This window comes from Aquamicrobium terrae (assembly GCF_040545735.1).
Lineage (GTDB): Bacteria > Pseudomonadota > Alphaproteobacteria > Rhizobiales > Rhizobiaceae > Mesorhizobium > Mesorhizobium terrae_A.
Genome location: NZ_JBEPML010000007.1, coordinates 1 through 57,671, shown reverse-complemented (window position 1 = coordinate 57,671; position 57,671 = coordinate 1). Strand labels below are relative to the sequence as shown.

The 57,671-nt window shown below is 65.6% G+C and carries 47 protein-coding genes and 1 pseudogene (1 of these 48 running past the window's edge); 28 read left to right on the top strand and 20 right to left on the bottom strand.

Annotation, left to right across the window (positions count from 1 at the left end; translation table 11 throughout):
- On the bottom strand, positions 1-328 hold the beginning of the coding sequence (locus ABID37_RS11705; RefSeq protein WP_354194862.1) for a peptidoglycan-binding protein. 3,437 nt of this gene lie to the left of the window's left edge; 328 of the gene's 3,765 nt are visible here — the first part of the coding sequence; its start codon is at positions 326-328; its stop codon lies off the left edge, out of view.
- Between the two features lie 387 nt (positions 329-715).
- Between ABID37_RS11705 and ABID37_RS11700 the strand changes: the two genes are divergently transcribed.
- The 9 genes from ABID37_RS11700 (at position 716) to ABID37_RS11660 (ending at position 15,232) form a co-directional block, all read left to right on the top strand.
- Positions 716-1,153, top strand: a complete 438-nt coding sequence (locus ABID37_RS11700; RefSeq protein ID WP_354195167.1) for a MerR family transcriptional regulator — start codon at positions 716-718, stop codon at positions 1,151-1,153.
- A 215-nt stretch (positions 1,154-1,368) separates the two neighbouring features.
- A complete protein-coding gene (ahcY, locus tag ABID37_RS11695) occupies positions 1,369-2,769 on the top strand; it encodes an adenosylhomocysteinase (RefSeq protein WP_354194860.1) in 1,401 nt (466 codons plus the stop codon).
- Between the two features lie 219 nt (positions 2,770-2,988).
- Positions 2,989-5,541, top strand: coding sequence for a sensor histidine kinase (locus ABID37_RS11690; protein ID WP_354194858.1), 2,553 nt, complete (start codon positions 2,989-2,991; stop codon positions 5,539-5,541).
- A gap of 8 nt (positions 5,542-5,549) precedes the next feature.
- Entirely contained in the window at positions 5,550-7,061 is a 1,512-nt protein-coding gene (tsaE, locus tag ABID37_RS11685; RefSeq protein ID WP_354194856.1) for a tRNA (adenosine(37)-N6)-threonylcarbamoyltransferase complex ATPase subunit type 1 TsaE, read from the top strand.
- 17 nt (positions 7,062-7,078) lie between these two features.
- The gene (locus ABID37_RS11680) at positions 7,079-7,783 is read left to right on the top strand and encodes a nucleotidyltransferase family protein (RefSeq protein WP_354195165.1); all 705 of its coding nucleotides are present in this window, start codon (positions 7,079-7,081) and stop codon (positions 7,781-7,783) included.
- Positions 7,780-10,905 carry a double-strand break repair protein AddB gene (gene addB, locus ABID37_RS11675; RefSeq protein ID WP_354194855.1) on the top strand — a complete coding sequence of 1,042 codons (3,126 nt, stop codon included), beginning with the start codon at positions 7,780-7,782 and terminating at the stop codon, positions 10,903-10,905. The genes ABID37_RS11680 and addB overlap by 4 nt, the downstream gene beginning before the upstream one ends.
- Positions 10,902-14,423, top strand: coding sequence for a double-strand break repair helicase AddA (gene addA / locus ABID37_RS11670; protein WP_354194854.1), 3,522 nt, complete (start codon positions 10,902-10,904; stop codon positions 14,421-14,423). Before addB ends, addA begins: the two co-directional genes overlap by 4 nt.
- Positions 14,424-14,496: 73 nt before the next feature.
- Entirely contained in the window at positions 14,497-14,820 is a 324-nt protein-coding gene (gene trxA, locus ABID37_RS11665; protein WP_354194853.1) for a thioredoxin, read from the top strand.
- A 130-nt stretch (positions 14,821-14,950) separates the two neighbouring features.
- Positions 14,951-15,232 (top strand): cupin domain-containing protein, encoded by a 282-nt coding sequence (locus ABID37_RS11660; protein WP_354194852.1) that lies wholly within the window; start codon positions 14,951-14,953, stop codon positions 15,230-15,232.
- Positions 15,233-15,244: 12 nt separating this feature from the next.
- Here the strand turns inward: ABID37_RS11660 and ABID37_RS11655 are convergent, their stop codons facing one another.
- From ABID37_RS11655 to ABID37_RS11625, 7 genes are all read right to left on the bottom strand, one after another.
- Entirely contained in the window at positions 15,245-16,576 is a 1,332-nt protein-coding gene (locus tag ABID37_RS11655) for a bifunctional folylpolyglutamate synthase/dihydrofolate synthase (RefSeq protein WP_354194851.1), read from the bottom strand.
- Between the two features lie 13 nt (positions 16,577-16,589).
- Complete coding sequence (gene accD / locus ABID37_RS11650) at positions 16,590-17,519, bottom strand: acetyl-CoA carboxylase, carboxyltransferase subunit beta (protein WP_354194850.1); 930 nt, start codon at positions 17,517-17,519, stop codon at positions 16,590-16,592.
- Between the two features lie 45 nt (positions 17,520-17,564).
- Complete coding sequence (trpA, locus tag ABID37_RS11645; protein WP_354194849.1) at positions 17,565-18,407, bottom strand: tryptophan synthase subunit alpha; 843 nt, start codon at positions 18,405-18,407, stop codon at positions 17,565-17,567.
- Position 18,408: 1 nt separating this feature from the next.
- Positions 18,409-19,629 carry a tryptophan synthase subunit beta gene (trpB, locus tag ABID37_RS11640; RefSeq protein ID WP_354194848.1) on the bottom strand — a complete coding sequence of 407 codons (1,221 nt, stop codon included), beginning with the start codon at positions 19,627-19,629 and terminating at the stop codon, positions 18,409-18,411.
- Positions 19,630-19,659: 30 nt separating this feature from the next.
- On the bottom strand, positions 19,660-20,319 hold the full coding sequence (locus ABID37_RS11635) for a phosphoribosylanthranilate isomerase (protein WP_354194846.1): 660 nt from the start codon (positions 20,317-20,319) through the stop codon (positions 19,660-19,662).
- Positions 20,320-20,472: 153 nt separating this feature from the next.
- Entirely contained in the window at positions 20,473-21,357 is an 885-nt protein-coding gene (locus ABID37_RS11630; RefSeq protein WP_354194844.1) for an outer membrane protein, read from the bottom strand.
- Between the two features lie 265 nt (positions 21,358-21,622).
- On the bottom strand, positions 21,623-22,885 hold the full coding sequence (locus tag ABID37_RS11625; RefSeq protein WP_354194842.1) for a glycoside hydrolase family 5 protein: 1,263 nt from the start codon (positions 22,883-22,885) through the stop codon (positions 21,623-21,625).
- A gap of 148 nt (positions 22,886-23,033) precedes the next feature.
- Here ABID37_RS11625 and ABID37_RS11620 point away from each other — a divergent pair, with 148 nt between their 5' ends.
- The 4 genes from ABID37_RS11620 to asnB all read left to right on the top strand — a co-directional run bounded on the left by ABID37_RS11620 (position 23,034) and on the right by asnB (position 29,585).
- Positions 23,034-24,998 (top strand): heparinase II/III family protein, encoded by a 1,965-nt coding sequence (locus ABID37_RS11620; RefSeq protein ID WP_354194840.1) that lies wholly within the window; start codon positions 23,034-23,036, stop codon positions 24,996-24,998.
- 89 nt (positions 24,999-25,087) lie between these two features.
- The gene (locus ABID37_RS11615; RefSeq protein WP_354194838.1) at positions 25,088-26,401 is read left to right on the top strand and encodes a nucleotide sugar dehydrogenase; all 1,314 of its coding nucleotides are present in this window, start codon (positions 25,088-25,090) and stop codon (positions 26,399-26,401) included.
- Positions 26,382-27,638, top strand: a complete 1,257-nt coding sequence (locus ABID37_RS11610; protein WP_354194836.1) for a glycosyltransferase family 4 protein — start codon at positions 26,382-26,384, stop codon at positions 27,636-27,638. Before ABID37_RS11615 ends, ABID37_RS11610 begins: the two co-directional genes overlap by 20 nt.
- A 12-nt stretch (positions 27,639-27,650) precedes the next feature.
- On the top strand, positions 27,651-29,585 hold the full coding sequence (gene asnB, locus ABID37_RS11605) for an asparagine synthase (glutamine-hydrolyzing) (RefSeq protein ID WP_354194834.1): 1,935 nt from the start codon (positions 27,651-27,653) through the stop codon (positions 29,583-29,585).
- On the opposite strand, the gene ABID37_RS11600 is transcribed toward asnB, so the two are convergent.
- The 4 genes from ABID37_RS11600 to ABID37_RS11585 all read right to left on the bottom strand — a co-directional run bounded on the left by ABID37_RS11600 (position 29,555) and on the right by ABID37_RS11585 (position 34,919).
- The gene (locus ABID37_RS11600; protein WP_354194832.1) at positions 29,555-30,658 is read right to left on the bottom strand and encodes a glycosyltransferase family 4 protein; all 1,104 of its coding nucleotides are present in this window, start codon (positions 30,656-30,658) and stop codon (positions 29,555-29,557) included. The two genes, asnB and ABID37_RS11600, sit on opposite strands and share 31 nt — an antisense overlap.
- On the bottom strand, positions 30,655-32,142 hold the full coding sequence (locus tag ABID37_RS11595; protein ID WP_354194830.1) for a glucosamine inositolphosphorylceramide transferase family protein: 1,488 nt from the start codon (positions 32,140-32,142) through the stop codon (positions 30,655-30,657). The genes ABID37_RS11600 and ABID37_RS11595 overlap by 4 nt, the downstream gene beginning before the upstream one ends.
- Before the next feature lie 149 nt (positions 32,143-32,291).
- Positions 32,292-33,410: an acyltransferase family protein gene (locus tag ABID37_RS11590; RefSeq protein ID WP_354194828.1), complete on the bottom strand. Its 1,119-nt coding sequence runs from the start codon at positions 33,408-33,410 to the stop codon at positions 32,292-32,294.
- 99 nt (positions 33,411-33,509) lie between these two features.
- Positions 33,510-34,919 carry a VpsF family polysaccharide biosynthesis protein gene (locus tag ABID37_RS11585; protein ID WP_354194826.1) on the bottom strand — a complete coding sequence of 470 codons (1,410 nt, stop codon included), beginning with the start codon at positions 34,917-34,919 and terminating at the stop codon, positions 33,510-33,512.
- A gap of 164 nt (positions 34,920-35,083) precedes the next feature.
- Between ABID37_RS11585 and ABID37_RS11580 the strand changes: the two genes are divergently transcribed.
- The 5 genes and pseudogenes from ABID37_RS11580 to ABID37_RS11565 all read left to right on the top strand — a co-directional run bounded on the left by ABID37_RS11580 (position 35,084) and on the right by ABID37_RS11565 (position 39,824).
- On the top strand, positions 35,084-36,457 hold the full coding sequence (locus ABID37_RS11580) for an oligosaccharide flippase family protein (protein ID WP_354194824.1): 1,374 nt from the start codon (positions 35,084-35,086) through the stop codon (positions 36,455-36,457).
- A gap of 43 nt (positions 36,458-36,500) precedes the next feature.
- Positions 36,501-37,328 carry an FkbM family methyltransferase gene (locus ABID37_RS11575; protein ID WP_354194822.1) on the top strand — a complete coding sequence of 276 codons (828 nt, stop codon included), beginning with the start codon at positions 36,501-36,503 and terminating at the stop codon, positions 37,326-37,328.
- Positions 37,329-37,427: 99 nt separating this feature from the next.
- Positions 37,428-37,709 carry a DUF2793 domain-containing protein gene (locus ABID37_RS11570; protein WP_354194820.1) on the top strand — a complete coding sequence of 94 codons (282 nt, stop codon included), beginning with the start codon at positions 37,428-37,430 and terminating at the stop codon, positions 37,707-37,709.
- 42 nt (positions 37,710-37,751) lie between these two features.
- Positions 37,752-37,922: pseudogene (locus tag ABID37_RS26295) on the top strand (putative phage tail protein); the annotation flags it as partial.
- Positions 37,923-37,940: 18 nt separating this feature from the next.
- Positions 37,941-39,824, top strand: a complete 1,884-nt coding sequence (locus ABID37_RS11565; protein WP_354194818.1) for a hypothetical protein — start codon at positions 37,941-37,943, stop codon at positions 39,822-39,824.
- 37 nt (positions 39,825-39,861) lie between these two features.
- Here the strand turns inward: ABID37_RS11565 and ABID37_RS11560 are convergent, their stop codons facing one another.
- Complete coding sequence (locus tag ABID37_RS11560; RefSeq protein WP_354194816.1) at positions 39,862-40,926, bottom strand: acyltransferase family protein; 1,065 nt, start codon at positions 40,924-40,926, stop codon at positions 39,862-39,864.
- A 61-nt stretch (positions 40,927-40,987) separates the two neighbouring features.
- On the opposite strand from ABID37_RS11560, the gene ABID37_RS11555 reads away from it, so the two are divergent.
- A complete protein-coding gene (locus tag ABID37_RS11555) occupies positions 40,988-42,514 on the top strand; it encodes an acyltransferase family protein (RefSeq protein WP_354194814.1) in 1,527 nt (508 codons plus the stop codon).
- A gap of 318 nt (positions 42,515-42,832) precedes the next feature.
- On the opposite strand, the gene ABID37_RS11550 is transcribed toward ABID37_RS11555, so the two are convergent.
- Positions 42,833-44,758, bottom strand: a complete 1,926-nt coding sequence (locus ABID37_RS11550) for a GumC family protein (protein WP_354194812.1) — start codon at positions 44,756-44,758, stop codon at positions 42,833-42,835.
- Positions 44,759-44,893: 135 nt separating this feature from the next.
- Positions 44,894-45,889, bottom strand: a complete 996-nt coding sequence (gene galE / locus ABID37_RS11545) for a UDP-glucose 4-epimerase GalE (RefSeq protein ID WP_354194810.1) — start codon at positions 45,887-45,889, stop codon at positions 44,894-44,896.
- 226 nt (positions 45,890-46,115) lie between these two features.
- Here galE and ABID37_RS11540 point away from each other — a divergent pair, with 226 nt between their 5' ends.
- Together ABID37_RS11540 and ABID37_RS11535 are read left to right on the top strand one after the other, a co-directional pair.
- The gene (locus ABID37_RS11540) at positions 46,116-47,225 is read left to right on the top strand and encodes a hypothetical protein (protein ID WP_354194808.1); all 1,110 of its coding nucleotides are present in this window, start codon (positions 46,116-46,118) and stop codon (positions 47,223-47,225) included.
- Positions 47,226-47,373: 148 nt separating this feature from the next.
- Complete coding sequence (locus ABID37_RS11535; RefSeq protein WP_354194806.1) at positions 47,374-48,144, top strand: SDR family oxidoreductase; 771 nt, start codon at positions 47,374-47,376, stop codon at positions 48,142-48,144.
- Here ABID37_RS11535 and ABID37_RS11530 read toward each other — a convergent pair.
- The 3 genes from ABID37_RS11530 to ABID37_RS11520 all read right to left on the bottom strand — a co-directional run bounded on the left by ABID37_RS11530 (position 48,095) and on the right by ABID37_RS11520 (position 50,641).
- The gene (locus ABID37_RS11530) at positions 48,095-48,745 is read right to left on the bottom strand and encodes a UbiX family flavin prenyltransferase (protein WP_354194804.1); all 651 of its coding nucleotides are present in this window, start codon (positions 48,743-48,745) and stop codon (positions 48,095-48,097) included. The genes ABID37_RS11535 and ABID37_RS11530 overlap by 50 nt on opposite strands.
- Complete coding sequence (locus ABID37_RS11525; RefSeq protein ID WP_354194802.1) at positions 48,730-50,247, bottom strand: UbiD family decarboxylase; 1,518 nt, start codon at positions 50,245-50,247, stop codon at positions 48,730-48,732. The genes ABID37_RS11530 and ABID37_RS11525 overlap by 16 nt, the downstream gene beginning before the upstream one ends.
- A gap of 112 nt (positions 50,248-50,359) precedes the next feature.
- Positions 50,360-50,641, bottom strand: coding sequence for a DUF6455 family protein (locus tag ABID37_RS11520; protein WP_354194800.1), 282 nt, complete (start codon positions 50,639-50,641; stop codon positions 50,360-50,362).
- Positions 50,642-50,831: 190 nt separating this feature from the next.
- Between ABID37_RS11520 and ubiT the strand changes: the two genes are divergently transcribed.
- The 7 genes from ubiT to ilvD all read left to right on the top strand — a co-directional run bounded on the left by ubiT (position 50,832) and on the right by ilvD (position 56,571).
- Positions 50,832-51,383 carry a ubiquinone anaerobic biosynthesis accessory factor UbiT gene (gene ubiT, locus ABID37_RS11515; protein ID WP_286693509.1) on the top strand — a complete coding sequence of 184 codons (552 nt, stop codon included), beginning with the start codon at positions 50,832-50,834 and terminating at the stop codon, positions 51,381-51,383.
- A 14-nt stretch (positions 51,384-51,397) separates the two neighbouring features.
- Positions 51,398-52,381, top strand: coding sequence for a ubiquinone anaerobic biosynthesis protein UbiU (ubiU, locus tag ABID37_RS11510; RefSeq protein ID WP_435521559.1), 984 nt, complete (start codon positions 51,398-51,400; stop codon positions 52,379-52,381).
- A gap of 2 nt (positions 52,382-52,383) precedes the next feature.
- Positions 52,384-53,283: a ubiquinone anaerobic biosynthesis protein UbiV gene (gene ubiV / locus ABID37_RS11505; RefSeq protein ID WP_354194796.1), complete on the top strand. Its 900-nt coding sequence runs from the start codon at positions 52,384-52,386 to the stop codon at positions 53,281-53,283.
- 131 nt (positions 53,284-53,414) lie between these two features.
- Positions 53,415-53,975 (top strand): DUF488 domain-containing protein, encoded by a 561-nt coding sequence (locus ABID37_RS11500; RefSeq protein ID WP_354194794.1) that lies wholly within the window; start codon positions 53,415-53,417, stop codon positions 53,973-53,975.
- Between the two features lie 161 nt (positions 53,976-54,136).
- On the top strand, positions 54,137-54,472 hold the full coding sequence (gene fdxA / locus ABID37_RS11495; protein ID WP_354194792.1) for a ferredoxin FdxA: 336 nt from the start codon (positions 54,137-54,139) through the stop codon (positions 54,470-54,472).
- Between the two features lie 48 nt (positions 54,473-54,520).
- Positions 54,521-54,751: a hexameric tyrosine-coordinated heme protein gene (locus tag ABID37_RS11490; RefSeq protein WP_354194790.1), complete on the top strand. Its 231-nt coding sequence runs from the start codon at positions 54,521-54,523 to the stop codon at positions 54,749-54,751.
- A gap of 146 nt (positions 54,752-54,897) precedes the next feature.
- Entirely contained in the window at positions 54,898-56,571 is a 1,674-nt protein-coding gene (gene ilvD / locus ABID37_RS11485) for a dihydroxy-acid dehydratase (RefSeq protein WP_354194788.1), read from the top strand.
- Positions 56,572-56,621: 50 nt separating this feature from the next.
- Here the strand turns inward: ilvD and ABID37_RS11480 are convergent, their stop codons facing one another.
- Complete coding sequence (locus tag ABID37_RS11480) at positions 56,622-57,224, bottom strand: hypothetical protein (protein ID WP_354194786.1); 603 nt, start codon at positions 57,222-57,224, stop codon at positions 56,622-56,624.
- 138 nt (positions 57,225-57,362) lie between these two features.
- Complete coding sequence (locus tag ABID37_RS11475) at positions 57,363-57,551, bottom strand: hypothetical protein (protein ID WP_354194784.1); 189 nt, start codon at positions 57,549-57,551, stop codon at positions 57,363-57,365.
- Between the last annotated feature and the right edge of the window lie 120 nt (positions 57,552-57,671).

Below are 57,671 nucleotides of genomic sequence, written 5' to 3'. Positions count from 1 at the left end.
TCCTGCCGGCCTTGGCAAGCTCGTCCCCCTGGCCGCGAATGCGGTCCATGTCACGCGCCATCGCCTGATAGCCGGAAACGTGGAGCGGCGCGGAATGGCGCGCGCCCTGCTCGAAGCCGCCGCGGCGCGCGGTCCAGTCCCGTTCCTCGGCAAAGCCGTGCTCGGCGCCGCGCATCAGGCTGTCCGGGCGCGGGCGCTGGTCGGTGCGGCCGAGCTGCAAACGCTCTTCCAGAGCCGCAAGCGACTCGTTGATCTGTTCAAGGGTCGAGTTCGGCTTGCGCGGCCGGCCCGCATTCAGCGTGTCGAGATAGGACCTTCTGTTGCTCATCGCGACGCCCGTTTCCTCACAGCGCCGGCCCCGATGACCGGCTTCCCCTTCAATGCGGTCGGAACGGAAGGCTTCGTCCGGCGTTGTACCCGGCGCCTGCCGAAAACCGTGAAAACTTCGCTACTGGATAAGCACGGAGAACCGACAAGCGCACAATTCGCCGAACGTGGTAAACAAGGCGTTAACTGTGGTTAAGAAGTCGCAACCTGACGCCGGAAAACGTCCGTTCCGCCCGTCTCCGCCCACGATACTTGAACCGGAGGGCGTTTCCCGCTAATCACACCTTACGTAAACGTAATGGGCAGGGCCTCGAAACGCTTGCATATCGGCCTTGTCCGTCAGGCAACACCTCACGATCCGGAACCCCGAATGAAGACCGACAACCTGATGGCCGATCATGCGGCCGCCGCCACCGGCAAACCCCACGAGACCGAAGAGCTGACGCGCATCGGCGAAATGGCCAAGCTTTTCGGCGTCACCTTGCGCACGCTGCGCTTCTATGAGGACAAGGGCCTCATCAACCCGCAGCGCGACGGCAGCACGCGCCTCTATACCCATCGCGACAAGGCACGGCTGAAGCTCATCCTGCTCGGCCGCAAGGTCGGCTTCTCGCTGCGCGACGTGAAGCAGATGATGGATCTCTACGATCCCTCCGGCTCCAACGCCCGCCAGCTCAAGGTGGCGCTGGAGAAATCGGAGAAGCAGATGGCCCGCCTGCAAAAGCAGCGCGCCCTGCTCGACGAAGCCATCGCCGACCTCAGCCTTTCGATGGACGAGGCGCGCCGCATGCTGGCCGGGAACACGGCGCAGCAGAGCGCCGCCTGACCGACCTTCGGGCATGGCGCCTGCCCCTCGCCGCTTCGGGCGGGGGAGCCGATGGCCGGCCCCGTGCCGCATGCCAGAATAAGCATGCAGAGATAAAGATTTCTTTATATCCCGTTGTCGTTTTCGACGCGATCTGCTAGTCAGCGGGCAGCTTCGCGCCATCGGCCGCGTCCGCGGCACGGCAGCCCGCCGACAGATTCCACTGGAGTGCCATCATGACAGCTAACAAGGACTATGTGGTCGCCGACATCTCGCTTGCCGAGTGGGGCCGCAAGGAGATCGAGATCGCCGAGACGGAAATGCCGGGCCTGATGGCCTGCCGCGAGGAGTTCGGCAAGGCCCAGCCGCTGAAGGGAGCGCGCATCACCGGCTCGCTGCACATGACCATCCAGACCGCGGTGCTGATCGAGACGCTGAAGGCGCTGGGCGCCGAGCTGCGCTGGGCCTCCTGCAACATCTTCTCCACCCAGGACCATGCCGCCGCGGCGATTGCCGATGCCGGCATCCCGGTGTTCGCGGTCAAGGGCGAGACGCTGGAGGACTACTGGACCTACACCGACCGCATCTTCCAGTGGGCGGACGGCGAGCCTTCCAACATGATCCTCGACGACGGCGGCGACGCCACCATGTATATCCTGCTCGGCGCCCGCGCCGAGGCCGGCGAGGACGTGCTGTCCAACCCCGGCAGCGAGGAAGAGGAAATCCTCTTCGCCCAGATCAGGAAGCGCATGGCGGCGACGCCCGGCTTCTTCACGAAGCAGCGCGAGGCGATCCGCGGCGTCACCGAGGAGACGACCACCGGCGTCAACCGCCTCTACCAGCTCCAGAAGAAAGGCCTGCTGCCCTTCCCGGCCATCAACGTCAACGACTCGGTCACCAAGTCCAAGTTCGACAACAAATATGGCTGCAAGGAATCGCTGGTCGACGGCATCCGCCGCGGCACCGACGTGATGATGGCCGGCAAGGTCGCCGTGGTCTGCGGCTATGGCGACGTCGGCAAGGGTTCGGCCGCCTCGCTGGCCGGCGCCGGCGCGCGCGTCAAGGTCACCGAGGTGGATCCGATCTGCGCCCTGCAGGCGGCGATGGACGGCTATGAGGTCGTCACGCTGGAAGACGCGGCGCCGACCGCCGACATCGTCATCACCACCACCGGCAACAAGGACGTCATCCGTCTCGACCATATGCGGGCCATGAAGGACATGGTGATCGTCGGCAATATCGGCCACTTCGACAACGAGATCCAGGTGGCGGCGCTGCGCAACCTGAAATGGACCAACGTCAAGCCGCAGGTCGACATGATCTCCTTCCCGGACGGCAAGCGCCTGATCCTTCTGTCGGAAGGCCGCCTGCTCAATCTCGGCAACGCCACCGGCCATCCGAGCTTCGTCATGTCGGCGTCCTTCACCAATCAGGTGCTGGCCCAGATCGAGCTGTTCACCAAGGGCGGCGAGTACAAGAACGAGGTCTACGTGCTGCCCAAGCATCTCGACGAGAAGGTGGCGCGGCTGCATCTCGACAAGCTCGGCGCCAGGCTGACCACGCTCTCGGACGAACAGGCCTCCTATATCGGCGTGACGCCGCAGGGACCGTTCAAGCCGGAACACTACCGCTATTAACCAAGCTTGGAAATACTACCACATATAGGGCCGGGCGGTTGACTTTCCGTCCGGCCCTATTTTTGCGGGCCGGCCTGCTTCACGCAGATTCGGCGAGGCGGTATTGTGAGGTGATTCGCGACGCTTCAGCCGGTCATGGGTTCGGGTCCAAAGGGGTGGGCTGGTGGCCGGGTTTTCCGGCTGAGCGTCCTTGCAGACGGCGGCGGAGAGGATCACGACATGCCGGGGGAAAACCCGCTTCGAGCGGGAAAGGCCGTTTCCGGCGGCCATAGCGATTCCAGCGGCGGGATTGTCCCGTCCTTCGGTTGGCGCACGCCGGCCGGGCGGCGGCTTGGCTGGCTGCTGGCCTCCTCGGCGCTTGCCCTCCCCCTCTCCACCCTGAACGCCGCGGCACAGACGGCGGCGCGGGCCGCCCTGCCCATCGGCACCTCCGAGGTCATCCAGCTCGCCCTGTCGGTCGGCGTCATGGGCGCTGCCCTGATTTCGGCGATCGTGCTCATCCGCGAACGCCAGCGCACGGCGGCCGAGAATGTGCAGCTTCGCGCCCGCATCGCCGACGTCAACGCCGCCCTCCAGCGCTCGGAAGCGATCCTCAACCTGCGCGACCAGCGCGTCATCGTCTGGGCCGGAGACAACCAGAAGCCCGAGCTGATCGGCGCCCTGCCGCTCACCACGGGCGCACCGGAGGAGCGGGCCGCTTTCCTCGCCTTCGGACGCTGGCTGGCGCCCCGCTCCGCCGCCGCGCTGGAGCGCGGCATGGCGGCGCTGCGCGAGAAGGGCACGTCCTTCGACCTCATCGCCGAGACCCATGCCGGCGCGCCGCTCGAGGTCCAGGGCCGGAAAGGGGCGACGCATACGCTGGTGCGCTTCCTGTCGCTGTCGGACACCCAGCGGGCCCATGCCCGCCTCAAGCTGGAGAACGAGCGGCTGGCCGCCGACCATGAAACCATTGTCGGCCTGCTCGACGCCCTGAACATGCCGGTGTGGCTGCGCAGCGAGGACGGCCGCCTGAAATGGATCAACCGCGCCTATGCCGATGCCGTCGAGGCGCCGACGGGCGAGGACGCGATCCGCGAGGGCAAGGAATTCCTCGGCGACCGGGCGCGTTCGGCGATCGCCGAGCAGCATCGCAGCCATCCGGTGTTCGCGCAGACGCTTTCCACCGTCATCGAAGGTGACCGCCGCCAGTTCGCCGTGACCGACTACAACGGGGCGAAGGGCTCGGCCGGACTGGCCTGCGACGTCAGCGCGGTGGAAGCCGTGCGCGAGGAATATGAACGCGCCGCGCGCAGCCATGCCGACACGCTCGACCAGCTCAACACGGCTGTGGCGATCTTCGACACCGAACAGAAGCTGCGCTTCTTCAACCAGGCGTTCCAGAAATTGTGGATGCTGGACATCCCCTTCCTCAACAGCGCGCCCGACAACGCCCTGCTGCTCGACAGGCTGCGCAGCGAAGGCAAGATCGCCGAGCAGCCGGAATGGCGGCGCTGGAAGGAGAACCTGCTCGGCGCCTATCGCGCCGTCGAGACGCAGGAGCACTGGTGGCACCTGCCGGACGGCAAGACGATCCGCGTCGTCGCCAATCCGCAGCCCAAGGGCGGCGTCACCTGGCTGTTCGAGAACCTGACCGAGAAGATCGATCTCGAAAGCCGCTACCAGACCGCCGTGCGCGTGCAGGGCGAGACGCTCGACAACCTGGCCGAGGGCGTGGCAGTGTTCGGGCCCGACGGCCGCCTGCGCCTCTCCAATCCCGCCTTCGCCGCGCTGTGGGAACTGGACCACGCCATCGTCCAGCCGAACGTGCATGTCGCCTCGATCCGGGCGGTCTGCGACAGCCGCGCCACGGACAGCCCATGGGGCGGCTTCGTTGCCGCCATCACCGGCTTCGACGAGGAGCGGCGCAACTGGCACGGGCTGGTCGAGCTGAATTCCGGCAGCGTGCTGCGTTATGCCGTCATCCACCTGCCCAACGGCCAGGTGATGACCACCTTCGTCGACGTGACCGACAGCGTCAATGTCGAGCGGGCGCTGAAGGAGAAGAACGAGGCGCTGCTGAAGTCCGACCAGATCAAGAACGACTTCGTGCAGCACGTCTCCTACGAGCTGCGCTCGCCGCTCACCAACATCATCGGCTTCACCGAACTGCTGTCGCTGCCGGCCACCGGGCCGCTGTCGCCGCGCCAGCGCGAATATGTGGAGCATATCGGTTCGTCGTCATCGGTGCTGCTCACCATCGTCAACGATATCCTCGACCTCGCCACGGTCGACGCCGGCATCATGCAGCTCGAGATCACCGAGGTCGACGTCGGCAACGCCATCGCGGCCGCCGCCGAGCTGGTTTCCGAGCGCCTGCAGGAACACGCCATCAAGCTGGAGGTCGATGCGTCGGCCGCACCCAGGAGCTTCAATGGCGACGAGGTGCGCATCCGCCAGATCCTCTACAATTTGCTGACCAATGCCGCGAACTACGCGCCGGAAGGCAGCGCAGTGCGGCTGACATGCCGGCAGTTGGCCGACAGCGTCGAGTTCGCCGTGCATGACGACGGGCCCGGCATGCCGCCCGACGTGCTCGACCTCGTGTTCCACCGCTTCGAATCGCGGGTCAATGGCGGGCGTCGGCGCGGCGCGGGCCTCGGCCTGTCGATCGTCAAGAGCTTCGTGGAGCTGCATGGCGGCACTGTGCGCATCGAAACCGGCGCCGGCCGGGGCACCACCGTCGTCTGCACCTTCCCCGACACTCCGGCGGGCGTGCGCCAGGCCGCGGAGTAGGCCGGTTCATGGAAGCCTCCGCTTTCGAGGTGGTGCTTGAGGACGAGGCCGCGACACGGCGCTTCGGCGAAGACCTCGCCATGGCTGTGCGGCCGGGCGACGTACTGGCCCTGCAAGGCGACCTTGGCGCCGGAAAATCCACGCTGGCGCGCGCCCTGATCCGCGCCCTTGCCGACGATGAAGCGCTGGAAGTGCCAAGCCCCACCTTCACTCTGGTGCAGAGCTACGAGACGCGATTTCCGGTCCATCACTTCGACCTCTATCGCCTCGGCGCGGAAGACGAACTGGACGAACTCGGCTTCGAGGAAGCAATCGCCGAAGGCGTGGCGCTGGTGGAATGGCCCGAACGCGCCGGCAGCCGCCTGCCCGGCACAGCCCTTTCGGTCGAGCTTGTCCACGAAGGCGAAGGCCGGCGCGCGCGCATTTCCGGCAGCGGCGAGGCGCTGGCGCGGGTCGGGCGGTCGCTCGCCATGCGCGCCTTTCTCGCAAGCGCTGGCTGGGGCAACGCCCAGCGCCGCCATCTCACGGGCGACGCCTCGGCCCGCTCCTACGAAACGGTGCGGCTGGAGGGCGAGCCCAAGCGCATCGTGATGAACTCGCCGCCGCTGGTGATGGGCCCGCCGGTGCGCGACGGCAAGCCCTATGCCGAGATCGCCCATACCTCGAAGACCATTTCCGCTTTCGTCGCCATCGACCGGGCATTGCGCGAAGCCGGCATCTGCGCCCCGGAAATTTACGCGCAGGACCTCGACAACGGCTTCCTGCTCATCGAGCATCTGGGCAGCACCGGCGTGCTGGACGATGCGCGCAATCCGATACGGGAGCGCTATCTCGCGGCCGCCGAACTGCTGGCCGACATGCACGGCCGGCAATGGCCTTCCCGCATCGAGGCCGCGCCCGGCGTGATCCACGAGGTGCCGCCCTTCGACCGCGAAGCCATGCTGATCGAGGTCGACCTGCTGGTCGACTGGTATGTGCCGGCCGTGACCGGCCAGCCGGCCGATGACAGCCTGCGCGCCCGCTACCGGCAGGAGTGGAACGATACGCTCGACCGCATCGACGATTTTGAACCCACGCTGATGCAGCGCGACTATCATTCGCCGAACCTGATCTGGCGGGCGGAACGCAGCGGGCATGACCGGCTGGGCGTCATCGATTTTCAGGACGCGCTGATCGGCCCCACCGCCTACGACCTCGCCTCGCTCGCCATGGATGCCCGCGCCACCGTGCCGCGCGATGTCGAGCAGGCGACCGTGGACGCCTATCTCGCCGCCCGGCGCGCCGCCGGCCCCTTCGACGAAGCTGCTTTCCTCGAAGCCTACGCCCTGATGGCGGCGCAACGAAACTCCAAGATCCTCGGCATTTTCGTGCGCCTGCACCGCCGCGACGGCAAGCCCGGCTATCTCAAGCACCTGCCCCGCATCCGCGACTATCTGCGCCGCGCGCTCGCCCATCCGGCGCTGGCTTCCCTGCGCGCCTTCTATGAAGAACAGGGCTTTCTGGAGGAGCGCGAACTGTGACGGGTCCGACAAATGCGATGGTGCTCGCCGCCGGGCTCGGCACGCGCATGCGCCCGATCACCGACACGCTGCCGAAGCCGCTGGTGGAGATCGCCGGCCGCACCCTGCTCGACAGGGGACTGGATGCGCTGGCCGATGCCGGTGTGGAAAAGGCAGTGGTGAATGTGCACCATCTCGGCCATATGATCGCGGCGCACGTCGCAGGACGCACCAGCCCGCGCATCGTCATTTCCGACGAAAGCGACAGGCTGCTCGATTCCGCCGGCGGCATCGTCAAGGCGCTGCCGGAACTGGAACCCGACCCGTTCTACATCCTCAATGCCGATACCTTCTGGATCGAGCGCGGCACGCCCGAGCTTGAGCGTCTGGCCGCGACGTGGGACGATGGGCGCATGGACATATTGCTCATGCTCGCCGATCCGGCGAACGTCACCGGTCACAGCGGCAGCACCGATTTCCTGCTCGGTGAAGACGGCCGTCTTGTCCGCGCCAAGGGCGACCCCGCAGGCCTGATCTATGGCGGCGCGGGCATCATCCATCCGCGTATCTTCGCCGACGCGGAAGCGGAGCCGCATTCGCTCAACCTCTATTTCGACCGCACTATTACCGCCGGCCGCCTGTTCGGCATGGCGATGAACGGCCACTGGATCACGGTCGGCACGCCGGATGCCATCGCACCGGCCGAAGCGGCCATCCGGAAATTCCCGGCCGGGGCGGCATGAGAAGCGCGCCACGCGTCTTCTCGATCCCGCCCGGAGCGCCTTTCCTGCCGACACTGGCCGAGGCGCTGCTTTCGGGCACGCTGGTTCCCGATTTCCGCTTCGACGGCGACCCGCTGGCGCTGGCCGACGTCACCATCTATGTGCCGACGCGGCGCGCGGCGCGCGCGCTGCGCACCGAGTTCATGGAGCTGATGGGCGGGCGGGCCGCCATCCTGCCCACGGTGCGACCGCTCGGCGAGTTCGACGAGGACGAGGCGCTGTTCGAGACCGATGCGCCGGAAAGCGCGGCCGCGCTCGACCTTGCCCCGCCCATCGCCTCGACGGAAAGGCTGCTGCTGCTCGCCGTTCTGGTGCGAGCGTGGAAGCAGCGGCTGCCGGCCGAAGTCGCGGCGCGCTTCGCGGAAGAAATCATGGTGCCGGCCTCGGCCGCCGATGCCATCTGGCTGGCGCGGGACCTGGCCGAACTGATGGACGAGGTGGAGACGGAAGGCTCCGACTGGGCGAAGCTTGCCGATCTCGTCACCGGCAACCTTGCCGGCTGGTGGCAGGTGACGCTGGATTTCCTCGGCATCGCCAGCCAGCACTGGCCGCTCATCCTTGCCGAGCGCGACCGTTCCAACCCCGCCGCCCATCGCAGCGCGCTGATCCGCTCCGAGGCCGAACGCCTGCTGCGCAACCCACCCGCCGGCCCGGTCATCGCCGCCGGCTCGACCGGCTCGATCCCCGCCACTGCTGAACTGCTCAAGGTGATTTCCCGCCTGCCCAACGGCGCGGTGGTGCTGCCGGGCTTCGATGCTGCGCTCGACGCGGCCTCGCTGGTCGCCATCTCCGCCCCGGAGGCGCGGCCGGCGTTGCTCGGCCATCCGCAATACGGCCTCGTCAAGCTGGCGGGCAAGATCGGCGTCGCCCGCGACGAGATCGCGCCGCTCGGCGCGCCCGTGCCGGCGCTTGATCTCCGCAACCGGATCGTCAGCGAGGCACTGCGCCCGGCCGACACGACGGAGCTGTGGCCGCAGACGCGCGGACGCTTCAGCGACAGCGACATGGCGGCCGCGCTCGAAGGCGTGACCGTGCTGGAAGCGCCGAACGAGCGCGACGAGGCCACCGCGATTGCCGTGGCACTGCGCCATGCCGTGAGCGTTCCCGGCAAGCGCGCCGCGCTGGTCACAGGCGACCGGGCGCTGGCCCGGCGCGTCTCTGCCGAACTGCTGCGCTTCGGCATCACGGCCGACGATTCCGGCGGCACGCCGCTCGCCAACACGCCGCCCGCCGCCCTGCTGCGCCTTGCGGTACAGGCCGCCTTCCGCCCCGGCGATCCGCTGCCGCTGCTGGCGCTGGTCAAGCACCCGCTGCTTTCGCTGGGGCTGGAGCGCGCGCCCGTGCGCCAGGCGGCCGAACTGATCGAGCTTGCCGCCTTGCGCGGCGGCACAGGGCGCCCTGACATCGCCACCTTGGCCGACCTGTTCGAGCGGCGTCTGGCCGATCCCGGCGACGGCGGGCGCGAGCCGTTCTGGTTCACGCGCTTTCCAGCGCGGCGCATCGCGGAGGCGATCGCCATCGTCCAGCGGCTTGTCGAGGCGCTCGGCCCGCTGCTCGAACTGCGCGGACGCTCCGATCTCGGTGTGCCCCAGTTCGCAGAGGCGAGCACGAAGGCGCTGGAAGCGCTGGGCCGCCATGCCGACGGCAGCGTCACCGCCCTTTATGCCGGCGATGCCGGCCAGAAGCTGGCGCAGGTGCTGCGCGATCTGGTGGCGGCGCAATCGCCCTTCGCCTTCGGCGCGGACGAATGGCCGGACGTGCTCGACGCTCTGCTCGCCCCCGAAACGGTAAAGCCGCGGCAGGGCACCGACCGCACTATTGCCATATGGGGCGCGCTGGAGGCGCGGCTCCAGCATGTCGACACGCTGGTGGTCGGCGGCCTCAACGAAGGGGTGTGGCCGCGCAAGCCGGAGAGCGACCGTTTCATGTCGCGGATGATGAAGGGCGGGCTCGACCTCGAGCCGCCGGAGCGGCGAATCGGCCTTGCCGCCCATGATTTCCAGATGGCGATGGGCGCGCCAAAGGTGATGCTGGCGCGGGCGTTGCGCTCGGGCGACGCGCCGGCCGTGCCATCACGCTGGCTGCAACGTCTGCTCACCTTCACGGGCAAGGACCATGCCGCCGTCATGCGCCGGCGCGGCGAGCAACTGCTTTCATGGGCGCGCACGCTGGATGAAGCGCCGCGCGTGGATTTCGCCCCGCGCCCCTGCCCCGTGCCGCCCGTGGACGTGCGCCCGAAGCATTTCTCAGTCACGGAAATCGAGACGTTGCGGCGCGATCCCTACGCCGTCTATGCGCGCCGCATCCTCGGCCTTCATGCGCTCGATCCGGTGATCCGCGATCCGGGCGCGGCCGAGCGCGGCACGCTGTTCCACGCCATCCTGCACCGCTTTTCTACTGAGGCTGATCCTGCCGCTCCGGATGCACTCGAAAAGCTGGTGCAGGCCGGCCGCGACTGTTTCGCCGAAGCCGAACTGCCCCAGGATGTCGAGGCGGTGTGGTGGCCGCGTTTCGAGACGATGGCGGCGAACGTCATCGCATGGGAGCGTGACCGCTTCGACGTGCTCTCGCGCCATGCCGAGGCGCGGGCGGAAAAGACGGTTGTCGGCGGCACCGGCGTCACGCTGTCCGGCTATGCCGACCGTGTTGATCTTCTCACCGGCAACATGGCCGACATTCTCGACTACAAGACGGGTTCCTCGCCCTCCAAGGTGCAGGCGCACACGCTGCTTGCACCGCAACTCGCCCTGGAAGCCGCACTGCTGAGGCGTGGCAGCTTCCGCGATCTGGGTAGCCGCGAGCCGGCGGACCTCGCCTTCATCCGCCTGCGCGCCAATGGCGAGGTGGAACAGGAATCCATCCTCAGGCACGGCAAGGCGACCCGCTCCGGCACGGAGCTTGGCGAGGATGCGTGGGCGCGGCTGGAAAAGCTGCTCTACCATTACGCCAATCCGGCCACCGGCTATCTGTCGCGCGCTCTGCCCTTCCGCGAGGGCGAGACGGATGGCGATTACGACCATCTGGCGCGCGTGCTGGAATGGTCGGCCGGCGGCGACGGTGCCGGCGAAGGGGGAGAGGAATGAAATATCCGATCCCCACCGACACGGCACTTGCACAGGCGCGCGCCTCCGATCCGGCCAATTCGGCATGGGTGTCGGCCAATGCCGGCTCGGGCAAGACGCATGTGCTGGCCCAGCGCGTCATCCGCCTTCTGCTGCGCGGCACCGAGCCGTCGAAAATCCTGTGCCTGACCTATACGCGCGCGGCGGCGGCCAACATGTCGAACCGCGTCTTTTCCACGCTGTCGGAATGGACGGCGCTGGACGAAGCCGAGCTTGCGAAGCGCATCGAGACCATGGATGGGCGGCGGCCTGACGCCGAGACCTTGCAGCGGGCGCGTCGCCTGTTCGCCGAGGCGCTGGAGACGCCGGGCGGGCTGAAGATCCAGACCATCCACGCCTTTTGCGAGGCGGTGCTGCACCAGTTCCCGCTGGAGGCGAACATCGTCGCCCATTTCCAGATGGTCGACACGCAGATGGAGCGGGCGCTGGTCGCCGCCGCGCGCCGCGACATGATCGCCGGCGCGGTGGGCGGGGCCGGCACGGAACTGACCGAGGCCTTCGCCACCGTGCTTGCGCGCGGCGGCGAAACCGGGCTCGACGCGCTGCTTTCCGAGATCGTGGGAAAGCGCGAGGCGCTGCGCGAGTTTCTGGGCAAGATCGGCGGGACGGCGACCGGATTCGAACCGCTTTTCGAGGAATTCGGCTTCGATTCGACAGACAGCGAGGCCGGTATCGCCGAGGCGGCCTGGCCGCTGCCCAGCTTCGAGGCCGGCTATCTCGCCGCACTGGATACCGCCGCGACAAAGCTCGGCGCCAACCGGGCCCGCACATCGCTGGTGGACGAGGCGCTGGCGGCCTTCGCGGAAAAAGACCCGGTGCGCCGGCTTGGCGGCCTGCAAAAATCCTTCCTCAGCGGCAAGGGCGAAGCCTACAAGCCGGACTGGCTGTTTTCCAAGGCGCTGATCGCCGCCATGCCGGATCTGCCTGAACGCTACCTCGCCGCCACCGAGGCCATCGCCGCCGCCTGCGACCGGCTGGCGCTCTACCGCATGGTGAAGGGCACGACCTCGGCGCTCACCGTCGCCGACTGGCTGATCCGCCGCTACGAGGAGCTGAAGCGGGCGCGCGGGCTGCTCGACTTCAACGACCTCATCACCCGCACCGTCAACCTGCTCAGGCGCCCCGATGCCGGCGCGTGGGTGCAATACAAGCTCGATCAGGGCATCGACCACATCCTGCTCGATGAGGCGCAGGACACCAGCCCCGAGCAATGGGACGTGGTGAAGAAGCTGGCCGAGGAGTTCTTCTCCGGCGAGAGCGCGCGCGACAATATCCTGCGCACCATCTTCGCAGTGGGCGACGAAAAGCAGTCCATCTACTCCTTCCAGGGGGCCGCGCCGGACTCCTTCGCCGAAAGCAAGGTCGAGTTCGCCGGCCGCGTGCGCGCCGCCAGCCGCGAATTCGCCGACCTCAAGCTCACCTTCTCCTTCCGCTCCAGCGAGGATGTGCTGCGCGCGGTGGACCGTGTGTTTGCCGACGCGGAGGTGCGGCGCGGCATCAGCCACGATCCCGACCCGCTCGACCACAAGGCGATCCGCAACGACGCGCCCGGCTATGTGGAAGTCTGGCCGACGCTGGGCGCGGATCAGGTGGACGAACCGGACGACTGGACGCTGCCGGTCAACCACGCCAGCGCACCGGCCGTACGGGTGGCCGAGCATGTCGCCGCCACCATCAAGAACTGGCTGGACAGCGGCGAAATCCTCGAAGGCAAGGGACGGCCGCTGCGCGCCGGCGACGTGCTGGTGCTGGTGCGCAAGCGCGACCGGTTCATCCACGCCCTGTCGAAGAGCCTGAAGGAAAAGGGCGTGCCGGTGGCCGGCGCGGATCGCCTCAGCCTGCCCGGCCACATCGCGGTGAAGGACCTTGCCGCGCTCGGCCGCTTCCTCGTCCAGCCGCAGGACGATCTTTCGCTCGCCGCCGTGCTGCGCTCGCCGATCTTCGACCTGCCCGAGGAACGCCTGTTCGACCTCGCGGCGGAGCGCGAGCGCAGCCAGCCGCTGATCCAGTCGCTGCGCCGCCACGCCGCAGCGGACGCGCAACTGGCCGGCATCGCCGAAACGCTCGAACGCTGGGCGAGCGAGGCCGCCTTCAAGCCGGTATTCGAGTTCTATGCCACCCTCCTGGCACGCGACGGCGTACGCCGGAAGATGATCGCGCGGCTCGGGCCGGAAGCCGGCGACATACTGGACGAGTTCCTGAACTTCTGCCTCGCCGAGGAGCGCACCGGCCTGCCCGGCCTCGATTCCTTCCTCTCCACGCTGGAAAATGCCGGACCCGAGGTGAAGCGGGAAATGGACCAGACCCGCGACGAGGTGCGCATCATGACGGTGCACGCCTCCAAGGGCCTCGAAGCGCCGGTGGTGTTCCTTGTCGACGGCGGCACGCGCGCCTTCAGCGACCAGCACCTGCCGCGCCTGATGCCGTTCGAAAGCTCCGGCCGGCACTGGCGCGGCCGCGGCTATCTGTGGCGCTCCGATGCCGAAGTGGCCAATGCCGTCTCGCGCGGGGCGGCGGAAAAGGCCCGCGAACTCGCCGACGACGAATATCGCCGCCTGCTCTATGTCGCCATGACGCGCGCCGAGGACCGGCTGATCGTCGCCGGCTATCACGGCAAGCGCGAACCCGGCGACAGGACCTGGCACCGGATCGTCAGCCGCGCGCTGGCGGCCGCGCCGGAAACGCGGGAACTCGTGCACCCCGTCAGCGGCGAGACAGTGCATCGCTTCCACGCCACCGGCCTGCCGCCCCTGACACAGGCCCAAACCGATACGGAACGCACCGACACCAGCTTCGCGCCACTGCCCGCCATGCTGTTCGACTCGCTGGCGGACGACGAAGAGCTGCCACGCCCGCTCTCGCCCTCCGGCGCCTCGGCGCTGATCGAGGAGGACGGCATCGAGCCGGTGCCCGATCTGCGCTCCCCCGTTCTGGAGGCGGACGACGAAGAACCCTCGCTGGCCATCCAGCGGGGCCTGGCCGCCCACAAGCTGTTGCAGATGCTGCCGGGCATGGTCCCCGAACAACGCCGGACGGCAGCCGGCCTCTATCTGGCGCGAGCCTGCGCCGGCTGGAGCGAGGGCGAGCGCGAACGCCTGCTCTCCGCCGTGACGGCGGTGCTGGACGACGCCCGCTTCGCGCCAATCTTCGCGGCAGGCTCGCGCGCCGAAGTGGCGCTCATGGGCAGCCTGAAGGTGAAGGGAAAGAAACGTTCGGTCTCGGGCAAGATCGACCGGCTGGCGGTGACGCCTGACAGGATCCTGATCGTCGACTACAAGACCAACCGTCCCCCGCCGGCCACGCTCGAGCGGGTGCCTGAGGCCTACATCCTCCAGCTCGCGCTCTACCGCGAACTGCTGGCGCCGCTCTATACGGGGCGCGAGATCGCGGCGGCCCTGCTGTTCACCGAAGCCCCGCTCCTGATCGAGCTGCCGGCGGAAGTGATGGACGCCGCCCTTGCCCGACTCACCCTATCGTGACACAAGACCTGCTTGAATTGGGCCGGCCCCACCGCCACATATTGTAGACTTGAACAACCGAAAGGACTTTCGCATGGCTACCGTCAAGGTCGACAAGGACAACTTCCAGGCCGACGTGCTCGACGCCAAGGAACCGGTCGTGGTGGATTTCTGGGCGGAATGGTGCGGCCCCTGCAAGATGATCGGCCCGTCGCTGGAAGAGATTTCCAACGAGCTCGGCGGCAAGGTCAAGATCGCGAAGCTGAACATCGACGAGAACCCGGAGCTGGCCGCCCAGTTCGGCGTGCGCTCCATCCCCACGCTGATGATCTTCAAGGACGGACAGGTGGCCGATACCAAGGTGGGCGCAGCGCCCAAGACCGCCCTGTCGCACTGGATCAACGGCGCCGTCGCCTGATCGGCAAGCAAGATTCCCAGACAAAAGCCCGGCCACCGCGCCGGGCTTTTCCTATTGGACGGCGCCTTCACGCTTGCCGGTCAGCTCATATGCGCGTTTCATGTGCTTTCACCGGACAGGAGCAGCAAGCATGACGGAACCGGCCAAATCCACGGTATTCATCGACAATGAGCGTGTGATCGTCACGGAATGGCGTTTCTCACCCGGCGCCAGCACCGGATGGCATCGCCATGGCCACGACTACGTCATCGTCCCGCTTATGGACGGGAAGCTGAAGCTGGTCACCGGTGACGGCGAAAGCACGGCCGAGATGAAGAAGGGCGTGCCCTATTTCCGCAGCGAGGGCGTCGAGCACGATGTGATCAACGCCAGCGAGGGCGAATACGCCTTCCTGGAGATCGAGCTGAAATAGCCGGTCCCGACTTCAGGTGGGCGGGGTGCCGTTCTCGGCCAGCACCGCACCGGCCAGGTAGAGCGAGCCGCCGATGAGGATGCGCGGTGGCACGTCGGCATCCTGCCAGGTGTCGCGCAGCAGCATCAGCGCGTTGGCGACCGAGCTGACCGGCTCGGCGGAGAGGCCGGCGGCCTCGGCCCGCACCGCCAGCTCATCGTTGCCGACGCCGGCATCGCTGAAAGCGACCGGCACGGTGTAGACGTGCTTCACCAGTCCCTTGAACGCCTTGAAATAGCCGCTCTGGTCCTTGGTGTTGATCATGCCAGCGATCAAAAACAGCGGCCGCGGGTCCCTTTGCTCCTGCTCGGCCAGCGCCTCGGCGATGACGATGCCGGCACCGGGGTTGTGGCCGCCGTCGAGCCAGATCTCCGCACCGGGCGGCGCAAGCTCGATCAGCTTTCCGTGCGGCAGCTTCTGCATACGCCCCGGCCAGGCCGCCGTCGCCATGGCGCGGTCGATGGCCAGTTCGCGCGGTTCGAAGCCGGCCGCCTTGACGGCGGCGATGGCCGCCGCCGCATTGGCGATCTGGTGGCGGCCGGACAGGCGCGGCAGCGACAGGTCCAGCAAGCCGTGCTGGTCCTGATAGACCATGCGGCCGTGCTCCTCGAAGGCGAGGAAATCCTGGCTGTAGACATGGGTCGGGCAGCCGAGCCGGTCGGCGGTATCGACCAGCACCTCCAGCGCCGCCTCGTAGGGCTGCGATCCAATCACCACCGGGCAACCCTGCTTGATGATGCCGGCCTTCTCGGCGGCGATCAGCTCGACCCGGTCGCCGAGATAGGCCTCATGGTCCAGCGAAACCGGCATGATCACCGATGCGGCCGGCTTGGCGATGACATTGGTGGCGTCGAAACGCCCGCCAAGGCCGACTTCCATGACCACGACATCGGCCGGATGCTCGGCAAACAGCACGAAGCCGACAGCGGTGAGGATTTCGAAGACGGTGATCTTTTCCCCGCCATTGGCCTTGGCCACGCGCGAGACGGCCTCCGCCAGCGTCGCATCGTCGACCAGCCGGCCACCGCCATCGGCGGCGAGACGGTAGCGCTCGTGCCAGTTGACCAGATGCGGCGAGGTGTGGGTGTGGACCAGCAGGCCCTGCGCCTCCAGTATGGCGCGGGTGAAGGCGGCGCAGGAGCCCTTGCCGTTGGTGCCGGCGATATGGATCACCGGCGGCATATGATCCTGCGGGTTGCCGAGCCGGTCCAGCAGGCGCGACACGCGCTCCAGCGAAAGGTCGAAACCTTTCGGATGCAGCGTCATCAGATGTTCGATTTCGCGGTCGGCGGTGAGCGTGGTCATGCTGGCTGCGCTATCAGGCCTGCGGCCGGGCTTCGGGGGCGGCGTCAACAGGTGGCGGCAGGATTTCAACCTCCACTTCCTCCTCCTTCGCCTCCGGCACCTTGAGCAGGAGCTTGAGCAGGTTGGCGACCGTCTTCTTCATCTCGAGGCGCGAGACGACCATGTCCACCATGCCGTGCTCCATCAGATATTCGGCGCGCTGGAAGCCCTCGGGCAGCTTCTCGCGGATGGTCTGCTCGATGACGCGCGGCCCGGCGAAGCCGATCAGCGCGCCGGGCTCGGCGATGTGCACGTCGCCCAGCATGGCATAGGAGGCGGTAACGCCGCCGGTGGTCGGGTTGGTCAGCACCACGATATAGGGCAGCCCCGCCTCCTTGAGGCGATCGACCGCCACGGTGGTGCGGGCAAGCTGCATCAGCGACAGGATGCCTTCCTGCATGCGCGCGCCGCCCGAGGCGGCGAACAGCACCAGCGGCTGGCGGCGCTGGCGCGCCGTGTCGAAGGCACGGATGATCGCTTCGCCGGCGGCAAGGCCGAGCGAACCGCCCATGAAGGTGAAGTCCTGCACGGTGACGACGACGGGCAGGCCGTCGATCTCGCCGGTCGCGTTGACGATGGCATCGTCCATGCCGGTCTTGGCGCGGGCGTCCTTGAGGCGGTCCACATAGCGCTTCTCGTCGCGGAACTTCAGCGGGTCCTGCACCACCTTGGGGTTCTCCAGGACCTCGTACTTGCCGCCGTCAAAGAAGAACCGCAGCCGCTCCCTGGCGGCGATCTTCATGTGATAGCCGGAGGACGGGATGACGAACTGGTTCTCTTCCAGATCCTTGTGGAAGACCATCTCGCCCGTCTCCGGATCCTTGATCCAGAGGTTCTCGGGCATCTCGCGCCGGCCGAGCATCGAATTGATCTTCGGACGGACGTAGTTGGTGATCCAGTTCATCGTTCGGCTCCTGACCGCGACTTGATTCGGTTTGGGTTAGGCCAACTATTCGGCGGCAGCAAGGCGGGCCTGGCGCACGCCCTGCGCCAGTCCGGACACCAGCGTCGCCACCGCTTCGGCCGGGTCGGCGGTGCGCTTGCCGTCGGGACCCAGCACATTGGCGACCGCATTGACGATGGCCGTGCCGACCACCACGCCATCGGCCGAGGCGCCGATGGTGCGGGCCTGCTCCGCCGTCTTGACGCCGAAGCCGACACAGACCGGCAGGTCCGTATGCTGCTTGATGCGCCGCACCGCCTCGGCCACCTTGCCGGTATCGGCCAGCGCCGAGCCGGTGATACCGGTCATCGATACATAATAGACGAAGCCCGAGGTGTTCTGCAGCACCTTGGGCAGGCGCCTGTCGTCGGTGGTCGGCGTGGCGAGGCGGATGAAGTTGACGCCTGCCTTGAGCGCCGGCACACACAATTCCTCGTCCATTTCCGGCGGCAGGTCGACGACGATCAGGCCGTCGATGCCGGAAGCCTTCGCGTCGGTGAGGAAGCGCTCGACACCATAAATATAGATGGGATTGTAGTAGCCCATCAGCACGATCGGCGTCTCGTCGTCGGTCTTGCGGAAATCGGCCGCCATCTGCAACGTGCGGGCGAGCGTCTGGCCGCCCTTCAGCGCGCGCAGGCCGGCCGCCTGGATGGCCGGACCGTCGGCCATCGGGTCGGAGAACGGCATGCCGAGTTCGATGACGTCGGCGCCGGAGCGGCCAAGCGCCTGCATGATCGACAGCGAGGTGTCATAGTCCGGGTCACCGCCCATGAAATAGGTGACGAGCGCCGGGCGGCCCTCGGCCTTCAGCTTGGCCATGCGGCGGTCGATGCGGGTGTCGGTCATTTCAGATCTCCATGCCCATCAGCGAGGCCACGGTGTGCACGTCCTTGTCGCCACGTCCCGAAAGGTTGACGATGACGATCTGGTCCTTGTCCATCGCCGGCGCGATCTTGACCGCATGGGCGATGGCGTGGGCCGATTCCAGCGCCGGGATGATGCCTTCGGTGCGCGTGCAGAGCTGGAAGGCCTCCAGCGCCTCGTCGTCGAGGATAGGCACATACTCGACTCGGCCGGTATCACGCAGCCAGCTATGCTCGGGGCCGACGCCCGGATAATCGAGACCGGCCGAAATCGAATGGCCGTCGAGGATCTGGCCGTCCTCGTTCTGCAGGAGATAGGTGCGGTTGCCGTGCAGCACGCCCGGCCGGCCGGCATTCATGGAGGCGCAATGCTCGATGCCGTCGAGGCCACGGCCGCCGGCCTCGATGCCGATGATCCTGACGTCCTTGTCGTCGAGGAAGGGATGGAACAGGCCGATGGCATTGGAGCCGCCGCCGACGGCCGCGATGATCACGTCCGGCAGGCGGCCCTCCTGCTCGAGGATCTGGGCGCGCGCCTCGGTGCCGATGGCCGACTGGAACTCGCGCACCATTTCCGGATAGGGATGCGGGCCCGCCGCCGTGCCGATCAGGTAATAGGTGTCCTCGACATTGGTGACCCAGTCACGCAGGGCCTCGTTCATGGCATCCTTGAGCGTGCCGTGGCCGGCGCTGACCGGCTTCACCTCGGCGCCCAGCAGCTTCATGCGGAAGACGTTGGGGCTTTGCCGCGCCACGTCGGTCGCGCCCATGTAGACCACGCAAGGCAGGCCGAAGCGCGCCGCCACGGTGGCCGAGGCGACGCCGTGCTGGCCGGCGCCGGTCTCGGCGATGATGCGCGTCTTGCCCATGCGCCTGGCGAGCAGGATCTGGCCGAGGCAGTTGTTGATCTTGTGCGAGCCGGTGTGGTTCAGGTCCTCGCGCTTGAAATAGACCTTCGCGCCCCCGAGATGCTTCGTCAGGCCTTCGGCGAAATAGAGCTTGGAGGGCCGGCCGGCATAGAAGGTCGACAGCGCCTGAAGCTCGGCCTTGAAGGCCGGATCGGTCTTGGCCTCGTTCCACTTCTCCTCCAGGTCGAGGATCAGCGGCATCAGCGTCTCGGCCACGAAACGGCCGCCGAAAATGCCGAACATCCCCTGTTCGTCGGGGCCGGTGCGGAAGGAATTGGGCATGGCCGGCTTGTTCATCGCCGATCTCCTCGGGCAAAGGGCTGTGATTCAGGCTGCTCGGTCGTTGCGCGCCGCTGCAACCGCCTTGAAAAAAGCTTCGATGAGCGCCGCGTCCTTGACGCCGGGCGCGCTCTCGACCCCGGACGATATGTCGATGCCCGGCGGGTTCGCAAGCCGCAGCGCATCGCCGATATTGGCGGCGTCGAGCCCGCCCGAAAGCATGTAATCGACGCCAGCGTCAAGCCCGGCAAGGATGGTCCAGTCGAAACGCACGCCATTGCCGCCCGGAAGCTCCGAACCGGCCGGCGGCCTGGCGTCGAACAGGAAGCGGTCGGCGATGCCGCGATAGGGCGCGACGCGGGCAAGATCGGCGGCTTCCTGGACGGCCAACGCCTTCATCACCGGCAGGCCGTAACGCGCCTTGACAACTGCCACGCGTTCGGGGCTTTCCGCGCCGTGAAGCTGGAGCATGTCCGGCTCCATCGCAGCGACGATGGCATCGAGGAAAGCGTCGTCGGCATCGACGATGACGGCAACGGCCTTCGCCTTGCCGCTGGCCCGCGCGCGCAGCACTCCCGCTTCCTGCGGGGTGACGTAGCGCGGGCTTTTGGGGAAGAAGATGAAGCCGACATGGCTGGCGCCGCCGTCGATGGCCGATGCCAGCGCCGCCTCCGTCTTCAGCCCGCAAATCTTGATGTCGAGTGCCATGGCGGGGACTTGGCACGAAACGCCCGGAGAGTCGAGACAAAGCCGCATGCCAGCGGCCGACCCACGGAGAACACCGTCATTCGCGGGATCGAAAACCCGGAAACGGCAAAGGCCGGGAAGCGGCGCTCCCCGACCTTCGCGCGATCATGGAAATTACTTGGTGTAGATCGGCTCCGGCGGCTCGTAGGCCACCGTCTCGGGCTGGTAGCAGCCATTGGCGCTGCCGCCGAAGCTGTAGCGCAGGCCGGCGCGGACCTCATGGGTGTTGAAGCCCTTGTCGAAGCCGGGGCCGGCACCATTGCGCTCGAACATGCGCCCGCCCTCGATGCGGCTGAACCGGTAACCGGCGTCAAGCACCATCCTGTCGGTCAGGCAGTAGGAGGCGCCGGCCATCAGCGCATAGGCAAAGCGCCAGCTCTTGGTGCCCTTGTGCGTGGCGAAGCCGACATTGGCGTCGTTCTCCAGATCTTCCCACTTGACGTGGGCGCCGCCGATGCCGGCGCCGACATAGGGCGTGATGCCGTTCCAGGTGCCGAGATCGACATAGGCGTTGGCCAGGAGAAGCAGCGCCGACATCTTGGTACGGTCGACGGACTCGCAGGGGACGCCAGGACCGCCACAGCCGGAGCTACCGTCATCGGACGTGCTGCCCCTGAACTTGGTCTTGAACCAGTAATCGAGGGTCAGGTCGGTGCGGAAATGCCGGCTGATCTGGTAACCGACGCCGGCGCCTATTGAGAAGGAGCTCTTGAGCTTGGCAGTGTCGAAGCTCTTGGTGCCGCCGACACCCTGGAAACCATCGCCGCAGCCGGGGCATGGTTCAACGCCATAGGTGATGTATTCGGTGCCGCGGATCTTCGACTTGTGGTAATCCAGATCGCCGCGGATATACCAGCCGCCGAAGTCGCTGACTTCATAACGCTCGACGGGCTGAGGCTCCTCGATCACGATCGGGGCTTCAAGGTCAGCCGCCAGTACCGGGGAAACACCGCCGGCAATGATAGCGGCCAAAGCCGCGTTCCTAAAAAGGTTGGACATGAGTTCACCCCTAATCCGGCCGCCGCCTGCGCACCGACACTCAAAAACCGCAACATGAATAATGATTGGCAAACGTTAAAACGGGCTTAACCCTGTCGATTAACCACGAATGCCGCGGCCTCGAACCGGAAAGGCAATCCGGATTCCGGAAAATTCATTTCCAAAACAATAAGATATGTCACATCCAGGCATTTGCTGCTGACGCAGGCCAGCTCCTGCAAAATGACCGAACCTCGAAGCGGAACCCTCGGTTTTCAGCCTGGCGCTAGTCCGACATTGCCAGGGCGGCGACCAGATCGCGATCCAGCCGGCTGTCGTCATCCGGGCGGCTGATACCCATCTGATATGAATTGAGGTCCCATATCGACCAGCCGAAGCCGTGGGATGCAGCCACATGCGTCACATCGGACATCCACCGCCGCCGATAGACCTCCGCCGCACCAGAAAGCCGCTCAGACCGCCGCGTCACGCCGAACTCACCCATGATGATGCGGTCGTGGCCGATGCCGTTGCGATCCGTCCATTTCGCCACAGTGGCGAAATCGTCCTCTATGCGTTGACGGTTCCAGGTATCGGCCAGGAAGTGCTTCAGGATGGACTGCGCGTGCTTCCTTGCCGCCGTCTTCGCGGCCTCATCTATCGGGGCGGCGGCAATGCGTGCCTCCAGCGCGGCCTCGATCTCTTTCGCCGGAACCGTATCGTTGGGATAGGGAAGGTCCGATACATAGGGCGAGGTCGGCGCATCCGGGGTGCCGAAGTCCACGCCCTGATGGGTAAAGCTGATCGGCAGATAGTAGTGATAGGAATACAGCACATTGCTGTCCGCATAGGGTGACGGGTCGAGGTCGTTCAGGCCGCTGATGCCGCCATAATTCGCGCCGGTCAGCAGAAGCGGCAGCTCGGATGCGGCCCGCCTTGCCGCATCGTGCAGCGCCAGTTGCGCCGCGCCCCACACCATCACCTGCGTGCGATGGCTGGCATTGTCCATCAGCGGTTCATTCATCAGTTCCAGCGCCACGCGCCCGCCCCGCACATTGGCGAGCAACGCAGCCAGACGGACGATCATTGCCCTGTACTCGGCAAACACCGGACCTTCCAGGTCCTCAAGTATGGACTGGGGCGAGTAGAGCGGCACCTGCTCGACCGGATGGCAGTCGACCAGAACATCGAGGCCGAGGCCATGCAGGCGCTCGATAGTGGAGAGCAGCTTCCGCTCCAGCGCATCCCTGTCGGCCCCTTGCAACTGCATGAACGGCCCGACATCCAGCGACAAGCGGATGAAGTCGAACCCCGCACCGGCAAACTCACGCGCCAGAGCTTCCGGAAACGCGTTGCGCGGCGTCTCGAACGGGCGCGGAACATAGCGGGTGCTGCTTCCTTCCTGCAGGATGCCCCAGTTCATCATATTGTGGATTCCCGCGCCGCGGTGGAAGGCACGCTTGGCCGTCGCCTGCGCCGCAGCACCATGAGGCAGCACAGCAAGCGCCCCTGCGGACACGGACAGGAACTGGCGGCGGGTGAAGCTCATGGGCAAGGCTCCTGCACAGGCGCGACGGTGCAGGCAAGGGTAGAGCAGCCGATCCCCCAAGGCGAGAGCCCGGCGGACAAGATTGCCGCAAAGGTTAGCGCGCGTTTGCATTAATGCTAATGCAACCGTGGTTTGCTAAGGCACACTTATGTTGAGACGGTTGGGCTGGTATGCGCGACGCCTCGCCGTCATGGAACGCGGCGAGATCCGCCATCGAATTCGCGAACAGACGGAAAGACGCGCCGCGCGGCGCCAGAATGGCGGCTGGGCCACGTTTGCGCTGCCCGGCGCACGGCCGAAGCCGCTGCCGCTTTTCGCGTCCCTGTTCACAGGCGATCTCCCCGCTCCGGTCGCGGCGCAACTGGCCGTTGCTGCCGAAGCGTTCCGTTCGGGGAAACTCAGGCTGCTCAATCGCGACTGGCCGGAAACGGTCCTCGACGAGAGCGGCCGCATCGCCCCGCAAATCTGGACGCTCGACCCGGTCAACGGCACGAAATGGCCGGGCGCGGAGGTGTCGGCCTTCGACATCGATTTCCGCTTCGAGGGGGGCAATCGCGACATCAAATATGTCGCCGAGGCCAACCGGCTGCATTTCCTGGCGGCGCCCGCCATCCATGCCCGCCGCACGCAGGACGCCAGCCTTGCGGGAGCCATCCTCGGCTCCGTGCTTTCGTGGATGGAGGCCAATCCGCCCGGCCGCGGCGTCAACTGGTACTCGGGCATAGAAGCCGGCTACAGACTTGTTTCGCTCGCCTGTATCGCCACGGCGCTCGATCCATGGATCGACAGCGCCAGCGGCGAGAAACTCGCGTCTTTCGTCGCCGCGCACGGCACATGGCTGGCGCGCTTTCCGTCGCTGTTTTCGTCGGCCAACAATCATCTGGTCGCCGAGGCGATGGGGCTGGCCGTGGCCGCGCGCCTGCTGCCCGCGCATCCGCAAGCGGCGGACTGGCTGGCGCAGGGCCGGGCGCATCTGGAAGACAGGACGCTTGCCCTGTTTCATCAGGATGGTGTCGGGCAGGAACAGTCACCGGCCTACGCGGCCTTCACGCTGGAAATGCTTCTGGCCGGCTTTGGCGCCATTGGTGCAGATGCGCCCTCCCCGGCTGCCCGCGAGCGGCTGGGCAAGGCGGCCACAGCGCTGAACGCTTCCCTCGATGACGGTGGCCATGTCCCGCTGATCGGCGACGACGACCAGAGCCGTGTGCTCATGGCCTATGGCAGCGAGGAGCCGCGCTACGCCGCCTCCATTGCCGCCGCGATTGCCGGATTTCTCCAGCGCCCGGAGCTTGCTCCTGCTATGAGCGACCCACATTGGCGCGACATCGTATTCGCCGCACCGCCACCCGGCCCCGCGCCGACCGACGGCACGACGACCTTCCCGCAGGGCGGCTATACGATCCGGCGTGGCGAGATCGCCGGGCGGCGTGTGCATTTCACCTTCGACCACGGTCCGCTGGGGTTCGGCGCGCTCGCCGCACACGGCCATGCCGATGCCCTTTCGGTGTGGTTGTCGCTCGATGGCCACCCGGTTCTGGTCGATGCCGGCACCTATCTCTACCATTCGGAAGGTGAGAACCGCCGCCGCTTCCGCGTGACGCCGGTGCACAACACCCTGACCATCGGCGGCGCCAGCCAGAGCGAGCCCTCCGGCCCGTTCAACTGGATGCCGCGCCGCGCGCGGGCGCGGCTGGACAAGGGTGCGGACACCGTGCCGCTCAACGTGTCGGCCTCGCATGACGGCTATCAAAAACGCTTCGGCGTCATCCATCACCGGGACATCCTCGAAACCGCTACCAGCTTCGAGATCACCGACCGGCTGACCGGTACGCCGCCCGCCGGCGCTATCGAGATCGCCTTCCTGCTGGCCCCGGAACTCGACGTGACGGGCGATGCCGGCCGCGTGACGGCAAGCCGGAACGGGCGGCCGGAAATCACGCTCGTCGCCCCCGAAGGCACATCCATCGAAGTCATACACGCCGACGAAGCCTCGGGGCGCGGCTTCCATTCACCCGGCTTCGGCGTTTTGCAGGCGGCCGCGACGGTGTTGTTCCGTGGACCTGCAAAAGCCATGAACTGGCGCAGTTCCATCCTGCTCAACCCCGTAACGTGACCTTTACCTGTCAGGGGTAGACCGGTTCCACAGGGATCGGTCCGACCACCGTCGGCGTGACAACAACAAGGCAAAGCGGTCAGGCAACCATGAAAATATCCATTTTCGGACTGGGGTATGTGGGCACCGTGTGTGCGGCCTGCCTCGCCGAGCGCGGCCACGAGGTGATCGGCTGCGACGTCAGCGAGGCGAAGGTCGACCTGATCAACGCCGGGCAGAGCCCGATCATCGAAAAGGACATCGGCGAGCTCGTCGCGGCCAAGGTGGCCTCGGGCAGCCTGCGGGCGACCGTTTCGACCGAAGAGGCGATCATGAACAGTGACCTGTCGCTGCTGTGCGTGGGCACGCCCTCGCGCGCCAACGGCTCGCTCGACCTTTCGGCTGTCGAAGCGGTGGCGCGCCAGATCGGCGCGGTGCTCGCCAGCAAGGACAGCTATCATTCGGTCGTCATCCGCTCGACCGTTCTTCCCGGCACGCTGGCCGACATCGCCGTGCCGGCGCTGGAGCAGGCTTCGGGAAAGAAGCTGGGCGTTGCCTTCGGCGTCGCCTCCAATCCGGAATTCATGCGCGAGGGCTCGGCCGTCGCCGACTTCAACAATCCCGCCAAGACGGTGATCGGCACCGACGATGACGTGACCCGCGCGCGCCTGCTGGAACTCTATGCCGGCCTGCCCGGCCAGACGATCCTGACCGAGCCGCGTCTGGCGGAACTGGTGAAGTACACCGACAACACCTGGCACGCGCTGAAGGTGGCGTTCGGCAACGAGATCGGCAATGTGTGCAAGGCGGCGGGCGTCGACAGCCACGAGCTGATGAAGGTGTTCTTTGCCGACACCAAGCTCAACATCTCCAACGCCTATCTGCTGCCGGGCTTCGCCTTCGGCGGCTCCTGCCTGCCCAAGGACGTGCGCGCCATCAACGCCTATGCGGTGCAGCATGACGTGGAGACGCCGCTGCTGAGATCGCTGATGCCGTCCAACAGGCAGCAGATCGAGCGCGCCCTGCAATGGGTGCTCGGCTACGGCAAGCGCAATGTCGGCTTCCTCGGTTTCTCCTTCAAGGCCGGCACCGACGACCTGCGCGAAAGCCCTTATCTGGAGCTGATCGAGCGCCTGCTCGGCAAGGGCTGCGACATTCGCATCTTCGACCAGAACGTGTCGCTGGCCAAGCTGGTCGGCGCCAACAAGGTCTATCTGATGAACGCCATCCCCCACGTCACCCAGTTGATGGTGCCGTCGGTCGACGATGTCGTGAAGCATGCCGATGTACTTGTGGCCACCAGCCGTTCGCCCGAATATGAGGCGGTGGTGGAGAAGATGAGGCCGGGGCAGGTGCTGCTCGACATGGCCCGTCTGCCCAACACGGACCGGATTGCGGGGACCTATGACGGCATCAACTGGTAGGCGCGTCCTCATCATCGTCGAGAACCTGCCGGTTCCCTTCGACCGGCGCGTCTGGTCGGAGGCCACCACGCTGGTCAAGGCCGGCTATCAGGTTTCGGTGATCTGCCCGAAGGGCAAGGGCTCGACCGCCTCCTACGAGGTGATCGACGGCGTGCATATCTACCGCCATTCGCTGCCGCTCGATGCCGAGGGCGCCCTCGGCTATGCGCTCGAATACAGCGCCGCCCTGTTCTGGGAATTCCTGCTGTCGCTCAAGGTCGCGTGGCAGCGCGGCTTCGACGTCATCCACGCCTGCAATCCGCCCGACACCATCTTCCTGATCGGCGGCTTCTACCGGCTGTTCGGCAAGAAGTTCCTGTTCGACCACCACGACATCAATCCGGAACTCTACGAGGCCAAGTTCGGCCGCCGCGATTTCGGCTGGAAGCTGATGGTGTGGCTGGAACGCCTGTCGTTCCGCACCGCCCACCGCTCGATCGCCACCAATGAGAGCTATCGCGAGATCGCCATCACGCGCGGCGGCATGGACCCGGGCAAGGTGCATATCGTGCGCTCCGGCCCCAATCTGGACCGGGTGCGCGAGGTGGAGCCGGACCCGAAATGGCGCAACGGTCGCCGCTTCGTCGTCGGCTATGTCGGCGTCATCGGCAAGCAGGAGGGGCTGGATCTTCTGCTGGAATCGGTCAGCCATCTGGTCAATGTGCGCAAGCGTGACGACATCCAGTTCGTCATCTGCGGCGGCGGCCCGGAGCTGGAGGCGATCAAGGCCGAAAGCACCACGATGGGCCTTGCCGACTACGTGACCTTCACGGGCCGCTGCCCGGACGAGACGCTGTTCTCCGCCCTTTCCACATCGGATGCGTGCGTCAATCCCGACCGGCCGACGGCGATGAACGACAAGTCGACCATGAACAAGATCATGGAATATATGGCGCTGGGCAAACCGATCGTGCAGTACGATCTGCGCGAAGGCCGCTTCTCGGCGCGCGAGGCCTCGCTCTATGCCAGATGCACCGATCCGGCCGATTTCGGTGACAAGATCGCCGAATTGCTGGACGATCCCGAACGTCGCGCGGCGATGGGCGCCTTCGGACGCGAACGGGTGCGCAACGAACTGGCCTGGAACTACGAAGCGCCGAAGCTGCTGGCCGCATATGAGGCGCTGTTTACGGGCAGGAAGGGCATGCAGTCGCACAGCACTTTGACCGAAGCCGCCCCGCGCGGCGGGGAGCAATAGGGGCAGCGCGCCATGTGCGGCATCTTCGGATTCCACGCCAGATCGCGCCTGTCGCTGGCCGCCGAGCTCGACGCCGCCACGGACCTGCTCGCCCACCGCGGGCCGGACGGGCGCGGCACCTTCGCCGCCCGCAGCCCCGATGGCGAATGGCAGGTCGGGCTAGGCCATCGCCGCCTGTCGATCCTCGACATCGAAGGCAGCCCGCAGCCGATGCATTCGCACGACGGCCGCTACACGGTCGTCTACAACGGCGAGATCTACAACTATATCGAGCTGCGCGCCGAACTGGTCGAGCGCGGCCATCGCTTCGTCACGCAGGGCGACACCGAAGTGCTGATCGAGGCATGGCGCGCCTGGGGCGAGGACTGCCTGTCCCGCTTCAACGGCATGTTCGCCTTCCTTTTGTGGGACAACCGGACCGGCCGCCTGATCGCGGCGCGCGATCCGTTCGGCAAGAAGCCGCTGTTCGTCGCCGAGGCCGAAGGCGTGCACGCCTTCGCCTCGGAGATCGAGCCGCTGCGCAAGTTTCCCGGCATCGACGACCGGCTCGACCAGGATTCGCTGCGCGAATATCTGGCCTACCGCTACGTGCCGGGGCCGGCCACCTTCTTCAAGGGCATCGCGAAAGTGCCGCCCGGCACCTTCATGGTGCTCGACGGCGACAGGGTTTCCACAACCCGCTATTTCACCACACCGTTCTCGCGAACCACGCCCGACATCACCGATTTCGACGAGGCGCTGCGCCTGTTCTCCGACAAGCTTGACGCGGCGGTGCAATTGCGGCTGCGCTCCGACGCGCCGTTCGGCGCCTATCTGTCGGGCGGGCTCGATTCCTCGATGATCGTGGCGCTGATGAGCCGGCACATGGGCAAGCCGGTCTCCACCTTCTCGGTCGGGTTCGACGTGCCGGGCTCCTCCGAACTGCCCTATGCCAGGCAGGTGGCGGATACCTTCGGCACCGACCATCACGAACTTGCCGTGGGCATGGGCGAATTCACCTCCGTATGGGAGGAAGCGGTGCTGCGGCGCGGCGCGCCGGTGGCCGAGCCCTCCGACCTGCCGGTGCTGCTGCTGTCGAAAATGGCCAGCCGCAGCGTCAAGATGGTGCTGACCGGCGAGGGCGCCGACGAGCTGCTGGGCGGCTATCCCAAGCACCGCGCCGAACCGTGGGTGGCGCTCTACCAGCGATTGATGCCGGGCGTCCTGCATGACGCCGTCATGGCGCCCGGCGCGCGCGCCCTGCCCTATGCGCTCCGGCGCGTGAAGACGGTGGCCGGTGTCGCCGGCATCCGCGACCACCAGGCCCGCATGGCCGCCTGGTTCGGCGGCGGCGACGCAGAACTCGCCAGAGCGCTTTATGCGGGCCCGCCCGCTTCCCGCGCGCTCGATCCCCTGCCCTTCACCGCGGACGGAGCCGCCAGCGCGCTGAAGCGCATGCTGCATTTCGACCAGACCTCGTGGCTCCCCGACAATCTGCTGGAACGCGGCGACCGCATGATGATGGCCGGCTCCCTCGAGGGCCGCATGCCGTTCATGGATGTGGGGCTTGCCGAACTCGTCGCCCGTTTCCCCGACGCCTTCCTCACCGGCGCGCCGAAGGGCAAGCGCGTGCTGCGCACGTTGGCCGCCCATATGCTGCCGCAGGCCATCGTCACCCGCAAGAAGGTCGGGTTCCGCGTGCCGGTGGAGCAATGGTTCCGGATCGGCATGGCCGACCGGATGCGCGACCTTCTCCAGTCCGGCGATGCCACCGTGCGGCAGGTCTGCAACGCGGGCGAAATCGACCGGCTGATGGGCGAGCATCTGGAAGGCCGCCAGAACCATGAGAAGCTGCTGTGGGCGCTGGCCAATCTGGAGCAGTTCTTCCGCATCTTCCGCCCGACCATCGGCGATGCGGCGCCACAAAGCGAGGCCGGCTATCGCCTTGCCGACAGCGCCTTGCGGTAGACGTCGCGCAAGCCGGAAATCATCGTTTCGAGCCCGAAACGATCAAGGTAGATCCGGCGCGAAACGGCACGAAACGCCTCTCTGCGCTTGTCGTCATCGATTAGCTGGGCCAGTGCATCGGCAATGCCTTCGGCATCGTCGGGCCTGATGGTCAAACCGTTTCCGGCTTCGTGCAGCACGTCCGGCACGGAGCCGACCGGGGTGGCCACGAGCGCCGCGCCGGCGCATGCGCCTTCCAGCAGGCAGACCGGCAGCACCTCGTTGCGCGACGGCAGCACGACGATGTCCGCCTGCCGGTAGAGCGGCAGAATGGCCTCGCGCGCCACCCAACCGGTGAACTCGACACGTCCCGACAGGCCGAGCCTGTTCGCCTCTTCGCGAAAGCCGGGAACATCCCCCGTACCGGCAAAGGTCGCGCGCCAGTCCGGCAGGTTCGCCGGCAGGAGCGACAGGGCGCGCAGCAATGCGCCCGCCCCTTTCGCATCGGTCAGATTGCCGGCGAACAGCAGCCGTACGGGCGCACCCGCCGGTCGGCCCTGCGGCGCGTCGGGGGCGAAATCGGCGACGCCGTTGGCCACCACGTCGAACCGCTCCGGCTCCATGCCGTAGAAGCCGGCAACGAAATCGCGCCAGTACGCACCGAGCACGACGATCGCATCGGCGCGCTCAAGGACACGGCGCAGAACCGGCACCCAGGCCGGCCGTCTTTCGCCCGCCTTCGGAAAGGCCGAGCCATGGAAATGCACGACGGTGGCGGCGCCGAACAGCCGTGCCGCGGACTGCATCAGCCATTTGCGCCAGGCCGAGGCATTGGTCGCGCCGTTGAGATGGACGATGTCGTAGCGCCGCGTCGCCAGCAGCCCGAGATAGCGCGCAAAGGCGAACGGGAAGTGCAGCACCCACCCCGGTCCCGAAGCGTCGCCGCGCGAGGCGAGGAATTCCATGTCGATGCCGAGTTCGGGATGCCCCCGCAACGCCTCGTCGACGTGGGAAAACAGCGTCTCGATGCCGCCGCGCCCTTTCAGGCCGCGCGGAACGATGCACAGGACGCGGAGAGGCCGGGGCGCGGTCATCCGGACCTGCGCCGCCTTCCCCGCCGCACCGGAGCGATGCAATCGATCGCCTCGAGCCGCCCGGTGCTGTTGAGGGTGTGTATCTTCGGATAGGTCGACTTTTCCGGCGACAGGATCGGAACCGGAACGGTCAGCCGCACCTTGTCCTCGTCCAGTTCGACAAGGTCGGCGAGGCCGAGCGCGCCGCCATATTCGTCGGTGCCGTCCTGCAAGGGCAGCACGATGCGCTCGCCGACGCGCGTGAAGCGGCCGCCGGGCCGGGCCGCTGCCCGGTCGATGGTCACCGGATTGGCCGCATGCGGCGTCCACGGTCCATGCAGGCCGGGGGCATGGAACACCACCAGCGTGTCGGAGGCGCTGCCATGGCCGTCCCGCTCGGTGGCGAACAGCCACAGGCGGCCGCCATGGTCCAGCAAGGTGGCGTCGAACAGTTCCCGCTCCGGGATCAGCACCGAATGCCGGACCCACCGGTCCGGGAAGGATTCCGCCCGGTAGAGGACAAGGTTGCCGCCGGCGCCACCCTCGGGCAGCATCCAGACCTCGCCGTCATGGGCGAACACCTGCGGATAGGACAGGTGATAGGGCTCCTCCAGCACGCGGCGCGGCACGGTCGCGGTGCCGTTCTCGAACACTTCGGCGACCGAGATGAGCGCCTTGCCGTCACCGTAGGGAAAATCCTCCACGAAGATGAAATGCCGCCCCTGCCATTCGAAGGGGAACGGATCGGCATAGAAGCGATTGCCGTCGTCGGGCAGGGTGATCCACGGTTCGCCGGCCAGCAGGCCGCTATCGGCGACCCGCCGGCCCTTGTGGAAACGGTAGCTGACATCCCAGCGATGCAGGTTGCAGACGGCCCGTTTCACCGCACCCGCAACCTGGCGCGGCACGGTGGAGAGCGCATAGGCACGCAGCATCTCGCCGGCCGTCGGGCCGTTGGCGGCCGGCGGCCTGACGCCGGCGCGCCCGTCCGCCTGACCCGCGAGGTAGCGATGGGCGGTATCGACCAGCAAGGTGGCCACGCGCGCCAACACATCGTCGAGCCCGCGCAGGATGGAAAGCCGGCTGTCGACCATGGGTGCGGCATGGGCGATGGACCTGTCGCCGTCGAGCACGATGTCGACATCAGGCAGATGCCCGTTCATCAGCAGGCGCGCCGCCTCGGAAAGCGAGGGAGAGCCGGCGAAGCGCGGCGCAAGCACCGGCGAGGCGAAGGGCCCGCCGCCGCCGGTCAGGTCGAGGCGCAAGGCGGCATCCGTCCGCCCCGGCGACAATTTCGGTTCGGGCACGGCATCGAGGAGGCTGTTCAGCCGCACGCGCAGCGCCGTGCGCTCGAAGCGCAGGATGTTCTCCAGAACCGGCGCCATGCCCGGTGCATCGACGCCCACCAGCGCCACGTCATGGCCCAGCCGGGCGAGCCGCTCGGCCACCACGACATGGAGCCGCCGCACCGTATCCTGCGGCACCAGAACGTCGATCACACTCATGGGAAAACCATTTGCCACCAGCCCCTGGGGCCCGCCTCGGATACCTTGGCAGGGCACGTCTGGCCCCAGTAATGGGCGGGAAATGCTAAGTTCGACTTAAAGGACGCTCGCGTGCCGAACTCGGCGGGATCACCAACAGGCCGCCGCAATCAATGCCCCGTTTGCGCGGCAACCGACGAAGCGTCTTTTCCACGCCCCCCTGCCGGACGAGGCCGGGCGCGCCAGCGGAAATAGGGATCGATCCACTTGTCGATGAACATCGCATAGCAGATGGAGATAACGGCGGCGACCAGGAACACCATGACCGGATGGCCGGCCGCCCCGCTCCAATGTGTCTCGACGAAGATTATGGCGACGTAGTGGATGAGATAGATGGCGTAGGACCAAATGCCAATCTTGCTGATCCACTGCCAGTTCAGATGACGAAACACAAAATTGTCGTGATACCGAACCGCAAAATAGAAGAGCGGGTAAAGAGCTATTCCTTGCAAGGTATAGCGGGTGGTCTGCCGGAAAAATTCGCTCCGGAAAAGGAACGTGGCGAACAACAGACCAAGCGCCGCGGCCACGATGGCCCATTGGGCCACGGACATGCGCTCCTTTTCGGCGATCCTGGCCATGGGGTTGTGCCACAGCGCAAGCAAGGTTCCGAACAATATGGAGTCGATGCGCGTATCCGTTCCAAAATAAGTGCGTGCCGACAGGAATCCCGGCTGCGAGGCAAGGTAAAGCCTCCACAACAGCACGACGGCGCAGATGACGACGAACAGCTGGCCGATGCGGCGCACGCTGACGCCCCTGGACAGGAGCCCGAGCATCACCAGAGGATAGACGATGTAGAAATGCTCCTCGATCGCCAGAGACCACAGGATAACCGTCCCCCCCGGCATTACCTTACCGATATCGGCATTCATCGCGTAGTAATTGGCGAAGTAGAAAAGCTGGGAAAGGACACCGTACAAGGTTATGCCGCCTGGCAGGAAACCGGAAGCGACGAGGGAATACGCGATCGCCAGAGTGACCACGAGAGGCGGAAACAGCCGGAAGAAACGCCGGATGTAGAAATTCCTGACGTCAATCGTTGCCGTATGCCCGAACTCATTCACCAGCAAGGTGGTGATCAGATAGCCGCTCAGGAAGAAGAACACCGTGACACCGAACCCTCCCGGTACGATCTCTCCGAAGCCGGCATGCGACAGCATCACGAGCAGCACCGATGCGGCACGAATTCCGTTCAATGACGGGATCGTCTGGAAAGCTGGCGTCATTTCACAATCATGTCCAAACCCAGGAAGGTTTTCCTGCCAACAGAATTTTGGCCATAGCACACCAACATTAATGCAACACCAAGCCAAGGGCCGAATTTGTCAGGAAAGGCGAACCCCGCCCGAGCCGGGTAGCGGCACGCCGCGCCCGATGCGCGACAGCACGTCGTTGCCGGCATCGGCGGGCAGCCGCAAGAGCGCCGCGTTCCTGCTCCTGCCGGACAACGCCAGTATGATCACGGCGGGAACGCTCATCATGGTGGTCTTGCCGCTGATGCCCACGGTGGTGGAAAGAATGAGGAATATATAGGCAAGGGGCAGGATCGCACCGCGGCCAGCCGAGCGCAGCATGTCGACGAACCAGGCGGCGATGCCGAACCACAGCACGCCGGTGATCACGACGCCGTAGCGCACCGCGTGGCCAGCCCATGAATTCTCGATGCCTTCGGCAAGGCCGGTCAGCCGCACCTGTGTTTCCAGGCTGGCCATGCGGTAACCCAGCAGCATATTGATCAAGCCGATGCCGTCGAACAGTTCAAACAGCCTCAGGCGGCTGTTGGCGCTGCCCTTGTCGTTGATGAAGCGATTGATGAAATTGTCGAACACGCCCATCTGGTAAAGGGCGAAGATGACGAGGGCGACAAGCGGCAACAACACCAGAACGGCCACCAGAGCCCGCAGGCTCACCGCCCCTCCCCGCAGGAAGTGCAGGAGCCGCAGCCCGAGAACAGCCGCCGCCGTCATGTAGACGACCGTGAACGAGACCCGCGAACCGATGAACGGCATGGTCGCCATGCACAGCAGAATGATCGGCAGCCGCCAGCGCTCGCTCAATCCGCGCACGTCCTTCACCGTCATCAGGACGATGGCGTAGACGCCGGTGGCCAGCGCACCGCCCAGCGGATGTCCCAGCAGCGCCGTTGCACGATACTCCCAGACCTGTTCGGTATCGCTCATCACGAAGGGGAAAAGCCGCCATCCGGACGCGCCTTCGATCATCGCCAGGCAGCAATTGGTGATCATCAGAACATGGACGGCCCGCGCGATGGCGAGATGGGCCCTTTCTCCCACATCGGCAAACAGCATGTAGATGATGGCCGCCACGATGATCGCATCGATGAGGAACGAGGCCGGCTGGTCGCCCTTGTAGCGCGAGATGAATATCCAAAGCAGGATACAGGCCAGCAGGAGAAAGGTGGAGCCCATGCACCGCAGCAGCAGGCTGGCCAGATAGCCGACCGGATTGGGATTGGCGATCACCGCCAGGCCGAGCGCCACCGAAAACAGATAGGTGGCCGGATGGATCTTCACGATGATCGAGCCGCCGGGAGAATTGTAGGGCAGCCCGAAGAATTCCAGGGCGAAGTCCGACAGCGACAGCAACGCCACCACGCCAAGGAAGAACAGCAGGTCAACGATGCCGCGGCTTCCAGGCTGAAGGGTGGCCGGCTGCGGAACGGCCGGCCGCGAACGGTCCAGCGCCCTTTCGCCGATGGTCCACCTCGCCGTCATTTCCGCTCCGCCTGCCCGGGTCCAGCCCCTCTTCTAGCGCCGTTAACCTTTCCAGTCGATGAAGGACACGCTAACCGCTGCCTCATATATTGGTGCTAAAGCATGATCCCGAAAAGTTGCGGACTTTTCGGAGAAGACCACGCTGCGGGCAGGAACGGGGATCGATGCGGCCACTGAGGAAACTGATCAGCCAGTCGGCCGATATCAGGACGTTCGGCTTCGGGCTGATCTGGTCGACGCTCGGCACGGTGGTGCTGCGGCTGACGCCGATGATCACCACCATCCTGATCTCCCACTGGTTCGGCATCGAATCCATCGGCAAGTTCGCCGTCACCTATGGCACGCTGGTTTCCGCCAGCCTGCTGGCCACCAGCGGCGTCAGCCTGATGGCGACGCGCAACATCGCCGCCTATGCCGGCACCGATCCCGCCACGGCCGGGCGGCTGGCCGGCATGGCCGTGCTTCTGGTCGGCGCTTCCGGCACGGCGCTGGCCGTGGCGATCTACATGTTCGCGGACGACATCGCCACGCGGGTCCTGAAGCAGCCGGAACTCGGCTTCTACCTGCGCGTCATCGCCCCGATCATCGTCGTCAGCGCCCTCAACAACGTGCTGTCGGCCGTGCTGAGAGGGCTCCAGGAGTTCAGAACGACCGCGCGGCTCGACATGATCATGGGCCTGCTGATGATCATCTCGGTGCCGACCGGGCTCTATTTCCACGGCCTGACGGGCGGCTTCGTCGCGCTCGGCCTCGGCTATCTGGCAGGCAGCCTGATCGCCGCGCCGGCGATGATGCGCGGCCTCGGCAGACGCGGCATCCGGTTCACCTTCCGGGGGGCGCTGTCGCAATGGCCGATGATCACGCGCTACGCCATACCGGCGCTGCTGGCCAGCATTCTCTACGAGCCGGTGAACTGGGTCTGCACGACCATCATCGTCAACAAGCCGGACGGGCTGGAGCAGGTCGGCCTTTACTTCATCGCCATGCAACTGGAGACGCTGCTGCTGTTCGCGCCGCAGATCGTGGTGCAGGTGCTGATCCCGATGCTGTCGACCGGTTTCGGCGAGCGGGACCGGCGCCGGGTGCGCAACATACTGGCCATGGGCATCGGCACCAACATCACCATCGCCATCGGCTTCGTCGTGGTGATGATGCTGTTCGGCAACTGGTTCCTGCTGCTGTTCAAGCTCGACCCGGCGCGGGACTGGCCGGTGTTCATGATCGTGGTGTTCGCCGCCGCGGTGATCGCCGGCGCCTTGCCGCTCGGACAGGTGCCGGTGTCGTCGGGCCATATGTGGACCGGGCTGACCATCACCGGCGGCTGGGCGGCCACCTTCATCATCGGCACCTGGCTTTTGCAGGACCATGGCGCGCTGGGCATCGTGGCAGCGCGAACGATAGCCTGGTTGATCGCACTCGTTGCCTATGTCGTCTTTGCGGCAGTTCTGATTCCGAGACTGCCCCAAGAAAAAGTGCCTCTGGACCCCGACGCCAAGAACACAGACAACCGCAGCGCGATCTGGGAGAGAAACTCGTGAGAAGCGATCTTACAGTTTTCGTATGGATATGATGGAGAAGGCCGTGAAGCGTAACCTGATTTTCGATTTCGGCCTGCACAAGGGCGAAGATACAGCTTTCTATCTGGCCAAAGGTTTTCAGGTCGTCGCCTTCGAGGCGAACCCCGAACTTGCCAATGCCTGCCGTGCAAGATTTGCTGCGGAGATCGAAGCGGGATTGCTTACCATCATGGAAGGTGCGGTGGCGCCTCCCTCCGCAGGAGATACGGTGACGTTCTTTGTCAATGAGCGCTCGGTTTGGGGTACGATTGACAAAGATTGGGTCGAACGCAACGAAAAGGCTGGGGCTTCATCAAAAAAGATCACTGCGCAACGCATCGATGTTGCCGATACGATCCAGAAGTTCGGCATGCCCTTCTACATGAAGATCGACATCGAAGGAGCCGATCAGCATGTTCTGGAGGTGCTGGCCAAATTCCCGGAAAAGCCGAAGTACATCTCAATCGAATCGTCGAAGGATGATTATCAGGACGTTGTATCTGAGTGCGATCGCTTGCGCGGGCTGGGTTACAACCGCTTTAAAGCGGTCCAACAGGAATATATCCCCGGCATGCGCGACCAGTTCCAACGCATGGATGGTACGCCGTTTTCATACACTTTCCCGGCCGACTCTTCTGGCCCGTTCGGCGATGAAATCCGGCAGAGTTGGGTTAGCCATGAAGCGGTTCTGGATGAATATCGCTCTATTTTCAGAAAGTACCGATGGCTTGGCAGCGGATCGGCCCTCCTTCGCATTCCCGGTCTGCATCGGATGCTCTGGCACTTCGGCAGACGCCTGAATATCGGGCTTCCGGGTTGGTATGACACCCATGCAGCCCTTGATGAAAAATGACAGTTTTACTATGAATTCTCTCTTTACAGATATAGAAATTCCAATATTTTTATTATCCTTGGACCAACACTAATATGTAACTGAAACAACAATGCCAAATTGATCCAATGCAAACACGATGCTAGCCCTTATATATGGATTAATTTCAAGGGGCTCATCATGGCAACAGCTGCATTTGCGAATCCGGTAATTTCCGTGATTTCTTCGCCGCCGGCTTCACCCACCAATGGCGACCGCTATCTGATTGCACCGTCCGGCACCAGCGGCGCCTTTGCCGGAAAGGAAAATCAGGTCGCCGAATGCACCGCCGGGGCCTGGGTGGATTCCGGCGCGCCGGCGAGCGGCCAGCAACTGATGGTCGGGCAGCTTATGCTGCAATAGGCTTCCGGCTGGAAACTCTCGCCGAGCAATGTATTCGAAACGGTGACGGCGCTGCTTGCCGCGACCTCAACCTATGGCCTTGCAGATGGTGCATCCTGGCGCTGTGCCGGCAGGACGAGCCCGAACGATGGCGGGGGTTGCGTCTTCTGCTTCGACGCATCGGACACCTCGACCTCTGATAATGGCGGAACCGTCCGGGTCGACAGCGCAGGCCACAGGCTGAAGGCGCAAATGTTTGATATGATGCAGTTGCCTTGGATCTTCGGGATGAAGGCGGACCACTGGTCGGACGACAGCGCCGCTCTTCAAGCGATGGTGGACTGGGCCTTTAGCCAAAACATCCGCGACGTCTATCTGCCGCCGCAAGCAATCGGCCTGGGATCCTCTGTGTTCATCCCCTACGGAATCATGCTGCACGGGCAGTCAAGCAGCTATGACCTGACTCGGCCAAGCACTCGATTTATTACGATCACAGGGGCCTCCTATGCCAATGGCTTCATGATGGGGTTCAACACCACAGATAATTCCACTGAGGGTGATGGAGGATTTTACTATGGGGGCGGCATGGATAATGTGTGCTTCCTTGATGAAGCAGGACTAGGCAACGCGAAGGGCATTATCGCCTTTGGCAACAATCTCGAATTCAAGAATGTGGGCGGACGCTTCATGCTTCAGGTGCTGAACCGCGCAGAAAGCGCCTACAGCGATAACCTGCGCATCATCAATCCGTACTATAGCAACTCTACCGATCCCGAAGTCGCTCAGTTCGCAATTGCCGGTGGTGGTGACGGTCTCATAATCGAGTGCGGGAATTTCCCGCCGGACCAGTCGAGAGCCATTGAAATCGGCCCTTTCACGTACGGTGGTGCATTTGGCGGTGTGATCCGCCAGTGCATCAACGGTTCAATGTATATAGACGGCTATAACATCACCATCGAGAATTGGCACGCCGAAAACTCCACTCTGAAAGTCGGGGTGACTGCTCACGTCATGGTAGTCAATTCCAACATCGGTGAGGACACCCTTCTCACCGAGCCGCCGATCCAGATGGTGGACAGCATGGAATTTGGAAATTCCAGTTTCCTCGAACTGAACAACGTGGCGTTCCGGTGGTCCGGAATTGGCCAATTCTATTCCTCGTGCGACTTCGACTTGTCGGTATACTTTGAAGCCAATGTCGCCATTAAAAACTGTCGGCGCATCGTGAACGGGGTCAACTCAGTAACGGTGAACACCGGCATCCGCGTCGCCCAAGAAGATAAAGTCACCCCGGTGCCCGGTTGGGAGCCCTACGCGGATCTGTTGAGCCGGAACGGGCAGATCCTCCCCGGATACAACGTGGTACTAGACCACGCCATCCCCTCTGCGACTGCAGTCTATCAGGGCATCTGGTCTGCCCAGCGAAACACGTCCACGGCCAATGCGTGGCGGATCGCTACCGGCACCTACTACTACAACTCGGTCCGGATGTACGACACCACCAATCAGATCGGCATCGCCAGCGTGAACGGGGAAAAAAGCATCAACGTATCCAATACCTCATCGACAGTCAGTCTCGCTGATTACTCGTCACCACGGTCCGCCGGCGTCGGGCCAGTGCAAGGGATGACACGATTTTACAGAGGCACCGCTGCCGGAGTTTACAACGCCTATGCGGATGTACCGATCCTGGCGCCCGATCCCGCGGGTGTTACGGACGACGGCGACTATATCGGCGGGGTTCGCTGGAAGTCCCGCACGCCCGGCGGCATCGACACCATCTATCCGCCCGACCTCACCGTGCCATGGCATGTCTATGGCGTCGGTATGCTCAAGAACATGGTGCCCGTCATCACCACGCCGGCCAACACCGCAGTGACCTTGCGTGTCGCCTCCGACCAGCAGGTCATCTACAGTTCACCGATCACAGCGAACCGGGCTGTGACCCTGCCTGCATTGGGTCGAAAAGGTGATCGGGTGCTGGTCACGCGCACGTCAGGCGCAACGGGTGCGTTCAACGTGACGATCGCATACGGCGGAGGCTCCACCACGCTGGCCGCACCTACGCGCGCGGCATCTGCGGAGTTCATGCACAACGGCACCAATTGGGTTCTGATCGCCCAGTCCTCGGTCTGACCCCAAGCGGAAACCACCAGAAGAAGCAGCCAGCGCTCTAAGTTGCGAGCGCTGGTTTTTTGGAGGAAACACGTCGGCGGCACGCCGTGATCAGAGGGCGCTCGACAATCAGGTGCGCCAGGCAACCGCCGACAATCGTCCCGACGAACACCAGCAGGAAAATCAGCTCCTGCGATATGGGCAGGTATTCGGCAATTTTAATGGCGATTTTTCCCAGTAGTCCCATGACCGCCAGATGGGTGAGATAGATCGAATAGGAAGCATCACCTATCAGATTGAGGAGCCGCAGCCTGGAGGGCCACTGACCGGCGCTTTCCAGCGCGGCCGCGCCGGCGATCAGCAGGCCGAACGAGACGGCGTAGGCAATCTGCAACTGGCTGTAGGGCATCCCCCCGCTTTCGAGCACATAGACGGCGGCCAGAAGCAGCAGGCCGGCCGGAAACATGCTCTTGACGATTGCCGGCCGGCCGTGCCTCCAGCCGTAGAAGGCCAGCATGCCGACGAGGAAATTGAGATTGAGCGGCGAGAAATAGGTCGTCCACGACGTCCAGTCATCGTAATCGGGATAGGGGCGCAGCAGCAGGCAGGCTGCCATCCACAGCCCGAACACCGCCATGCCCAGACGTTTTCCGACGATGAGAAGCGCGAAAACGAGATAGAAGGCCAACTCGTGAACCAGCGTCCACGCCGGCGCGATGGGGAAGGTGAACCGGTCCAGACGGACCAGCGCTATTGTGGAAATCCAGCCGCCGAAAGTGTCCGGTATGGTCGCCGACGTGCCGAAACCCATCGCCACCAAGGCACAGAATATGCCCACGTAAAGCCAATACACCGGAAAAAGACGCACGAACCGGCGGGCTAGATAGTTGCGTAGCCGTTCAGGGTGATCGATGTCACGGCTATGGGCGAAGATGATGATGAAACCCGAAAGAACGAAGAAGAAGTCGACGCCGAGATTGCCGCGCCGGGTGTAGTCCATGAACAGTTCCTGCCCAAGATAGCGCGGCAGGGTCATCATGATCGAAAGATGGAAGGCGACGACAGCAATCGCCGCAAGGCCCCGCGCCTGCTGCAACGAATAGAGTTGCTTCTGCCCGCTCATCGTCCCCCACTCCCGCAACGGCCTCGGAAGGCCCTGCAACCTCCAGCCCAGGACGGATACCATGCTTATGCCGATGTCGAAACCGGGGTCACGCCACCTCGTCGAGGCGCTGGTCGGGATCGGCGGAGTTCCAGCACAACGGCACCTATTGGGAACTGGTGGCCCGGTCCAAGGCTTAACGCGGCTTGCAGGCAGGAAACCTCAAGTCGAGTTCGGCTTTCAGGCAGCAGGCCTCCGCGGATGGGGCCTCTGCTCCCGAAGCGCACCGAAAGCGCTTCAATCTGAAGTTTCCTTACAAGTTCTTTGCAATTGCCTGCTATCCAGCGGACAGTCCAACGGGTTGGCGGGACAGAAAAATGGACTTTCGCAAAGCACCACCCCAGCTCCCGCCCGGGCGATCTTGCATGTCCGTCGTCTTCAGCCCGATAGTCAGGAAGGACCTCGACCAGCTCCCAGGCCCCTTGCCGGCCCGGCGCAAGGCGAAAATCGGCGATCCATTCGCCTGCAACCGCGGAAGACGAACGTGAAGAAGCTCTACTCCGTCCAGTATCTCCGGGCCTGCGCGGCCTTGCTGGTGCTGGTTGCGCACTCCTTTTCCTACCAGATCGGCACCGACAGGCTGATCATTCCGATTTCGGGCCACGCCGGCGTCGTGCTGTTCTTCATCATCAGCGGCTTCATAATGGTCTATATTTCAGGGAAAGGGCCATTTCACGCCCCCACCTTCCTCAAGCGACGGGCAATCCGCATCGTTCCCCTCTACTGGCTGTTCACAAGCATGGCCGCGCTGGCCGCAGCGCTGATGCCAAACCTTTTCCAGACAACCGTCTTCACCTGGTCGCACTTTTTCCAGTCGCTTTTCTTCATCGTTCATGAAGCCCCGGAAAAAGGCGGAGCCAGTCCGCTTCTCTCCCTCGGCTGGACACTCAACTACGAGGTCTATTTCTATATCCTGTTCGCGCTGGCCGCCTTTCTCGCCGTCACCTCGCGCGCGTTGGTGCTGACCGTGTTCTTTGTGGCGATGTGGGTGGCAGGGTTGCTGACCGCTCCCGCCGATCCGGTGCTGCAATTCTATCTGGGCGCCAATCCGCTGGCTTTCGTCGTCGGCATGTGGATAGGCTGGCTCCACCTGAACGGCCGTCTCACATATGATGCGCGACGTGCCCGGATCCTCGGCTTCGCCGCCTTGGCGGGCGCCGTGCTTGCATTCGTCGATGACGGAACACTGCTGCTGGTGCAGATCAGCTTCGCCGGGCAAGTCGTCTGGGCAGCCGGCCTGCTTCTTCTCGGCCTCATCCTGGAACCGAAGCTCAAGCACTGGCGCCTGCTCGAACAGCTTGGCGACGCGTCCTATTCGCTTTACCTGTCCCACATCTTCGTCATCGGCGTCGTGGTGTTTCTGGCGAGACGCATCATCGGTTCCGAAGGCGCGCTCACGGTGATCCTGATTGCCATGGCCAGCATCGTGGCCGCGTGCATTGCCAGCCTGCTGATCCACGGCCTGATCGAGAAACCGATGCTGCGCGCCCTGAGCGGCAAGCGGAAACCGGGCAAGGCCATGGCCGCCCAGGCAGCCGGCAGCAAATAAAGGGCCAGCCCGGCAACAGCCAAGCAAGTTTGCCTGCCCGTCGTCTTCAGCCGGCCGCACCTGTGAAGACCAGCAGGGCAGGCCAATCCCGGCGCCAGCGGCGGATATACCGGCAAGCTTGATGACGATCCTGGCCAGAAAGCCGATGAGGAAGTGCGGGTTGAGCGGCGAGGAATAGGTCGTCCACGTTTGTCCGGTCCTCGTCATCGAGACATGGCGCGGCAGAAGAATAAGGTTGCTTCTGCCCGTTCATCGCCCCTCCCGCACGGGACGGATGCCATGCTTAAGCCGATGTCGAAACCGGACGATGACGCCGGGTCACGCCACCTCGTCGAGGCGCTGGTCGGGATCGGCCGCGACGAGCGACACCGCCACCGCGCCATCGTTGGAGAGCGCCTGCGCCATGCGCTGCTCGCGCAGGTCGGCCTGGCCGTGCCTGACCACCAGCGCGGCGTTGCGCGTCAGTTCCGCCACCGTGCGGGCCGGCAGGTCGTGCTCGGTCTCGAGCTCGCCGATATTGACCACCACGTCGTCATATTCGGCGCTGACCGCCTCGAGCACGTTGCAGACTGCGCGGCGCGACAGCCTTGAGATGGCCGGGGAGCGGCCGGCATTGAGCCTGTGCAGGCCGCTGTCGTGATCCGCGTGGACGGCACCGAAGGCCGAGACTTCGCCCAACGCGATCTCGGCAAGGCCGGGGTCGGATTTCGGCGCATCCGAAGCCAGATCGACGAAGATCGCGCTGCGGCCGCGCGACAGGGCGCCCTGCGCCAGATCCAGCGCGCCGCGCCGCGCCATTCTGGGGTCGCCCAGCGTCGTCACCAGGACGAGGCCGTCGACCACGGTGTCGGCGCCGGCCTTCGGAACCAGCGGCGCGGACTGCGGCCGGCGGCCGAGCAGGCCGGCGAAGAAATCGATGAGGATCGCCGCGAGGATGCCGACGAACAGGCCAAGCAGCGTGGCCGCGACCAGCAGCGGCAGGCGCGGCGGGAACGACGGGGAGGCGGGCACCGCCGCCTCGGCGATGACGCGCGCCGTGCGCGCGGTGATGCCTTCCTGCTGCGCCGTCTCCTGCGCCCGCACCAGGAAGGATTCATAGACCAGCCGGATCGACTGCGCCTCGCGCTCCAGCTCGCGCAGCCGGATCAGGTCCTGGTTGGTGGAGAAGGACGCGTCCTTGGCCTGCTGCAAGGCCTGATTGATCTGGTTCAGCGCATCGACGGCGATCCTGTTGTCGTCGCGCGCGGCGGCCACCAGCCTGCCGCTTTCCTCGCGGATCGCCGTTTCGGCCTGCGCCACTTCCTGAATGGCGGCGGTGACGCGCGGATGGCGCGGCCCCAGCACGTTCTGGAGGTCGGCCAGCCGCTGCCTGGCATCGGCCAATCGCGTGCGCAGGGCGCCCATGGCGCTGCCGGCATCGGCGACGGTGGCGCCGACATAGCCGCGCGTGCGCAGGCCTTCCTCCAGAACCTGCAGCCGGGCGGCGGTTTCGTTGACGCGGGCCAGCGCCTCCGACTGGCGGGCGCTCAGGTCGGTCAGCCTGCGGTCGCCGAGCAACTGTCCGTCGGTCTGCGATATATTGTGCTCGCGCTTGAACGTCTCGACGCGTTCCTCGGCGTCATTCAACTGGGCCTGCAATTCGGCAAGGCGGCCGCGTATGGCAGAACTGACGTCGCGGACGGACTTGGCGGACGATGAAATCTGGTCGGCGACATAGGCGGCGGCAACGGCGTTGGCCAGCCGGGCGGACTTGGCGGCCTCCCTCGTGGTGACGGTGATCTCGATCACATAGGTGTTTTCCCGGCGCGTCACTTCGGTGGCACGGGCCAGACCCTCCAGCGCGACATCGGCCGCGCTGCGCGCGCCGCCCGCGTTCTTCACGAATTCCGGATCCGAAGCGAGGTCGGTTTCCTTCACGACACGGCCGAGCACGGTCTCGGAGGTGATCACCTCGATCTGGCTGTCGACCAGCGCCATGTCGCCGCCCAGCCCCTGCTGGACGATCTCGTTCTGGACGATGCGCTGCTCGCGCGGGTCGATGAGGATGCGCGACGTCGCGCTGTAGCGCGGCGCGATCGTCGACAGGGCGAAATAGGCCAGCCCGGCGAAGGCGAGGATGCAGAACAGGATGGTCCAGCGACGACGCAGCAGCGTCTCGCCAAGACCATAGAGATCGATGGTGGAATCGATCTGGCGGCCGGGCGCCGGTTTGCGGTCAGGCCGGTTGCCTGAAAGAATAGCCATGCGCGCGGGCTCCCAGGGGCGATGCCGGCACTTTGCCGGATGGTAAACAAGTGATGCGCAAACAGCCTTAAAATGAGGTTAAGCCGGCGCATCCTCCATCAGCCATCGTCATGGCCCCAACAAGGCGGCCCCCGATCATCCGCGCGCGGAATTCATGGTCTGCAAGCGCCGCTCCCAGCCAAGCGCGTCGGCGACGATGAGGTCGAGGTCGTCACGCTGCGGCGCCCAGCCCAGCTCGCTGCGGGCAAGGTTGGAGTTGGCCACCACGGAAGCCGCGTCGCCGGCGCGGCGCGGCCCGCTGCGCACGTCGAAATCGCCGCCGAACACCCGGCGCACCGCCTCGATCACCTCCAGCACCGAATAACCGTGGCCGTAGCCGCAATTGGCGATCAGGCTGTCGCCGCCCGCCCGCAGCCGCTGCAGGGCCAGCCGGTGGGCGCGCGCCAGATCGGAGACATGGATGTAGTCGCGCACGCAGGTGCCGTCCGCGGTCGGGTAGTCGGAGCCATAGACCTGCATGAAGGGCCGTTTGCCGAGCGCCGTCTCGCAGGCCACCTTGATGAGATGGGTGGCGCCCGGCGTCGACTGGCCGGTGCGGCCGCCGGGATCGGCTCCCGCCACGTTGAAGTAGCGCAGCGCCGTGTAGCGCAGGTCGTGGGCGGCGGCGGCATCGCGCAGCATCCATTCGCTCATCAGCTTGGAGCGGCCATAGGGCGATTCCGGCTCCAGGCGCGCATTCTCCTGCACCGGCTCGATGCCGGCCCCGCCATAGACGGCGGCGGTGGAGGAAAAGATGAAATGGCGGACCTTGCCTTCCACCGCCGCCTCGATCAGGCTGCGCGTCTTGCAGGTGTTGTTCTGATAGTAGGCGAGCGGATCGGCGACCGATTCCGGCACCACGATCGAACCGGCGAAATGGATGATCGCCTCGATGCCGTGCTCGCGGATGAGGCCGCCGATCAGCGCCGTATCGGCGATGTCGCCCTCGACCAGCGTGGCTTCCGGCGCCACCGCCCAGTCGAACCCCTTCGACAGATTGTCGATGACGACGACCTTCTCCCCCGCATCCAGCAGTTCCCACACCATGTGGCTGCCGATGTAGCCGGCGCCTCCCGTCACAAGCACTGCCATGCCGCTGCTCTCTCCTTTATGTATCGTTGCTGCCTGCATAGCCTCTTGGCGGGCGAGGGGAAAGTCCGCCGAAATGGGAACGGCAATTGGTTCGAAGTGGAGGGGTCGCGTTTACCCGATCTTGATAGCTCCATTTGTAGTTGAGAGCATCTGGGCGGGCCGGTTCCCGTCCCAGCGTCCCACAGCCAAGGGCTTTCGCTTGGCGTGCCGCACCGGAGGCAAAAAGGTGAGCGCCATCCGCCCTCTCGAGCAGCGTGATCTTCCGGTCATCGCCAACATGCTCCAGCGCGTCCTGCGCAAGGAAAAGGCACCGGCACCGACCTCGCTCACCGCCTATCTGGGGCAGTTCTACCTGGACGCCCATGGCGACGGCATCACCTCGCTCGTCCACACCGACGATGCCGGCGAGGTGTCCGGCTTCATCGGCGTGCACGGGTTGCCGATGATCCATGGCGAGCGGCGATTGCGAGCCGCCATATGCAGCTCGTTCATGGTCGAGAAGGGCAATCGCGACCCGATGGCCGGCGCCCGGCTCATGAAGGCCTTTCTGGAGGGCCCGCAGGATCTGTCCTTCAGCGAAACGGCCAACCGCACCTCCACCCAGATGTGGACGCGCCTGCGCGGCACCATCCTGCCGCAATACAGCCTCGACTGGATCCGGGTCATCCGGCCGGCCGCCTTTGCGCTCGGCATGGCCGGCCAGCACTGCCGGCCGGCACGCCTGTTCACGCCGCTGGCCTCCGCTTTCGACCGTCTCTACCGCAAAAGGCTGAAGCCGGGGGAGACGCGCTGGGCGGCCGCCGCATCGAGCGGAATTGCGCCGCCGGCCCTGCGCGTCGACGAGGTCGATCATGCCGGCTTCGCGCAGATGCTGGAACCGCTGACGGCGCATTTTCCGCTGCGGCCGCGCTGGGCGGATCTCCCGCTTGAGCAAATGCTGGCCGACGGCGGACAAAAACCCGACCTCGGGGAATTCGTGCTGGCCGGCGTGACGACGTCGGGCGGGTCCCCGGTCGGGGCCTTCGCCTACCATGCCAGGCCGCACGGCATCGCGCGCGTGCTGCAGGTGCTTGCCCGTCCAGGTCAGGAAGGCGCGGTCATCGACTGCCTCATCGGGCATGCCGCAGCACACGGCGTCGCCGCCCTGCGGGGCCGCACGCAGCCGGCGCTCCTGGCCGCGATGCTGACCCGGCGCATCGCCTTCCTTCCCGCCACGACGACCATCGTCCATTCGCGCGATGCCGGGCTTGTCGGGGCGATGGCCAGCGGGCAAGCTTTCCTGAACGGGCTGGCCGGAGAAGAATGGAGCCGGCTGATCGGCGGCCGTTTCACCTAAAGCTCGTCGCGATCTTCCGGATTCGCTCCTTGCGCTTTAGGCTGTCGTTTTTACGCATGTCGCCCGAAACCGGGTCCCACTTTCGGGCGATATGCCCTGGGGCCGACCACATATCGCGGCCTCGATGCCGCCTGAAGGAGTTGAACCGATGGATTTTGGACTTACCGGCAAACGCGCGGTGGTGGTGGGCGCCAGCAAGGGACTGGGCGGCGCGAGTGCCGTCGCCCTTGCGATGGAGGGGGCCGAAGTGATCGCCCTGTCGCGCTCGGGCACGCTGCCGGACGGGCTAGCGCCCGAGGTGGCGGCGCGGATGAGCGCCCGCGCCCTCGATCTCGCGGACGAAGCCGCCGTCGCTGCTTTCTGCGACGAAATCCGCGCCGATCCGGTGCAGATACTGGTCAACAATTGCGGCGGCCCGCCTGCCGGGCCCGCCCGCGGCCAAACCCGGGAAGCCTGGCGCAAGGCCTTCGAGTCGATGGCGATGCCGATGTTCGCGCTGACCGATGCCGCGCTTGACGGCATGGTCGCCGCAGGCTGGGGCCGCATCGTCACCATCGGCTCGTCCGGCATCGAGGTGCCGATCCCCGGCCTTGTGCTGTCCAACGGGGTGCGCGGCGCCATCGCCGGCTGGTCCAAGACCCTGGCGGCGGAAGTCGCCGCCCATTCGGTCACCGTCAACATGGTGCTGCCGGGCCGCATCGCCACCGACCGGCTGGCCCAACTGGACGCGATCAGGGCGCGAAATTCGGGACAGGACATGGCGGCGGTCGAAGCCGAAGCCCGCGCGACCATTCCGGCCGGCCGCTACGGCCGGCCCGAGGAATTCGGCGCGGTGGTGGCGTTCCTGTGCTCGCAACAGGCCAGCTATGTCACGGGATCGATGATCCGGGTCGACGGCGGGGCGACCCGCAGCCACTAGGAACCTCTGCATCGGGGGCACGTGGGGCGATGTCGCCGTCGCCCCAGCGCGTCATCTCATCGCCGGGATCGATGCCGGCCCATTGCACCAGCCGGGCCGCGATCTCGCGCACCAGATCGTCCATGGTGGCGGGGCGGGCATAGAAGGGCGGCACCGGCGGGGCGATGACAGCGCCCAGCCGAGCCAGCTTCAGCATGGCCTCGAGATGACCTTCATGCAGCGGCGCCTCGCGCGGCGCCACCACCAGCCGGCGCTTCTCCTTCAGCACCACGTCGGCCGCCCTCGTCAGCAAATTGTCGCCCAGCCCGTGGGCCATGGCGGCCAGGCTGCGCATCGAGCACGGCACCACGATCATGCCTGCAGTGCGGAACGAGCCGCTGGCGATGGGCGCGGCGAGATTGCGCGGCGAATGGACATGCGCGGCCGCGTCGCCCAGCCGGGCAAGGCCGTCACTGCCCAGCTCATGGGCGACGGTCAGGCGCGCGCCGGGTGTCACCACGAGATGCGTCTCGACACCGGCCGCGCCGAGCTGGCGCAGCGTCTCCAGCGCCAGCGCGGAGCCCGAGGCACCGGTAACGCCGACGATCAGCCGTGCCGCCATGGCGCGCTCCCCTGTCCTGCCGGAAAGAATTCCTGCCAGCGTTCCGCGACCCGCCGGGCGACCTCCGCATCCATTTCCAGCTTCACGCCCCAGTCGCGGCTGGTTTCGGCGCCGATCTTGCGGGTGGCGTCGAGCCCCATCTTGCCGCCCAGCCCTTCCAGCGGCGAGGCGAAATCGAGCTGGTCGATCGGCGTGCGCTCCGCCACCAGAAGATCGCGCGAGGGGTCCATGCGCGTGGCCAGCGCCCACATCACGTCCGGCCAGGAGCGGATGTCGATGTCGTCATCGACCACGATGATGGTCTTGGTCATCGAGAATTGCGGCAACAGAGACCAGAACCCCATCATGACGCGCCGCGCCTGCCCCGGATAGGATTTGGCAATGGCGATCACCGCCATCCTGTAGGAGCAGGCCTCCGGCGGCAGCCACACGTCCACGATCTCCGGAAGCTGCTGGCGAAGCAGCGGCTTGAAGACATCGAGCATGGCTTCCCCAAGCACGGCCGGCTCGTCCGGCGCGCGGCCGGTGAAGGTGGTGAGATAGCTTGCGTCGTCGCGCATGTGGAGGCGCGACAGCGTGAACACCGGATAGCGCTCGGCCGCATTGTAATAGCCGGTATGATCCCCGAATGGCCCTTCGAGCGCCGTCTCGGTTGGCGAAACCGTGCCCTCCAGCACGATCTCGGCGCTCGCCGGCACATGCAGTCCTATGTCCTTGCAAGGCGCCAGGCTGGCGCGCCTGTCGCCGATCATGCCGGCAAGCGCCAGTTCCGACACGCCTTCGGGCGCCGGCATGACGGCGGCGAGCAGCGTTGCGGGATCCGCCCCGATCACCACCGCCACCGGCATCGCCTCGCCCCGTGCCTGCCACAGCCGGTGATGGGCGGCGCCTCCGCGCATCGGCAGCCAGCGCATGATGGCGCGGTCGCGGCCGATGACCTGCATGCGGTAGATGCCTAGATTGTAGGCGGCGGGATCGTCCTTGCCGGGCGGGCGGGTCACCACCACCGGCCAGGTGATCAGCGGCCCGGCATCGCCCGGCCAGCAGGTCTGGACCGGCAGCAGCGAGAAATCCGCATCCGTCTCGCGCCATTCCCGTGGCCTGGAAACCGTCTTCGGCCGCGCCTGCAAGGCGCTGCGGGCGGCGGGCAGGAGGTGGCGCGCCTGGCCAAGGTTGCGCGGCGGCTGCGGCGACCGCAGCCAGGCCAGCAATTCGCCCAGTTCGACAAGGTTCCCGGGCTCCGTTCCCAGCCCCCAGGCGACACGCCGGGTGGTGCCGAACAGGTTGGTCACCACCGGCAGCCTGGCCATGTGACCGTCCCGGTCCCGAGCGCCGATGAGCCGCAGGGCCGGCCCGCCGGCGGCGATCACCCTGCGATGCAGTTCGGTGACCTCCAGATGCATGGAAACGGGGGCGGTGACGGTTTCGAGGTCGTCCCGCTCCTCCAGATAGGCGAGGAAGGCGCCAAGGGTCGGAAAGTGAGGAAGGCTACGCTGGTGCATGCAATTGTCCCGGGCCCGCCATCAGCGGCCCGCACCGCTGATGCCATGCCGGGTCCGGTCCATCGTTGCGCTCGCGCAAAGACGGCCCGAAGCACATCGCGAACCCCGAAGCCTACCCGGCGCGCTTCCGGTTCCGCCGGCATTGGGCGAAAAAGCGGGCATTGGGACAGAAGGCCATGACGGCGCCCGGCTCGTCATGCTCGAGAAGGGTCCGGCACCGCTTCTGGCACAGGCAGGCGAGGCAGGTATTGCGCGCCTGGGCAATGGCCTTGCCCGATTCCTTGCGGGCCGCCCGGACGGGATCGACCTGCGTGCGTTCCATGACGAGATCGAACAGATCGAACTGGCGCCAGACCCTGTCCGTCTGCGGCCAGCGCTGTGCATCGGAACACATGACTGCCTCCCTGCGCCGGATCGAACATTTTGCGGGCAAGTGTAAACCGCAACCTGCCGCAGGGGGATGTGCCGCTTGGCCGCAACCGCGAAAAAACCTCTCCAAAGTCGTTTCTGTTTGATGCAGCGCAAACTTCTTTGCCGGGCGCCTTCCTATGTTCGGCCCAACCCACCGTACTCCGGAGGAGCCGATGGCGCTCAACCCCAACGAAGATGTCAGCCTTCCCGAGCCGATCCGGCGCTTCCTGCCGGCCTTTTCCGGCCAGCCGCTCGGCCCGTTGCTGACCCAGGCGCTGCGTTCCCTCGCCCGGCGGCGGCCGGAGGCCTTCGAGCGGCTCGGCGAATTCGGCAAGGCGCGTTTCCTCATCGATCCGACCGACCTGCCCTTTGCCTTCCATGTCGTGCCGGACGGCCGCGCCGCGCTGGTGCGCGCCACCGGCAAGAGCGGCACGGCTCCCTCCGACGTGGTCATCCGCGGCCCGATCCTGCTCTTGCTCGGCATCCTCGACGGCACGCTGGACGGCGACGCGCTGTTCTTCCACCGCGCCATCTCCGTCAGCGGCCGCACCGAAGCGGTGGTGGCGCTGCGCAACGCCATAGAGGACGCCGAATTGCGGCCCTCCGACCTGCTCGGCCTCAGCGGCGCGGCCGCCCGGCTCGCCGATTCGGGCATATTGGGCGGGCTGTCGTTCGCCCGCCAGATCGCCACCGGCGCCCATCGGCGTGAAAGGACGCAACCATGACGACAAGCGGCAGGATGGAGCTCGTCTGCCCCGCCGGCACGCCTTCGGCGCTACGGGCCGCCGTGCAGGCGGGAGCGGATTCGATCTATTGCGGTTTCCGCGACGAGACCAATGCGCGCAATTTCCCCGGCCTCAATTTCTCGCCGCAGGAGATGGCCGAAGGCATCCGCTTCGCCCATGCCCATGGCAGCAAGGTGCTGGTCGCCATCAACACCTTCGCCCGCGCCGGCGATACCGATCCGTGGCGCAGGGCCGCCGACACGGCCGCAGCCTGCGGGGCCGATGCGGTGATCGCCGCCGACATCGCCGTGCTCGACCACATGGCCACACAGCATCCCGGCACCCGCCTGCACCTGTCCGTGCAGGCGGCGGCGGCGACGCCGGAATCGATCGGCTTCTATGCCGACGCCTTCAATGTGCGCCGCGTGGTGCTGCCGCGCGTGCTGTCGGTGCAGGAGATCGCCGCTCTCAACCGCCTCATCAAGGTCGAGACCGAGGCCTTCGTGTTCGGCGGGCTGTGCGTGATGATCGAGGGCCGCTGCTACCTCTCCTCCTACGCCGCCGGACGCTCGCCCAATCTCAACGGCGTCTGCTCGCCGCCCGAGATGGTGAGCTATGACGAGGATCGCGAAGGCACCGCCGCGCGGCTCGCCGGCTTCACCATCGACCGCTACGCGCCCGGCGAGCCGGCCGGCTATCCGACGCTGTGCAAGGGCAGGTTCAAGGCGGGGGACAAGGCCGGCTATCTGTTCGAGGATCCGGTCAGCCTCAACGCCGGCAGCATGATCGTGGCGTTCAAGGCCGCCGGCGTCACCGCCCTGAAGATCGAGGGGCGCCAGCGGGGCAAGGGCTACGTCACCGAGGTGGTGCGCGCTTTCAGGAAAGCGGTCGATGCCGCCGAGCAGGGCCATGACGCGACCGAGATCGACAACATCCTCGCCGGCCTGTCCGAAGGCGGACGCCAGACCACCGGCGCCTACCGCAAGATCTGGAGATAGCCATGGCACGGATCGCCCTGACGCTCGGACCGCTGTTCTTCCACTGGCCGGCCGAGCGGCTGCGCAACTTCTATTTCCGCATCGCCGACGAAACGGCGCTGGAGCGCATTCATGTCGGCGAGGTCGTCTGCGGCAAGCGCATGCCGTTTTCCGATCCCGTCTGGCCCGAGATCATCGAAAGGCTGGAGCGCGGCGGCAAGGAGGTGGTGCTTTCCACGCTGGCGGCACCGGCCACGGTGCGCGAACGCAAGGCCATCGCCGAATTGTGCGCGGACGGGCGTGTCGTCGAGATCAACGACATCACCGCCCTGCCCGCCCGCAGCGGCAGGCCCTTCGTCACCGGCCCGTTCCTCAACGTCTACAACGAGGCGACGGCGCGTTTCCTCATGCGCCACGGCGCCATCACCATCTGCCCGCCGGTGGAATTGTCGCTCAACACGGTGGGCACTATCGCCGGCGCCTGCCCCGAGGCCGAGTTCGAGCTGTTCGCCTTCGGCCGCCTGCCGCTGGCGCTGTCCGGACGCTGCTACCACGCACGGCTCCACGGGCTGCACAAGGATTCGTGCCAGTTCACCTGCGAGCAGGATCCCGACGGGCTGGCTGTCGACACGCTCGACGACCAGTCCTTCCTGGCCATCAACGGCGTGCAGACGCTGTCGACCGAGGTGCATGCTGCGCTGTTCGAGCCGGCGACGCTCCTGCGCCACGGCATAAGGCGGCTCAGGCTGTCGCCACATGACTGCAACATGGTGGAGGTGGCGCACATCTACCGCTCCCTGCTCGACGGCACCCAGGACGCGGATGGCGCCCGCTTCCTGCTTTCGTGCCTCGACCTGCCGGGACGACTCGTGGACGGCTATGCCCATGGCAAGGCCGGCGCGCAACCGGCCATGCCGGCATGAGGTTTCAGCGGGACCGGGGCCGCATCGCTGAGCTCGGATAGCGCTTGCCGCACCGCAGGGCATGGACATTTCCCCCGATACGGGCTGTGCTGCGCGATCTGCCGACAGCCGCTTCCGCGAGGTCTCTGGCCATGGACGCAAACCGTTCCGAAGAACCTCCTCCCCACTGGGATGCGGGCACGGTCTTCACCGTCGGCCATTCCGTGCTGCCGATCGGGCAATTCGTCGACCTGTTGCGGACATACGGGGTCGAACGCCTCGCAGATGTCCGCACCGTCCCGCGCTCCCGCCACAATCCGCAGTTCAATGCCGATGCGCTCGGCCCGGCGCTGGCGCAAAGCGGCATCGCCTATGTCGCCATGCCGGCGCTCGGCGGCCTTCGGCACCCCCGCAAGGATTCGCCCAATGCCGGCTGGCGCAACGAGAGCTTCCGCGGCTATGCCGACTACATGCAGACCGCTGCCTTCGCCGAGGCGGTCGACGCGCTCGTCCGCCTCGGCCACGACAAGCGGGTGGCGATCATGTGCGCGGAAGCCGTGCCATGGCGCTGCCACCGGTCGCTGATCGCCGATGCGCTGACCCTGCGCGGCATCACGGTGATCGACATATTGTCGGCAACGAGCTGGCGGCCGCATAAGCTCACCCCGTTCGCGCATGTCGAAGGGCTGCGGATCACCTATCCGGCCAGCTAGCCTCCCTCATTTTCCCACCGCTTCGCCGTCCCGGATCGTTTCGGCGCGCCCAAGCCGTTTGGCCTTGCGCCTTCCGGCCAAAAAGATATATTTGGAATGTATTTTTAAGCGAACCGCCCGGCTGAAATGCGAGGGGCCGGCACGCCCCGGGGGCAGGACCGATGACCTATGTCGTCACCGACAATTGCATCAAATGCAAATATATGGACTGCGTCGAGGTCTGCCCCGTGGACTGCTTCTACGAGGGCGAGAACATGCTCGTCATTCATCCCGACGAATGCATCGACTGCGGCGTCTGCGTTCCGGAATGCCCCGCCGAAGCGATCTTTCCCGACACCGACCCGGCGGCGACGCCGGCCTGGCTGGAGCTCAACTACGAGCACGCCTCGGCATGGCCGAACATCATCCACAAGAAGACGCCGCCCGCCGATGCCGACGACTGGAACGGAGTGCCCGGAAAGCTTCCGCATTTCAGCAGCAAGCCCGGCGCCGAATGAATTTCACCCCTCCATCGACCAGCACCCATCCATTGAAAGGAGCACATCATGGCTGAAACCTGGCTTCCCTCCCTGCGCACCGCAACGCCCCAGGAGGGCTTCGAACTCGCCACCAAGCTGGCCCGCATCGGAGTGAAGGTGACCCAGCCCTCGGCCGAAATCCGCGACAAGCTGCGCGCCGCCTACGATCACGACGCCGGCCAGCTCATCGCCTCCTCGCAGGTGATCGCCATTCATTTCCAGACCGTGGCGGCGGCGAACGATTACTGGCGCACCTGAGGCGGAAACGGTTTCCTGCCTCCGGCGACGGCCCTTGTTGCAGGCACGCCATACTAGGGTAAGCTTGGGCGGAGGCGGGCCTGGCTTGCAGGCCGTCGCCGCCTTGCTTCGCCGTTTGGCGATGCCGGCCAGATCGAGGTTTTCCAATGCCCTTCAACGAACGTTCGAAACACATCACCCAGGGCGTCGCGCGCTCGCCGAACCGGGCCATGTATTATGCGCTGGGTTATGAGAAATCCGATTTCGACAAGCCGATGGTCGGCATTGCCAACGGCCATTCCACCATCACGCCCTGCAATGCCGGCCTGCAGCCTCTGGCCGATGCCGCCGCCTTCGCCATCAAGGCCGCCGGCGCCAATCCGCAGATGTTCGGCACGCCCACCATCTCGGACGGCATGTCGATGGGCACCGAAGGCATGAAATATTCGCTGGTGTCGCGCGAGGTGATCGCGGACTGCGTCGAAACCTCGGTGCAGGGCCAGTGGATGGACGGGGTGCTGGTGCTGGGCGGCTGCGACAAGAACATGCCTGGCGGCATGATCGGCATCCTGCGCGCCAACGCCCCGGCGATCTACGTCTATGGCGGCACCATCAAGCCCGGCCGCTGGAAGGGCGAGGACCTGTCCATCGTCTCGGCCTTCGAAGCGGTCGGCTCGTTCATGGCCGGCACCATGAGCGAGGAGGACTTCGAGGGCATCGAACGCCATGCCTGCCCCTCCACCGGCTCCTGCGGCGGCATGTACACGGCCAACACCATGAGCTCCTCCTTCGAGGCGCTCGGCATGTCGCTGCTCTATTCCTCGACCATGGCCAGTCCTGACCGCGAGAAGCTCGACAGCGCCGCCGAATCCGGCCGCGTGCTGGTCGAGGCGGTGAAGAAGAACATTCGCCCGCGCGACATCATCACGCGCAATTCGATCGAGAACGCGGTGGCGCTGATCATGGCGATCGGCGGCTCCACCAACGCGGTGCTGCACTATCTCGCCATCGCCCACGCGGCCGAGATCGACTGGACGCTGGACGATTTCGAGCGCGTGCGCCGCAAGGTTCCGGTGCTATGCGACCTCAAGCCTTCGGGAAAATACATGGCGGTCGACCTGCACCAGGCCGGTGGCATCCCGCAGGTGCTGAAGATCCTGCTCAATGCCGGCCTCATCCACGGCGATTGCCTGACCGTCACCGGCAGGACGCTGGCCGAGGAACTGGCCGCCGTGCCGGACGAACCGCGCGCCGATCAGGACGTCATCATGCCCATCGAAAAGGCGCTCTATCGCGAGGGCCATCTCGCCATCCTCAAGGGCAACCTGGCCGAGGACGGCGCGGTGGCCAAGATCACCGGCCTGAAAAGCCCGGTCATTTCCGGCCCGGCCCGCGTGTTCGACGACGAGCAGTCGGCCATGGAGGCGATCCTGTCCGACCAGATCAGGCCGGGCGACGTGGTGGTGCTGCGCTATCTGGGGCCGAAGGGCGGGCCGGGCATGCCGGAAATGCTGGCGCCCACGTCGGCGCTGGTCGGCCGCGGGCTCGGCGAAAGCGTCGGCCTCATCACCGACGGCCGCTTCTCGGGCGGCACCTGGGGCATGGTGGTCGGCCATGTCGCGCCGGAAGCCTATGTCGGCGGCACCATCGCCCTGGTCGAGGAAGGCGATACGATCACCATCGACGCCCACAGGCTGCTCCTGCAGCTGGAGGTGGACGAGGCCGAGATCGCGCGCCGGCGGGCGGCCTGGACACAGCCCGAACCGCGCTACAAGCGCGGCGTGCTGTCGAAATTCGCGGCCCTCGCCCGCCCCGCCGACAAGGGCGCCGTCACCGGCTGAAGCCGCAGGCACCCGAGCCGTCGCGGCCCCGCCATGCCGCGACGGGCCGTTCAGGCCAGCACGTCGAACAGGCTGGCGATCCAGACGATCTGGAACAGAAGCGCGAAAACCACGAAGCCGGCGTCATAGCGCTCCGACCCGAAGAGGAGCGCGCCGCCTGCGCCGCCGATGAGCAGGGACTGCCGCACCGGATAGGCCCAGCCGTAAAGGTGGTGGTAGTAGCTCTGGCCCTTGGTCAGCGTGTCGACGACGTCCACGAGGAACAGCAGCAGCAAAAGCGCATAGAACCATTTCCGGCGCTGCCGGAAGTAGTCCCTGAACCCCTTGTATTCGCCGATTTGGTCCGGAAACAGCATCGCCGCCAGCATGACGAAGACGATCGAATAGGAGATCAGCAGGAAATAGAGGGAAAAGGTCCACGCCTTGATCTGGGAAAGCGCGAATTCGAACCACCAGAAATGGATGATGAACAGGAAGACGAATACCACCCAGCCAAGATGGACGGGATAGATCTTCTCCTTGCCAGGATGCTGGATGAAGCGGGTCACGCCGGTCACCAGGCGGGCGACGCTGAGGCCCAGTATCATGCCGACGATGATACGGATATGGACGAATATCTCGTGGTTTTCCTGCGTCAGCGCATCGACATTCATCTGTATATCCGTTCGCCAGCCAGCCCGGCCCCCCTTGTTCAAAGACCAGAAGAGGGACCCCAACCATGCCTAGGCAAGGAGCGGCAGCACGGCAAGCAATTCTCGAATGCGCATATGCGATGCGGTTGCCGGAAGAGATCACTCGCGAACGGCTGCCGGCGGGTGATCGGCCACCTCTTCGATGCGGTTCCGGTCGCGGAAGCCGGTCAGACTTTCGGCATGCTCTTCATCAGGCCCGCGACTGGCCGGATCCTCATCGAATGGCTGGCCCAGAATGGGCGCCCCCAGAGCCAGCCCGCCGGCGGTCCAGAAACAGCTCAGGTCCATGTATTCCTCCCTTCATGGTTGCGTGCCTCAGTGATCCATAGCCTTGACGATTTCCTCGGTCATTTTCTTTGCGTCGCCGAGGAGCATCATGGTTCCGTCCTTGTAGAACAGGGTGTTGTC

Bases quoted from the DNA above. Each gene is read 5' to 3' on its own strand.
- ABID37_RS11700 (WP_354195167.1), top strand. From the start codon at position 716: ATGGCCGATCATGCGGCCGCCGCCACCGGCAAACCCCACGAGACCGAA.
- ahcY (WP_354194860.1), top strand. From the start codon at position 1,369: ATGACAGCTAACAAGGACTATGTGGTCGCCGACATCTCGCTTGCCGAG.
- ABID37_RS11690 (WP_354194858.1), top strand. From the start codon at position 2,989: ATGCCGGGGGAAAACCCGCTTCGAGCGGGAAAGGCCGTTTCCGGCGGC.
- tsaE (WP_354194856.1), top strand. From the start codon at position 5,550: ATGGAAGCCTCCGCTTTCGAGGTGGTGCTTGAGGACGAGGCCGCGACA.
- ABID37_RS11680 (WP_354195165.1), top strand. From the start codon at position 7,079: ATGGTGCTCGCCGCCGGGCTCGGCACGCGCATGCGCCCGATCACCGAC.
- addB (WP_354194855.1), top strand. From the start codon at position 7,780: ATGAGAAGCGCGCCACGCGTCTTCTCGATCCCGCCCGGAGCGCCTTTC.
- addA (WP_354194854.1), top strand. From the start codon at position 10,902: ATGAAATATCCGATCCCCACCGACACGGCACTTGCACAGGCGCGCGCC.
- trxA (WP_354194853.1), top strand. From the start codon at position 14,497: ATGGCTACCGTCAAGGTCGACAAGGACAACTTCCAGGCCGACGTGCTC.
- ABID37_RS11660 (WP_354194852.1), top strand. From the start codon at position 14,951: ATGACGGAACCGGCCAAATCCACGGTATTCATCGACAATGAGCGTGTG.
- ABID37_RS11655 (WP_354194851.1), bottom strand. From the start codon at position 16,576: ATGACCACGCTCACCGCCGACCGCGAAATCGAACATCTGATGACGCTG.
- accD (WP_354194850.1), bottom strand. From the start codon at position 17,519: ATGAACTGGATCACCAACTACGTCCGTCCGAAGATCAATTCGATGCTC.
- trpA (WP_354194849.1), bottom strand. From the start codon at position 18,407: ATGACCGACACCCGCATCGACCGCCGCATGGCCAAGCTGAAGGCCGAG.
- trpB (WP_354194848.1), bottom strand. From the start codon at position 19,629: ATGAACAAGCCGGCCATGCCCAATTCCTTCCGCACCGGCCCCGACGAA.
- ABID37_RS11635 (WP_354194846.1), bottom strand. From the start codon at position 20,319: ATGGCACTCGACATCAAGATTTGCGGGCTGAAGACGGAGGCGGCGCTG.
- ABID37_RS11630 (WP_354194844.1), bottom strand. From the start codon at position 21,357: ATGTCCAACCTTTTTAGGAACGCGGCTTTGGCCGCTATCATTGCCGGC.
- ABID37_RS11625 (WP_354194842.1), bottom strand. From the start codon at position 22,885: ATGAGCTTCACCCGCCGCCAGTTCCTGTCCGTGTCCGCAGGGGCGCTT.
- ABID37_RS11620 (WP_354194840.1), top strand. From the start codon at position 23,034: ATGTTGAGACGGTTGGGCTGGTATGCGCGACGCCTCGCCGTCATGGAA.
- ABID37_RS11615 (WP_354194838.1), top strand. From the start codon at position 25,088: ATGAAAATATCCATTTTCGGACTGGGGTATGTGGGCACCGTGTGTGCG.
- ABID37_RS11610 (WP_354194836.1), top strand. From the start codon at position 26,382: ATGACGGCATCAACTGGTAGGCGCGTCCTCATCATCGTCGAGAACCTG.
- asnB (WP_354194834.1), top strand. From the start codon at position 27,651: ATGTGCGGCATCTTCGGATTCCACGCCAGATCGCGCCTGTCGCTGGCC.
- ABID37_RS11600 (WP_354194832.1), bottom strand. From the start codon at position 30,658: ATGACCGCGCCCCGGCCTCTCCGCGTCCTGTGCATCGTTCCGCGCGGC.
- ABID37_RS11595 (WP_354194830.1), bottom strand. From the start codon at position 32,142: ATGAGTGTGATCGACGTTCTGGTGCCGCAGGATACGGTGCGGCGGCTC.
- ABID37_RS11590 (WP_354194828.1), bottom strand. From the start codon at position 33,410: ATGACGCCAGCTTTCCAGACGATCCCGTCATTGAACGGAATTCGTGCC.
- ABID37_RS11585 (WP_354194826.1), bottom strand. From the start codon at position 34,919: ATGACGGCGAGGTGGACCATCGGCGAAAGGGCGCTGGACCGTTCGCGG.
- ABID37_RS11580 (WP_354194824.1), top strand. From the start codon at position 35,084: ATGCGGCCACTGAGGAAACTGATCAGCCAGTCGGCCGATATCAGGACG.
- ABID37_RS11565 (WP_354194818.1), top strand. From the start codon at position 37,941: ATGTTTGATATGATGCAGTTGCCTTGGATCTTCGGGATGAAGGCGGAC.
- ABID37_RS11560 (WP_354194816.1), bottom strand. From the start codon at position 40,926: ATGAGCGGGCAGAAGCAACTCTATTCGTTGCAGCAGGCGCGGGGCCTT.
- ABID37_RS11555 (WP_354194814.1), top strand. From the start codon at position 40,988: ATGCTTATGCCGATGTCGAAACCGGGGTCACGCCACCTCGTCGAGGCG.
- ABID37_RS11550 (WP_354194812.1), bottom strand. From the start codon at position 44,758: ATGGCTATTCTTTCAGGCAACCGGCCTGACCGCAAACCGGCGCCCGGC.
- galE (WP_354194810.1), bottom strand. From the start codon at position 45,889: ATGGCAGTGCTTGTGACGGGAGGCGCCGGCTACATCGGCAGCCACATG.
- ABID37_RS11535 (WP_354194806.1), top strand. From the start codon at position 47,374: ATGGATTTTGGACTTACCGGCAAACGCGCGGTGGTGGTGGGCGCCAGC.
- ABID37_RS11530 (WP_354194804.1), bottom strand. From the start codon at position 48,745: ATGGCGGCACGGCTGATCGTCGGCGTTACCGGTGCCTCGGGCTCCGCG.
- ABID37_RS11525 (WP_354194802.1), bottom strand. From the start codon at position 50,247: ATGCACCAGCGTAGCCTTCCTCACTTTCCGACCCTTGGCGCCTTCCTC.
- ABID37_RS11520 (WP_354194800.1), bottom strand. From the start codon at position 50,641: ATGTGTTCCGATGCACAGCGCTGGCCGCAGACGGACAGGGTCTGGCGC.
- ubiT (WP_286693509.1), top strand. From the start codon at position 50,832: ATGGCGCTCAACCCCAACGAAGATGTCAGCCTTCCCGAGCCGATCCGG.
- ubiU (WP_435521559.1), top strand. From the start codon at position 51,398: ATGGAGCTCGTCTGCCCCGCCGGCACGCCTTCGGCGCTACGGGCCGCC.
- ubiV (WP_354194796.1), top strand. From the start codon at position 52,384: ATGGCACGGATCGCCCTGACGCTCGGACCGCTGTTCTTCCACTGGCCG.
- ABID37_RS11500 (WP_354194794.1), top strand. From the start codon at position 53,415: ATGGACGCAAACCGTTCCGAAGAACCTCCTCCCCACTGGGATGCGGGC.
- fdxA (WP_354194792.1), top strand. From the start codon at position 54,137: ATGACCTATGTCGTCACCGACAATTGCATCAAATGCAAATATATGGAC.
- ABID37_RS11490 (WP_354194790.1), top strand. From the start codon at position 54,521: ATGGCTGAAACCTGGCTTCCCTCCCTGCGCACCGCAACGCCCCAGGAG.
- ilvD (WP_354194788.1), top strand. From the start codon at position 54,898: ATGCCCTTCAACGAACGTTCGAAACACATCACCCAGGGCGTCGCGCGC.
- ABID37_RS11480 (WP_354194786.1), bottom strand. From the start codon at position 57,224: ATGAATGTCGATGCGCTGACGCAGGAAAACCACGAGATATTCGTCCAT.
- ABID37_RS11475 (WP_354194784.1), bottom strand. From the start codon at position 57,551: ATGGACCTGAGCTGTTTCTGGACCGCCGGCGGGCTGGCTCTGGGGGCG.